At 65.0% G+C, this 57,093-nt stretch carries 54 protein-coding genes (1 of these 54 cut by a window edge); 12 read left to right on the forward strand and 42 right to left on the reverse strand.

Features of this window, described 5'->3' with window-relative positions; translation table 11 throughout:
• Positions 1 to 494: the 5' portion of an Lrp/AsnC family transcriptional regulator gene (locus tag KG104_RS12595; RefSeq protein ID WP_104052419.1), read on the reverse strand. 10 nt of this gene lie to the left of the window's left edge; the window shows 494 of its 504 coding nt (coding positions 1–494); its start codon is at positions 492 to 494; the stop codon falls past the left edge of the window.
• 172 nt (positions 495 to 666) lie between these two features.
• Here KG104_RS12595 and KG104_RS12600 point away from each other — a divergent pair, with 172 nt between their 5' ends.
• Complete coding sequence (locus tag KG104_RS12600; protein WP_372434182.1) at positions 667 to 2,085, forward strand: amino acid permease; 1,419 nt, start codon at positions 667 to 669, stop codon at positions 2,083 to 2,085.
• A gap of 250 nt (positions 2,086 to 2,335) precedes the next feature.
• On the opposite strand, the gene KG104_RS12605 is transcribed toward KG104_RS12600, so the two are convergent.
• Positions 2,336 to 2,662: a hypothetical protein gene (locus tag KG104_RS12605; protein ID WP_207348086.1), complete on the reverse strand. Its 327-nt coding sequence runs from the start codon at positions 2,660 to 2,662 to the stop codon at positions 2,336 to 2,338.
• Positions 2,663 to 2,817: 155 nt separating this feature from the next.
• Here KG104_RS12605 and KG104_RS12610 point away from each other — a divergent pair, with 155 nt between their 5' ends.
• Complete coding sequence (locus tag KG104_RS12610) at positions 2,818 to 3,630, forward strand: alpha/beta fold hydrolase (RefSeq protein WP_237688594.1); 813 nt, start codon at positions 2,818 to 2,820, stop codon at positions 3,628 to 3,630.
• A gap of 236 nt (positions 3,631 to 3,866) precedes the next feature.
• On the forward strand, positions 3,867 to 4,811 hold the full coding sequence (locus KG104_RS12615; RefSeq protein WP_104052420.1) for a serine/threonine-protein kinase: 945 nt from the start codon (positions 3,867 to 3,869) through the stop codon (positions 4,809 to 4,811).
• Between the two features lie 89 nt (positions 4,812 to 4,900).
• Here the strand turns inward: KG104_RS12615 and KG104_RS12620 are convergent, their stop codons facing one another.
• From KG104_RS12620 to KG104_RS12640, 5 genes are all read right to left on the reverse strand, one after another.
• The gene (locus tag KG104_RS12620) at positions 4,901 to 5,071 is read right to left on the reverse strand and encodes a hypothetical protein (RefSeq protein WP_181032240.1); all 171 of its coding nucleotides are present in this window, start codon (positions 5,069 to 5,071) and stop codon (positions 4,901 to 4,903) included.
• A 173-nt stretch (positions 5,072 to 5,244) separates the two neighbouring features.
• Positions 5,245 to 6,600, reverse strand: a complete 1,356-nt coding sequence (locus KG104_RS12625) for an MFS transporter (protein ID WP_207348036.1) — start codon at positions 6,598 to 6,600, stop codon at positions 5,245 to 5,247.
• A 103-nt stretch (positions 6,601 to 6,703) separates the two neighbouring features.
• Positions 6,704 to 9,799, reverse strand: a complete 3,096-nt coding sequence (locus KG104_RS12630; RefSeq protein ID WP_207348035.1) for an AAA family ATPase — start codon at positions 9,797 to 9,799, stop codon at positions 6,704 to 6,706.
• Positions 9,796 to 10,959 carry an exonuclease SbcCD subunit D gene (locus KG104_RS12635; RefSeq protein WP_207348034.1) on the reverse strand — a complete coding sequence of 388 codons (1,164 nt, stop codon included), beginning with the start codon at positions 10,957 to 10,959 and terminating at the stop codon, positions 9,796 to 9,798. Before KG104_RS12635 ends, KG104_RS12630 begins: the two co-directional genes overlap by 4 nt.
• A gap of 154 nt (positions 10,960 to 11,113) precedes the next feature.
• Positions 11,114 to 12,133, reverse strand: coding sequence for an MIP/aquaporin family protein (locus tag KG104_RS12640; RefSeq protein ID WP_207348033.1), 1,020 nt, complete (start codon positions 12,131 to 12,133; stop codon positions 11,114 to 11,116).
• A 133-nt stretch (positions 12,134 to 12,266) separates the two neighbouring features.
• On the opposite strand from KG104_RS12640, the gene KG104_RS12645 reads away from it, so the two are divergent.
• Complete coding sequence (locus KG104_RS12645) at positions 12,267 to 13,388, forward strand: ADP-ribosylglycohydrolase family protein (RefSeq protein ID WP_372434181.1); 1,122 nt, start codon at positions 12,267 to 12,269, stop codon at positions 13,386 to 13,388.
• 6 nt (positions 13,389 to 13,394) lie between these two features.
• Here KG104_RS12645 and KG104_RS12650 read toward each other — a convergent pair whose 3' ends face one another.
• The 8 genes from KG104_RS12650 to clpS all read right to left on the reverse strand — a co-directional run bounded on the left by KG104_RS12650 (position 13,395) and on the right by clpS (position 19,708).
• Positions 13,395 to 14,411 (reverse strand): 3'-5' exonuclease, encoded by a 1,017-nt coding sequence (locus KG104_RS12650; protein WP_207348032.1) that lies wholly within the window; start codon positions 14,409 to 14,411, stop codon positions 13,395 to 13,397.
• A gap of 113 nt (positions 14,412 to 14,524) precedes the next feature.
• The gene (locus KG104_RS12655; RefSeq protein WP_104052427.1) at positions 14,525 to 15,223 is read right to left on the reverse strand and encodes a DedA family protein; all 699 of its coding nucleotides are present in this window, start codon (positions 15,221 to 15,223) and stop codon (positions 14,525 to 14,527) included.
• A gap of 141 nt (positions 15,224 to 15,364) precedes the next feature.
• Positions 15,365 to 15,997 carry an RdgB/HAM1 family non-canonical purine NTP pyrophosphatase gene (gene rdgB, locus KG104_RS12660; RefSeq protein WP_104052428.1) on the reverse strand — a complete coding sequence of 211 codons (633 nt, stop codon included), beginning with the start codon at positions 15,995 to 15,997 and terminating at the stop codon, positions 15,365 to 15,367.
• On the reverse strand, positions 15,994 to 16,788 hold the full coding sequence (gene rph, locus KG104_RS12665) for a ribonuclease PH (RefSeq protein ID WP_104052429.1): 795 nt from the start codon (positions 16,786 to 16,788) through the stop codon (positions 15,994 to 15,996). The genes rdgB and rph overlap by 4 nt, the downstream gene beginning before the upstream one ends.
• Before the next feature lie 74 nt (positions 16,789 to 16,862).
• Positions 16,863 to 17,714 carry an MBL fold metallo-hydrolase gene (locus KG104_RS12670; protein WP_104052430.1) on the reverse strand — a complete coding sequence of 284 codons (852 nt, stop codon included), beginning with the start codon at positions 17,712 to 17,714 and terminating at the stop codon, positions 16,863 to 16,865.
• Entirely contained in the window at positions 17,715 to 18,695 is a 981-nt protein-coding gene (gene murI / locus KG104_RS12675) for a glutamate racemase (RefSeq protein ID WP_104052431.1), read from the reverse strand.
• Between the two features lie 59 nt (positions 18,696 to 18,754).
• Positions 18,755 to 19,312, reverse strand: coding sequence for a DUF2017 domain-containing protein (locus KG104_RS12680; protein ID WP_104052432.1), 558 nt, complete (start codon positions 19,310 to 19,312; stop codon positions 18,755 to 18,757).
• A 63-nt stretch (positions 19,313 to 19,375) separates the two neighbouring features.
• On the reverse strand, positions 19,376 to 19,708 hold the full coding sequence (gene clpS, locus KG104_RS12685) for an ATP-dependent Clp protease adapter ClpS (protein WP_104052433.1): 333 nt from the start codon (positions 19,706 to 19,708) through the stop codon (positions 19,376 to 19,378).
• Positions 19,709 to 19,794: 86 nt separating this feature from the next.
• Between clpS and KG104_RS12690 the strand changes: the two genes are divergently transcribed.
• The gene (locus KG104_RS12690; RefSeq protein ID WP_104053656.1) at positions 19,795 to 21,126 is read left to right on the forward strand and encodes a nicotinate phosphoribosyltransferase; all 1,332 of its coding nucleotides are present in this window, start codon (positions 19,795 to 19,797) and stop codon (positions 21,124 to 21,126) included.
• A complete protein-coding gene (locus KG104_RS12695) occupies positions 21,123 to 21,746 on the forward strand; it encodes an isochorismatase family protein (RefSeq protein WP_104052434.1) in 624 nt (207 codons plus the stop codon). The genes KG104_RS12690 and KG104_RS12695 overlap by 4 nt, the downstream gene beginning before the upstream one ends.
• Before the next feature lie 643 nt (positions 21,747 to 22,389).
• Here KG104_RS12695 and KG104_RS12700 read toward each other — a convergent pair.
• From KG104_RS12700 to KG104_RS12735, 8 genes are all read right to left on the reverse strand, one after another.
• Complete coding sequence (locus tag KG104_RS12700; RefSeq protein WP_207348031.1) at positions 22,390 to 24,177, reverse strand: DEAD/DEAH box helicase; 1,788 nt, start codon at positions 24,175 to 24,177, stop codon at positions 22,390 to 22,392.
• On the reverse strand, positions 24,174 to 25,595 hold the full coding sequence (locus tag KG104_RS12705; protein ID WP_104052436.1) for an MFS transporter: 1,422 nt from the start codon (positions 25,593 to 25,595) through the stop codon (positions 24,174 to 24,176). The genes KG104_RS12700 and KG104_RS12705 overlap by 4 nt, the downstream gene beginning before the upstream one ends.
• A 13-nt stretch (positions 25,596 to 25,608) precedes the next feature.
• Complete coding sequence (locus KG104_RS12710) at positions 25,609 to 25,920, reverse strand: DUF3039 domain-containing protein (protein WP_104052437.1); 312 nt, start codon at positions 25,918 to 25,920, stop codon at positions 25,609 to 25,611.
• A gap of 14 nt (positions 25,921 to 25,934) precedes the next feature.
• Complete coding sequence (locus tag KG104_RS12715) at positions 25,935 to 27,506, reverse strand: transporter (RefSeq protein WP_207348030.1); 1,572 nt, start codon at positions 27,504 to 27,506, stop codon at positions 25,935 to 25,937.
• The gene (locus KG104_RS12720) at positions 27,488 to 28,282 is read right to left on the reverse strand and encodes an ABC transporter ATP-binding protein (protein ID WP_104052439.1); all 795 of its coding nucleotides are present in this window, start codon (positions 28,280 to 28,282) and stop codon (positions 27,488 to 27,490) included. Before KG104_RS12720 ends, KG104_RS12715 begins: the two co-directional genes overlap by 19 nt.
• Positions 28,283 to 28,506: 224 nt before the next feature.
• Positions 28,507 to 29,619, reverse strand: coding sequence for an NADH:flavin oxidoreductase/NADH oxidase (locus KG104_RS12725; RefSeq protein ID WP_207348029.1), 1,113 nt, complete (start codon positions 29,617 to 29,619; stop codon positions 28,507 to 28,509).
• Positions 29,620 to 29,629: 10 nt separating this feature from the next.
• Complete coding sequence (locus tag KG104_RS12730) at positions 29,630 to 30,592, reverse strand: co-chaperone YbbN (protein WP_207348028.1); 963 nt, start codon at positions 30,590 to 30,592, stop codon at positions 29,630 to 29,632.
• 64 nt (positions 30,593 to 30,656) lie between these two features.
• A complete protein-coding gene (locus KG104_RS12735) occupies positions 30,657 to 32,462 on the reverse strand; it encodes a DUF8094 domain-containing protein (RefSeq protein WP_207348027.1) in 1,806 nt (601 codons plus the stop codon).
• 236 nt (positions 32,463 to 32,698) lie between these two features.
• Here KG104_RS12735 and KG104_RS12740 point away from each other — a divergent pair, with 236 nt between their 5' ends.
• On the forward strand, positions 32,699 to 34,000 hold the full coding sequence (locus tag KG104_RS12740; RefSeq protein ID WP_104052443.1) for an AI-2E family transporter: 1,302 nt from the start codon (positions 32,699 to 32,701) through the stop codon (positions 33,998 to 34,000).
• 45 nt (positions 34,001 to 34,045) lie between these two features.
• On the opposite strand, the gene KG104_RS12745 is transcribed toward KG104_RS12740, so the two are convergent.
• Complete coding sequence (locus KG104_RS12745; protein ID WP_104052444.1) at positions 34,046 to 34,405, reverse strand: hypothetical protein; 360 nt, start codon at positions 34,403 to 34,405, stop codon at positions 34,046 to 34,048.
• Positions 34,406 to 34,446: 41 nt separating this feature from the next.
• Here KG104_RS12745 and nucS point away from each other — a divergent pair, with 41 nt between their 5' ends.
• Together nucS and KG104_RS12755 are read left to right on the forward strand one after the other, a co-directional pair.
• Complete coding sequence (gene nucS / locus KG104_RS12750; protein ID WP_104052445.1) at positions 34,447 to 35,142, forward strand: endonuclease NucS; 696 nt, start codon at positions 34,447 to 34,449, stop codon at positions 35,140 to 35,142.
• Positions 35,143 to 35,503: 361 nt separating this feature from the next.
• A complete protein-coding gene (locus tag KG104_RS12755) occupies positions 35,504 to 35,707 on the forward strand; it encodes a cold-shock protein (RefSeq protein WP_104052446.1) in 204 nt (67 codons plus the stop codon).
• Positions 35,708 to 35,835: 128 nt separating this feature from the next.
• Here the strand turns inward: KG104_RS12755 and murA are convergent, their stop codons facing one another.
• The 14 genes from murA to KG104_RS12825 form a co-directional block, all read right to left on the reverse strand.
• On the reverse strand, positions 35,836 to 37,101 hold the full coding sequence (gene murA, locus KG104_RS12760; RefSeq protein WP_104052447.1) for a UDP-N-acetylglucosamine 1-carboxyvinyltransferase: 1,266 nt from the start codon (positions 37,099 to 37,101) through the stop codon (positions 35,836 to 35,838).
• 37 nt (positions 37,102 to 37,138) lie between these two features.
• Positions 37,139 to 37,567, reverse strand: a complete 429-nt coding sequence (locus KG104_RS12765) for a DUF2550 domain-containing protein (protein ID WP_104101234.1) — start codon at positions 37,565 to 37,567, stop codon at positions 37,139 to 37,141.
• Positions 37,568 to 37,576: 9 nt separating this feature from the next.
• Positions 37,577 to 37,870 carry a F0F1 ATP synthase subunit epsilon gene (locus tag KG104_RS12770; RefSeq protein WP_104052449.1) on the reverse strand — a complete coding sequence of 98 codons (294 nt, stop codon included), beginning with the start codon at positions 37,868 to 37,870 and terminating at the stop codon, positions 37,577 to 37,579.
• A gap of 5 nt (positions 37,871 to 37,875) precedes the next feature.
• On the reverse strand, positions 37,876 to 39,339 hold the full coding sequence (gene atpD, locus KG104_RS12775) for a F0F1 ATP synthase subunit beta (RefSeq protein WP_104052450.1): 1,464 nt from the start codon (positions 39,337 to 39,339) through the stop codon (positions 37,876 to 37,878).
• A 72-nt stretch (positions 39,340 to 39,411) separates the two neighbouring features.
• The gene (locus tag KG104_RS12780; protein ID WP_104052451.1) at positions 39,412 to 40,305 is read right to left on the reverse strand and encodes a F0F1 ATP synthase subunit gamma; all 894 of its coding nucleotides are present in this window, start codon (positions 40,303 to 40,305) and stop codon (positions 39,412 to 39,414) included.
• Positions 40,306 to 40,405: 100 nt separating this feature from the next.
• Positions 40,406 to 42,043, reverse strand: coding sequence for a F0F1 ATP synthase subunit alpha (gene atpA, locus KG104_RS12785; RefSeq protein ID WP_104052452.1), 1,638 nt, complete (start codon positions 42,041 to 42,043; stop codon positions 40,406 to 40,408).
• A 102-nt stretch (positions 42,044 to 42,145) separates the two neighbouring features.
• Positions 42,146 to 42,961, reverse strand: a complete 816-nt coding sequence (locus KG104_RS12790) for a F0F1 ATP synthase subunit delta (RefSeq protein WP_104052453.1) — start codon at positions 42,959 to 42,961, stop codon at positions 42,146 to 42,148.
• The gene (locus KG104_RS12795) at positions 42,961 to 43,509 is read right to left on the reverse strand and encodes a F0F1 ATP synthase subunit B (RefSeq protein ID WP_104052454.1); all 549 of its coding nucleotides are present in this window, start codon (positions 43,507 to 43,509) and stop codon (positions 42,961 to 42,963) included. The genes KG104_RS12790 and KG104_RS12795 overlap by 1 nt, the downstream gene beginning before the upstream one ends.
• 42 nt (positions 43,510 to 43,551) lie before the next feature.
• A complete protein-coding gene (locus KG104_RS12800; RefSeq protein WP_181032239.1) occupies positions 43,552 to 43,761 on the reverse strand; it encodes an ATP synthase subunit c family protein in 210 nt (69 codons plus the stop codon).
• Positions 43,762 to 43,846: 85 nt separating this feature from the next.
• Positions 43,847 to 44,653, reverse strand: a complete 807-nt coding sequence (gene atpB, locus KG104_RS12805; protein WP_104052456.1) for a F0F1 ATP synthase subunit A — start codon at positions 44,651 to 44,653, stop codon at positions 43,847 to 43,849.
• Between the two features lie 79 nt (positions 44,654 to 44,732).
• Complete coding sequence (locus KG104_RS12810; RefSeq protein ID WP_237687161.1) at positions 44,733 to 45,002, reverse strand: AtpZ/AtpI family protein; 270 nt, start codon at positions 45,000 to 45,002, stop codon at positions 44,733 to 44,735.
• A complete protein-coding gene (locus tag KG104_RS12815; RefSeq protein WP_237687160.1) occupies positions 44,995 to 45,483 on the reverse strand; it encodes a Cg1360 family ATP-synthase-associated protein in 489 nt (162 codons plus the stop codon). The genes KG104_RS12810 and KG104_RS12815 overlap by 8 nt, the downstream gene beginning before the upstream one ends.
• Positions 45,484 to 45,595: 112 nt before the next feature.
• Positions 45,596 to 46,594 (reverse strand): MraY family glycosyltransferase, encoded by a 999-nt coding sequence (locus KG104_RS12820; protein ID WP_104160582.1) that lies wholly within the window; start codon positions 46,592 to 46,594, stop codon positions 45,596 to 45,598.
• Positions 46,594 to 48,498: a polysaccharide biosynthesis protein gene (locus tag KG104_RS12825; RefSeq protein WP_207348026.1), complete on the reverse strand. Its 1,905-nt coding sequence runs from the start codon at positions 48,496 to 48,498 to the stop codon at positions 46,594 to 46,596. The genes KG104_RS12820 and KG104_RS12825 overlap by 1 nt, the downstream gene beginning before the upstream one ends.
• Positions 48,499 to 48,655: 157 nt before the next feature.
• On the opposite strand from KG104_RS12825, the gene KG104_RS12830 reads away from it, so the two are divergent.
• The 3 genes from KG104_RS12830 to KG104_RS12840 are packed head-to-tail and all read left to right on the forward strand — an operon-like array spanning position 48,656 to position 51,577.
• The gene (locus tag KG104_RS12830) at positions 48,656 to 49,555 is read left to right on the forward strand and encodes a glycosyltransferase (RefSeq protein WP_104052461.1); all 900 of its coding nucleotides are present in this window, start codon (positions 48,656 to 48,658) and stop codon (positions 49,553 to 49,555) included.
• A gap of 1 nt (position 49,556) precedes the next feature.
• On the forward strand, positions 49,557 to 50,564 hold the full coding sequence (locus tag KG104_RS12835; RefSeq protein WP_207348025.1) for a glycosyltransferase: 1,008 nt from the start codon (positions 49,557 to 49,559) through the stop codon (positions 50,562 to 50,564).
• Positions 50,561 to 51,577, forward strand: a complete 1,017-nt coding sequence (locus tag KG104_RS12840) for an NAD-dependent epimerase/dehydratase family protein (RefSeq protein WP_237687159.1) — start codon at positions 50,561 to 50,563, stop codon at positions 51,575 to 51,577. The genes KG104_RS12835 and KG104_RS12840 overlap by 4 nt, the downstream gene beginning before the upstream one ends.
• 72 nt (positions 51,578 to 51,649) lie before the next feature.
• Here the strand turns inward: KG104_RS12840 and KG104_RS12845 are convergent, their stop codons facing one another.
• The 4 genes from KG104_RS12845 to rho all read right to left on the reverse strand — a co-directional run bounded on the left by KG104_RS12845 (position 51,650) and on the right by rho (position 56,776).
• A complete protein-coding gene (locus KG104_RS12845; RefSeq protein ID WP_207348024.1) occupies positions 51,650 to 52,321 on the reverse strand; it encodes an L-threonylcarbamoyladenylate synthase in 672 nt (223 codons plus the stop codon).
• 48 nt (positions 52,322 to 52,369) lie between these two features.
• A complete protein-coding gene (gene prmC, locus KG104_RS12850; RefSeq protein WP_207348023.1) occupies positions 52,370 to 53,251 on the reverse strand; it encodes a peptide chain release factor N(5)-glutamine methyltransferase in 882 nt (293 codons plus the stop codon).
• 8 nt (positions 53,252 to 53,259) lie between these two features.
• A complete protein-coding gene (prfA, locus tag KG104_RS12855) occupies positions 53,260 to 54,339 on the reverse strand; it encodes a peptide chain release factor 1 (RefSeq protein ID WP_104052465.1) in 1,080 nt (359 codons plus the stop codon).
• Positions 54,340 to 54,559: 220 nt separating this feature from the next.
• On the reverse strand, positions 54,560 to 56,776 hold the full coding sequence (gene rho, locus KG104_RS12860) for a transcription termination factor Rho (protein WP_104052466.1): 2,217 nt from the start codon (positions 56,774 to 56,776) through the stop codon (positions 54,560 to 54,562).
• Positions 56,777 to 57,093 lie beyond the last annotated feature (317 nt).

Here is a 57,093-nt window from a genome sequence, read left to right on the forward strand (position 1 = left end):
TCGGCAGCCTGCTGCTCGGCCGGGTCCGCGCCGGACGCCGCCTCCAGCAGCGGTAGGGTCCGGCCGTCAAAATGCGTGTTCAGCACGATCACGGATGAGGACCGCACAATGGTGCGGGTCGCCACGATGGAATCTATGACGCGCTGGAGGTCCGAGTTGGAGCGGGCGGCGACCCGGGCCAGCAGATCGCTCTCGCCGGAGACGGTGTGAATCTCCTGGATCTCCGGGATACGGGCCAGAGCGGCAACCACGGCATCGTGGCCAATGTCCTGGCTGATGGTCAGCGAGCAGTAGGCAAGCACCGAGTAGCCCAGTGCCGCCGGATCAATCCGCGGCCCCCATCCGGAAATGACTCCCGCCTTCTGCATTCGGTCCAACCTTGCCTGCACGGTGGCGCGGGCCACCTGCAGCGTGCGCGAGGCTTCAAGGACGGACATCCGGGGCTCGTCAGTGAACAACGCGATAATGCGTGCATCCAAGGCATCTGTGGGCATGCTTCCCTTCCCCCGCACGGCGAAATGCTGTGCAAACTGCAAGCATAGTGGCACAAATCATACGCATACTGAGCGACGTGCACTCACGGCATAAGATGGTTAGTTATGGCCGCGGCCGGTTTTCGGCACTCCACTCTTCACGGCATCCCCAACTTCAAAGGTGTCTTTTTTCATGACCACCCGAACGTCCGCGACCGGTTCAACCGGACCAGCCGCACCGGCACCGTCTGGATCTCCCACCGTGCGCAAGATGCGCCCCCGCCATTTGGTCTTCATGAGCCTGGGCAGCGCCATCGGCACCGGACTGTTTGTCGGTTCCGGCGCCGGAATCCAGGCGGCAGGACCCGCGGTTCTGCTGTCCTTCCTGATTGCCGGCACCATGGTCATCCTCGTCATGCGGATGATGGGCGAAATGGCCGCGGCAGACCCCAGCAGCGGAGCCTTCTCCGTATATGCCGAGAAGGCACTCGGCCGCCCGGCCGGAACGACCATCGGCTGGTTGTGGTGGCTGCAGTTGGTGATAGTCATCGCCGCCGAGGCAACGGCTGCGGCGGCAATTGTTGCCTCCATGTGGCCCGGTTCGCAGCAGTGGCTGCTGGCGCTGGTGTTCATGAGCCTGTTTACGGCCATCAATTTGGGCGGCGTCGCCAGCTTCGGAGAGTTTGAGTACTGGTTTGCACTGCTCAAAGTATTGGCGATCGTGGCGTTCCTCGCCATCGGCGTCGCCTTCATTGCCGGGTGGCTGCCCAACGTCCCGGCTCCCGGGCTGAGCAACCTGACCGGCAACGGCGGCTTCATGCCGCACGGATGGAGCGGGGTCGGCGCCGGACTGCTGCTGGTGGTCTTCGCGTTCGGAGGCACCGAGATCGTGGCTGTCGCGGCCGCCGACACCGAGGAGCCCGAAACCAACATTGCCAAAGCCATCACCTCGGTGGTCTGGCGCATCCTGGTTTTCTACATCGGGTCAGTCCTGGTGATCGTCACGATCCTGCCGTGGGACAGCGAGTCCCTGAGCACCGGGCCCTTTGTGGCCGCACTGGCGGAGGCACGTGTTCCGGGTGCCGACGTTGTGATGGCCGTGGTGATTGTGGTGGCCCTGCTCTCGGCGCTGAACGCAAATCTTTATGGCGCTTCACGGATGGTGTTCTCACTCGCTGAGCGCGGCAGGGCTCCCCGGGCGCTCGCCCGCAAGGGCGCCAGCGGTGTCCCCCGTGCCGCCGTGGCTGCCTCGGTGGCTTTCGGTTTCCTGACGGTGGCACTGAACTATCTGTACCCCGAAACGGTTCTCATGATCCTGTTGAACCTGGTGGGTTCCACCTGTCTGGTGGTCTGGGGCGTTTCAATTGTTTCGCAGATTATCCTGCGGCGCCGTGCCGAGTCCGCAGGCGTGGAACTGCGGTTCAAGATGTGGGCGTTCCCCTGGCTTTCCTACTTTGCGCTGGCCCTGCTGGCCGGCATTGTGGTGCTCGGCTTCCTGGACCCGGCGGTCCGGATTCAGCTGCTGGCAACACTCGCCCTGACCTGCGCACTGTCTTTTGCCGCGTGGCTCATGGACCGCAGCGCAGTGAAGTCCGGCCGCCAGCTTAAATAGCTAAAATTCACCGGACCCGCATTTTTGCGTTTATGCGTGGGTAATTTGCAGCAATTAGCAAACACCGCGGAATGTTATCCAGAATCTCGGCGCGGCATAAAAGCCGTAAAGAGTAGTTCGTCATTGATGGGGCCGGCATTATTGCCCCGTGGCCAACAGCCGCGAAGAAGCTTTTCTTGAATACTTCGCGGCTGCGGGCGTTCCGGGGGCTGCCTGCTGCACGCTGCCCCTGGCGCTAGTGACCCTGGCGCTACTGACCCTTACGCTTCTTGGGTGCAAGCTCCGACTCGGCACTCATCTTGGCCCTTTTTTCGGCCCGCTTGTCCTTGATGGACTTGCCGGGCTTTTTCTCGTTTGAACCCTGCGGGGATTTACCTGACAATTTAGGCTCCTCTGAAAGAACAAATACGGATAGCCTCGACCATACCCGGTAAAAAAATAAAAGCCAGTCCTCACTGCTTCCGACTTCACCGACCCGGCACAGAAATACTCTCCCAACAGTTGACTGTCGTAGAAATGCCCCCTGGAGCCCATGAAAAGGTCGCCGTCGCAGCACTTCACGGAAGGTGCCGGCCACGGCGGCTCCTTCTGTGAAGGACCACACCGCGCGGCGCGGCAGGGGGACTTCCGGGAAAATCGACGTACCGTATCTCTCGGGACCGCTTTGAAGATGACGAATCCCCGTACATCGAACCCGTCTCCCCTGGACCCAGCAAGCATTGGAGTACCGGCGTGGCCGAAACCCCTGTCCCCCTGCAGGTACGAGCCGTGGAAGGCATCAATCCCGGCCTGTTTGCCGAAGTTGTCCTGCCCGGCGGCGGCGCACGGCCAATGCGACCGGTGCTGCTCCTGCACGGCTTCGCCTCCTCGTCGCAGCTGAATTGGCACAACACGGGCTGGGTGAACACTTTGACCGCCGCCGGCAGAACGGTAATCACCGTGGACCTGCCCGGACACGGGCGCAGTGCTGCACCCGCCGATCCGGCAGCCTACCGGCCCAGCCGTATCCGGGCGGACCTGCTGCAGCTGCTGACGGATGCCGGCGTTCTCCCGCTGGCCGACGGCGACCCGGCGTCAGGCGTGGACATCGTCGGCTATTCCCTGGGCTCCCGGCTGGCCTGGGAGCTTGGGTCCACCCAGCCCGATCTGGTGCACCGCATGGTCCTGGGTGGTCCGGGCAGCAGCGATCCGCTTGCCGATTTTGATCTGGCGGGTGCACGGGAGATCCTCGCCGGGCGCTCAGAGAGGGCCGACGGCGTCACGGCCGAGCTGCTGCGAATGGCACAGGTGATTCCCGGCAACGACATGGCAGCCTTGCTGGGAATGGTGGAAGCGATCAAGGAAGAACGGTTTGTTCCGGCCGGTGCCGCTCCCCGGATGCCGCTGCTGCTCGTGGCCGGCGACCTCGACACTTTTGCAACCGGCATCCCGGAGCTGGCAGAACTGTCCGGTCAGGCGGAGGTGCTCCTGCTGCCTGGCCGCACCCATGCCAACGCCGTCACCTCACGAACCTTTAAGCAGGCGGCTGTCTCATTCCTTGCCTGAACGTCGCCTCCCCCGGCGCCGGGGAACATGTGCGTGATGGCATATTACGAGTTGATAAAACCGGCAACGGGGTGCGCACTGCCGCTAAGTCAGCAGGATATGATGATTTGGCGAGCAGAGCAGAAGCGTTTTAATCAGGCTACTGATCAATTTCGGTTATCCGTGACAGGACTGACACCCGAATGCCGCCTGCCGCTCTTTCTTCTTTATGTCGATTCACCTCAAGGAGGACACCCGTGGATGTACTCCTTGGGCACCGATACCGCACCGTTGAGCTTTTGGGCACCGGCGGCGCTGCTTCGGTTTACCGCGCAGTGGATGAGAACCTAAACCGGGAAGTTGCCGTCAAACGCTTCCATCCCGACGTCAGTGATGACGATGAGTTCCGCCGCCAGCAGACCGAGACGCTGCTGCTGGCCACGCTGAACCATCCCGGGTTGGTGACTTTGCTCGATGCAGGCACCTTCGAAGAGGAAGACGGCCGGGCATCAACCTATCTGGTCATGGAGCTCGTGGACGGACCTGACCTTCGCAAAACGCTCAAATCCGGTCCGCTGACGCCGTCAGGAACCGCCTCATTGGGCGCCGACCTGGCAGATGCCCTGAATTATGTGCATTCCAACGGGGTCATTCACCGGGATGTGAAGCCCGCGAATATCCTGCTGTATCCGCAGGATGAAAACGACACCCGGCTCTACCCGAAGTTGACGGATTTTGGCATCGCCCGAATGACTGACGCAACTATGGCCACCGCACACGGCGCGACCATCGGCACGGCAAACTATTTGAGCCCGGAACAGGCACTGGGCGGTGCGGTTGAGCCGCGCACCGACATCTACTCCCTGGGCCTGGTGCTTCTGGAATGCCTGACCGGAGAAAAAGCCTTTCCGGGCCCTACCGTCGAGTCCGCCGTCGCACGCTTGGTCCGAGATCCGGAGATTCCGGCGGACCTTGGCACCGAGTGGGTGGACCTGTTGAAGTCAATGACGGCAAGGACTGTGGAGGCCCGTCCCGAAGCCCACGATGCGGCGGGCGCCCTCCGGGCTCTGGCCGCAGAGTCCGACGCCCTTCAGCATGCTGTTGCCTCCGCAGACTTCGGCCCTGACGACGCCGTCACCGGCGGAGTCACCACCGGGAATATTTACATTCCGCTGCCGCCGGCACACGCACCCAGCCTTTAGAAGAGCCGGGGCGGGGCCAGCGAACGGCACAAAGAAGCCCGGACCGATTCATGTCGGTCCGGGCTTTCTCCATCCCAGCGCGGCTTGTCCTACTTGGAACCTTCGGCCGACTCCTGGTCTTCCTCCGGCTCAAAATTCGAGGGCTCATCCGTGGACGCGGCGGCTACGCCGTCCTCGGTGTCGGGGATGGTGCCCTCGGGACCCGTGGTCTTCTCCCCGCCCTTGGACTGGTCCTCGTTGGGGTTCTTTTCGCTGCCCATGGTGGGTCTCCTCATCCGCTGCGGCTCCCGCCGACTATTCCGGCGCTTCCTTCGATACTAAGGCACCTGAGCATGGACGGGACAGCGGCCGGGCCGCACCGTTCCCAAACCGGCCGCTGCGGCCGGTTTGGGAACGTGCCGCTGGCCGGGTTGGAACCGGACCGCTGAGACAATCAGGCGCGACGGCGGCGCGAGGCGACGGCCCAGCGGGTGACCAGGCTCAGCACCAGCAGTGCAGCCGCCGCACCCACTGTGACCATGAAGGCCGCCTGGTGACCGTGGCTGTCCGCGAGCCGGCCGGCCAGGGCGGCACCCAGCGCGGTTCCGGTAACAACTCCGCTGGCCAGCATGGTCATGACCGTGCCCATCAGGTGACGGGGTGCAACCACCGCTCCAATACCAAAAATGCTGACCATGGTGGGGCCCACCGGAATGCCCAGAACAAAGAGCGCCACCAGCATGGTGGGAATGTCAGCGGGGAATAAGAGGAGCACGGAGAACGCCGTCATGGCAGCGGCTGCGGCCATCCACCGCGCTGCCGGTCCGAACCGTTCGGGCCAGAAGGCCACGGACAGAGCTGCGGCGGCCGAGCTGATTCCCATAACCGCGTACAGCAGGCCGGCGGCCGAGGAGATGTCGAAGAGGCCGCCGAAAGCGGTGAGGCTGGTTTGCGTTCCGCCGAAGAACGTTCCCATGGCCACCATGCCGAGGACGGGGAGCGCAATGAGCAGCCAGTCGGCACGCGGCTCCACGGCGGCGGGCGCGGCCTCTTCGCCGGCGGCAGCGGCAGCGGTTTCCCGCCCTTCGCGGGCTGCACGTGCAGCACGGGCCGGAACCACGGTGCGGACCGTGGGATGCACGGCAAAAGCGCTGACCATGCTCAGGGTCAGGACAGCGGCGATGGCCAGCGGGAGCCAGGGTGCGACGGCGGCGGCGAGCAGCCCGACGAGCGCCGGACCGAGGACGAAGCTCAGTTCATCCGCGGTTCCTTCATAGGACATGGCGGTGTCCAGGTCCCGGGTGCCCGTGGAGTTTTTCCCCGCCGTCATGGCCATCCAGCGGACACGCGCGAGCGGACCCACCTGGGGACACGTGGCCCCCATCAGAAAGGCGGTGGCGAACGCCGCGTAGGGGGTGGAAGCATCAGGCAGCTGAAAGGCCATGTACAGGGTTAATGCGATGGCCAGCGGGTTGACGACGGCGGCGGTCAGCAGAACCGGCCGCTGCCCGACACGGTCGGCCACATAGCCAAGGATGGGAGCGCCGAGGGCCGAGCCGATGCCGACAGCACCGGCAGCCAAACCGCCGGTGGCGTAGGAACCGGTGACACTCGTGACCAGGGTCAGGGCACCGATGGTCAGCATGGCCAGGGGAAGCCGGGCCAGGAAGGCGACCGGGACAAAACCGCGGCCCGCCATTGCGAAAATCCGGGCGTAGCGGCCGGCAGTTTCTGCGGCGGCCTGGTCCGGAGCAGGGTCCTGATCGGGAGCCTGAGGGGAGATGGAAGGGGAAGACAAGTTATTACTCATGCGATGTCCAGATACGTTGCATCGCGCATCGTCCCCCCTCCCGATGCGCCGAACCCGGTTACGCATCAAGCTTACCTTCCCATCGGGATCTCTGCAGGGCGGCCTACACCCCCACCGGGTTCCCGGCAGAGAAGCGGACGGAAGACCCGTTGCGCCCCTTGGTGATCTGCAGCTGCGCCCCGATCCGCTGCTTCATTTCCGCCACGTGGCTGACCAGCCCCACTACCCGGCCGCCGTCGCGCAGCCCTTCCAGTGCGTCCATGACCTGTTCCAGGGAGGTCTCGTCCAAGCTGCCGAAACCCTCATCAACGAACAGGGTCTCGATGCTCACACCCCCTGCTTCCTGCTGGACAACGTCGGCCAGGCCCAGAGCAAGGGCCAAAGATGCCATGAAGCTCTCGCCCCCCGAAAGAGTGGAGGTGTCCCGGTGCTGCCCGGTCCAGGCATCAGTGACGTGCAGGCCCAGTCCGGACTTCTTGTTGCCGGCGGTGGAGTCGCTGTGCACCAGCGCATAACGACCGCCCGTCATCGCTGACAACCGTTCAGTGGCGGCCGCGGCCACCTGCTCCAGGCGTGCAGCCAGCACGTAGGTGCTCAGTGTCATCTTGTAGCCGTTCTCCCCTCCCCCGCGCGCTGTGTCGGTGACAGAGCGCAGAAGGTTGTACCGCTCCTCCAGGGGACGGATCCGTTCGGCGGCCGCTGCCAGTTCCACTCCATAGGACTGCAGCGCCTTCGTGGATGCTTCCAGCAGACCCAGCTGGACCGAGCATTCCGTCAGTCGGGTGCGGGCGGACGCAGCGGCGTCCGAGGCGAGGACCAGATCCTCCTCTTCGGGCACCGGAAGGGGTTCGCCGTCCCCGTCCACATCGGCTGCCGAGTCCTCGCTTTCACGGCGCAGAACCAGCCGCTGGCCCTCCTGGTCGTACCGGCTCACGGTGAGTTTGGCGTCGGCGGCGGCTCCCTCATCCAACAGGGCTCCGCGCACATCCTGAACGGTGTCGAAGTCGGAATCCCGCAGCCGGGCAGCCAGGTCGTCGTCGGCCTCGGCTGCGTTGTCCCGCGCTGTCTGCAGCTCGGCGAGGGATCGCCGCGCCGCACTGATGAGGGTGCGGAGCCCGGCAAGGCAGTTCACTCTCTCGGCGAGTGTCGCGAAACCGTCTCGGGCAGCCTGCACACGGCCGGTGAGATCGGCGATCCGGCGCTCTGCCGACAGCTGCTGCTCCTGCGCCTGCGCCGCAGCAACCAGCGCTGCGGCCGCTTCCTCGGCAAGGTCGTCCAATTTTTGGGTCAGCTCCGCGCAGCGCGCGACGGCGGTGTCCAGTGCTGCGGCAGCAGCCACAGCCGCCGCCAGGGCACTCTCCGCTGCTTCTTCCTGTGCCTTGGCTGACTCCGCATCCCCGTCACCGCCCTGGATCCGCAGTTCGGCGAGGCGGCGGTTGTCCTTGTCCGCGCGCAGCCGTGCGGCTTCGAACGCGGCTTCCGCGGACCGGGTGAGCCGGCGTGCCTCATCCTCGTCCTGCTTGGTGACGGCGTTTTCGCCGTCGGGCAGAGCAGCCGGGGCGGGATGAACGCTGCTGCCGCAGACCGGGCAGCCCTTCCCGTCCTCCAGCCGTCCCGCCAGCTCCGCTGCTGCTTGATCCAACCGGCGCTGCTGCAGGTCCTGCCATGCCTGGCGGAGGTCCTGGTAGGTTCCGCGCAGGCGTGCCGCCTCCGCCTCGGACTCTGCAGCGGTGACAGAGGCATGCGCGTACTCGCTGATGGCATGTGTCAGGGCACGCGCCCGGTCCACCTCTTTCTGCGCGGTTTCCTGCCGGGAGGCCTGCTGCCGAAGCGATTCCAGTTCCCGGGTCACCTCGGACTGTTCGGCACGGAGCGTCTCCCCCGCGGCCTCGGCTGCAGCGGCCGCGGCCCGGCTGGTACTGCCCCGGTTAACCGCGTCAGTGAGCTCCGCTTTCAGGTCGCCGATGCGTTCTTCCTCGGCCAGCGCAGCTTCGGCGGCGCCAAGCTCCGCGGTCAACCGGTCCTCGGCGGCAAGCAGCACCGGCGCAAAGTCGCCTTCCGCCGCTGCCGTTTCGGTGAGCCCGAACCCTGCTGCCAGAGCATGCCCCAGCAGCGCCTCCTGTGCCTGCCCCGCCGTTTCCTCCCGAACCCGAAGCCGTTCCCGGGCGGTATCGACGGCGCGGACGAAACCGCTCAATGACTCGGCACGAAGGTGCCGTTCGAGGGCATCGCGCACAGGTTCCACTTCATCCCGGCGGGCGGCATGAGCCTGTTCATCACGCTCGAGCTGTTCCCGGGCAATTCCGCGGGCACGGCGCGCTTCCACGTCCGAACGCGTGTGCTCCGCTTCCCGCAGTGCAGCGGCAAGGACGGTGTGCTCTTCCCGTGCAGCCTCCGTACGCGCAGCAAGCAGCCGGCGGAATTCTTCCACCCCGGCCGCCTCTCCGGTTCCGGGCTGATCTGCTTCCGCGTCCCCGCCTGTGTCCGGGGCAGCGCCGTCCGCATCCCCGGCAGTGCTCTCCGCCCAGCGCTCCATTTCATCGCGCGCCCGGCGCATCACATGCTCGCTTTCGGCACGGGCGGCGTTCATCTCGCGCTCGGCTACGGCTAGATCCGCCTTGAGCTGGGCTTCGATGTTCTCGAACCTTGTGGTGCCGAACAGTTTCTGCAGCAGCGCGGACCTGCTGGCTGCGTCGGCCTGCAAGAAGGCTGCGAAGTCGCCCTGCGGCAGCAGAACCACGCGGGTGAACTGCTCCTTGTCCATGCCCATCAGGGCCCTGATCTCGACGCCTGCTTCATCATTGCGTGCGGTCTTCTGGACCCACTCCCCGTTTACGAGTTCGCGCAGGGTGGTCTTCGCCTGCTCGAGCACGGTTTTTCCGGTGCCGCGCTTGGCCGGACGGTCCCAGGCCGGGGTGCGCACCACTTCGAAGCGGCGGTCGCCGGAACTGAACTCGCACAGGACCTCAGGGGCGGTGTCCGGTGCCGCGTGGTCGCTGCGCAGCCGCTTGGAGGTTTGCCGGGAACCGGGAACGGATCCGTACAGGGCATAGCAAATGGCATCCAGGATGCTTGTTTTTCCCGCACCTGTGGGGCCGTTGAGCAGGAACAGTCCGTGGGCGCCGAGCTCATCGAAGTCGATGACCTGCCGGTCCGCGAACGGTCCGAAGGCCTGGATTTCCAGCCGGTGGATCCTCACTGTGCAGCCTCCGCTGACTGGACCTTGGACAGGACTTCGGCGAAGAGCTTCTTCTCCTGCTCGTCCGCCTGCCGGGAGCGGACATGGTCCAAGAACCCGCAGCAGATCTCCAGGTCATCCGTGGCCCGGGCCAGCCGCTGGCTGTACGTCTGGTTGGCTGTGCGCGGCCCGGACGCCGGATCAAAGGACAGCACCAAAGTGTCCGGGAAGCGGGTGCGCAGCCGTTCCATGGCTTTGGCGGGACGTTCGTCGTCGGTCAGGGTGATCTGGCAGTAGGCGTCTTCGGCGTCAGCGAGGCCGGGATCTGCGAGCAGGTGCTCCAGCGTCCCCCGCAGGACCGCCAGCCGGCGCGGGGCAGGCCACAGGACAGGTTCCACCGAAGCCAGGCCGCCGGCGTCGAACTCCACCATCAGTCCGCCCTTCTGCTGGCGTGCCTCGGAGAAGGAGTACGGCAGCGGAGAACCGCTGTAACGGACGGACGGGCTCAGTTCCTGCCGGCCGTGCAGGTGGCCCAGGGCGGTGTAGGCGAACGAGTCAAAGAGGTCCAGCGGCACGGCACCCACCCCGCCCACGGTGAGGTCCCGCTCACTGTCCGTGGTGATGCCGCCGCTGGCGAAGACGTGCGCCATGACCACGGGTTGCACCGGCGTTCCGTCCGCGGCCCGGCGCTGCACATCCTCCCGGATCCGGCGGACGGCTTCGCCGATGACGGTTTCATGGTGCGGGGTGTCCACTCCCAGCTCCGGCGCAGCCAGGCGCGGTTCAAGATAGGGGATGCCGTAGACCGCCACGGGTGGACCGCCGGTTTCCAGCAGGACCGGCTCCGGAATCTCAGTGATCCGGGTCCGCAGGTACACGCCGCCGCGCTCGAAGATGCGGCTGCCGAAGCCGAGGCGGGCCGCGGAATCATGGTTGCCGCTGGAGAGGATGACTTTTGCGCCGGCAGCGGTGATGCGGTCCAGGGCCGAATCCAGCAGGCGGACGACGTCGACCCCCGGGAGTGCGCGGTCGTAGACATCTCCGGCGATCAGGACCGCGTCCACCTCCCGCTCACGGACCGTCTCCACGAGCCGGTCGATGAACTGCTGTTGGGCGCTGAGCATCCCCACTCCGTGGAAGGAACGGCCCAAATGCCAATCGGAGGTGTGCAGTATTCGCATACCAACAAAACTACATCGCTGCACTGACACTTCCCGGACACCCCGGACATGACAACGCCCACCCCTGTGCGCCGCAGGACGGCGGGAGGGGCGGGCGTTGGCGGTGAGCTAAGGGGACGAGCCGAGGCAGCCCCGGCGTGTCCCGGTGCCCGGTTTAGCGCCGACCGGTACCCGGGCGGCCGCCGTCGTCGTCGCCGTCAAAGAACCCGCGGGCGTCGTCGTCGTTTTCCCGGGACATCTTCGTCGGTGCCGCGGCTGATGCTCCCGCCACCGTTCCCGTTGCGGTGCCGGACGGGTGCTGTGCCTTGGCCTCCTCAACGTCGGCGTTATCGAGCTCATTGGCATCGGCAGCCTCGTCAGCCAGCAAGTCCGCATCCTCGTCTGTGTCGTCACCGCGCTGCGCATCGGACTCGCTCAGGTGGACGCTGCGGTAGATCAGTCCGGCAATCAGGGCACCCAAAACCGGGGCAGCCCAGAACAGCCACAGCTGCTCCAGGGAATCGCCGCCCGCAAAGATGGCTGCGGCGGTGGAACGGGCCGGGTTCAGGGAGCCTCCGGTGATCGGGGCCAGAATGCTGAGCAGGACCGCGTAGGTCACGCCGACGGCGAAGGCCGCCGAGACAGCGGGAATCCGGCGGGCGGAGGCGCCCAGGAACACGGCAACCAGCAGTGCGGTGGCCACCACCTCGGCGAGCAGTGCGCTGGCGAGCGGGAATCCCAGCTGGTAATCGGTACCGTAGCCGTTGGCCAGCACGCTGAAGATCTGGCGTGTGTCAGTCAGCTCAGGATGGCCCTGAAAGAGGACCCACAGGATCAGGTAGGCCAGGAGCGCACCGATGAGCTGTGCCACGACATAGACGGGAAGTGCTTTCCACGATGTGCGGCCGGCAGCGGCGCTGCCCAGGCTAATGGCCGGGTTGAAGTGTCCTCCGGACACGTAGCCGAAAGCGACCATGGCGGCGGCGGCGGCGAGCCCGACACCCAGCGGGGAAGAAACTCCTCCGGTTCCGCTGAAGATCGCCACGGCTGTTGCGAAGACCAGCAGAAACGATCCCACGCCCTCCGCGATGCTGCGGCCCAGCAGCCCGTAGCTGTGCAGCCGCTTGCGGGGTGCGGTATGGGCGGCGGGTTCTGCGGCGCGCGCGCCGCCGGCGGAGATGGGCTCGGGATTCATTGGCAAAGGTGTCCTCTTCCTCGTTGGTGGAGCTTAGCTTCTTCCGAAGCAAAGCAAACTCACCCAGCTTTCCATTTCCCGCTGTGAACCAGCTGGGGACTCGCTGGGCCTGCATGCTCGATATGCTGGAACCGTGAGCTTGAACCCTGAACAGTCATCTGCCCCTGACCCTTCTCTCAGCGGGTCCGGCGCGGCTTCCTCCCATCATCCGCGCAATGGCCAGTCAGGAAAAGTGCTTGGCTGTCTGTTGGGCGGAGCCCTGGGTGATGCGCTGGGCTATGCGGTGGAGTTTTCCCGCCTGCCTGAGATCCGCAGCGCCTTCGGTCCGGACGGCCTCCGGGACTTTTCCGTCCTGCCGGCGCCTGTTCCGTTCTCCGATGACACCCAAATGACCCTCTACACGGTGGACGGACTCCTGGAAGCGCTGGAATGGGCCAACGCAGGCCTGGGAGCCGACGAAACAGCCTGCCTGTGGCTGGCCTATCTGCGCTGGCTGAAGACCCAGGGCGTCGCGCTAGATCCGGGGGCGCCCAGCCCTCCGGCCCGGTGGATTGATTCCCAGACCGTGCTCCACCACCGCCGCGCGCCGGGGAATGCCTGCCTGTCCGGGCTGTCGGGCCCGGACATGGGCACCAAGTTCCGGCCGGTCAATCCGGATTCCAAGGGCTGTGGAACGGTGATGCGTTCGGCGCCTTTTGGGCTGCTGCCCTATGTGGAGACCGCAATGGTCTACCGGCTCAGCGAAGATGCGGCGGCACTCACGCACGGGCATCCGTCGGCGCTGCACAGCGCGGCAGTGTTCTCGACCCTGATCCACGACCTTCTGGACCCGGCGGCTTCCCTGCAGGACGCCGCAGAGACGGCGCTGGAGCGGGCCGGGGAAAGCGGAGTGCCCGAGCTGGCAGAGCGGCTGGCCGCCGCCGTGTCCCTGGCCCGGTCCGGCCCTGTCCCGCCCGAAAAGCTGACCAGCGCCCTGGGCGAAGGGTGGGTGGCTGAAGAAGCACTGGCGATCGGCCTCTATGCGGCCCTGGCGACGGCGTCAGCCGCCACGCCGCAGGAACACTTCCGTGCCGCCCTGGCACTGGCCGTGAACCACGACGGCGACAGCGACTCCACGGGCTCCGTCACCGGCAACATCCTGGGCACGCTGTACGGCACCGAAGCGCTGCCGGAAGAATGGCTGGCCGCCCTGGACGGCCGCGAGGTTATTGAGGAACTGGCCCGGCAGTTTACCGCCGCAACCACCGCGGGCTAAGCAGGGCTAAGCCTGCCGGAGCGTTCCGGGCCAGGTCCCGTCGATCATGCGCAGGAACTCCGGTTCGGACAGCACCTCAATGCGCTGGCCCTTGCCGTGCAGGTCCAGGACCCGGCGGGCCTTGCCCGTCAGGACGCCGTTGCGCAGGTCCCCGGCTTCAAAGCCGTCTCCCATTACCAGCACGGTGGTGGCCCGGGTGACGTTGGACGCGGGCTTGGCACCAAGATCAGCGGCAAGCTTCTTGGCCGACTCGCGGGACATGCCGAGGTTTCCGCTGAACACCACGGTTTGCCCGTACAGCGGGTGGCTGCTGTCAGCGAGCAGGTTGGGCGGCGGGTTCTCCCCTTCCACCGGCCAGCCTGCCCATCCGGTGGCGGCAGCCTTGGTTTCCGTGCCGGTTCCGCGTTCCAGCGCAGCCCGTGTCGCCTTGGACAGGGCGTCGACGCCGGGGATGTAGGCAGGCAGCCGGGACGGCACCATGCCCTGGACAGCGAAAAAGCCGGGCATGTCCGGGGCTGCGCTGCGGCGCACGATATCCAGCATGATCCCCGCGCACGCCCGGGCGTCCTCCACGGCGTCGTGGTGGTTCTTCAACGGTACTCCCGCGGCCTCGGCCGCGAACGGCAGGGAATGCGACACCAGGGAATAGGTCCGGCGGGAATGCACCACGGAACAGGTGTACTCATAGGCCGGTCCGGGCAGGTCGGAGACCTCCAGTGCGGAGCGGATGACCCCCATGTCAAAGGCGGCGTTGTGGGCCACCAGGAGGTCCTCGCCGATGAACGCGCCGATCTCCGGAAACAGCTCCCCAAAGCGGGGGGCGCCGGCCACCATCGGGGCTTTGATGCCGTGGATGCGGGTGTTGCGTGGATCGAAAAAGTCATGGCCGGCCGGCGGCCGCATCAGCCAGGACACTTCATCAACGATGACGCCGTCCCGCACCTTGACCAGTCCCACCGAACAGGGCGAGCCCCTGAATCCGTTGGCCGTTTCGAAGTCGATGGCCGTGAATTCAATTCCCACGCGGTGTTCGGTTCCTTAGTTCTGTTCAAGCGGGTTCTGTGCAGACACACGTCTGTGAAGGCAGACGGTGCTGCTGTCCTTTGATAAGGCGGTGCGGCAGGGGGCCGCGGAGCCTATTCTCCGTCCACCGGCTGGACCGGAGGGGCTGCCTTCTTGCGCCGGTGCGAGCGGACCTTGCTCACCACGTACCACGCAGCAACCAGGACACACGCCACGATGACGATCTTCTGGAAGATCCCGGCGTATTCCTCCACCACGTGCCAGCTCTCGCCAAGGTAGAACCCGGCAAAGACAAAGATGGCGTTCCAGATCAGGCTGCCCGCCGTGGTCAGGCCCAGGAACTTCCAGATGGGCATCCGTTCGATGCCGGCGGGAATGGAGATGAGGCTGCGGAAGATGGGAATCATCCGGCCAAAGAACACCGCCTTGTAACCGTGGCGGTTGAACCAGGCCTCCACCTTGTCCACGTCCTCCAGGTCCACGAGGGGAACCTTCGAGACCAGGGCACGCATCCGGTTCCGGCCCAGCCAGGCACCAAGTCCGTACAGTGCCCAGGCACCCACGACGGAGCCGAGGGTGGTCCAGATCAGGGCTTCGATGATCGAGAAGTTGCCCTGGCTGGCGGTGAATCCGGCCAGGGGCAGGATCACCTCGCTGGGCAGCGGCGGAAAGAGGTTCTCCAGGGCGATAGCCAGGCCCGCGCCGGGAGCACCAATGGTCTCCATGACGTTGACGGCCCAGTCAGCGACCCCTCCCAGCGCCGATCCGTCGGTATTGGCGGTGGCAACTGAGGCAAGGATCTGTGTAGTCATATTGACCCCAATTCTGCCTTACGGAGGGCCCCCGGTGAAAACCCGACACTGCGCGGCAGCCTGCTCATCGGGTTTTACCGGCGTGGCCGGGGCCGGAACGGGGGCACGGCAGGGACCTGCCCGCCGTCCCCCGGGGCGGCCTTAGGCCAGGGCCGCCACGATCGCCGGGAGCAGGGCACGGAAGGCCTGTCCGCGGTGGCTGATGGCGTTTTTCTCCTCCGGCGAGAGCTCCGCGCAGCTGCGGTCATATCCCTCCGGGCGCAGGATCGGGTCATAGCCGAAGCCGCCGTTTCCGCGTGGTGCTGTGAGAAGGGTCCCACGCAGTTCGGCCCGCTCCACCACGGTGTGTCCGCCGGGCAGGGCCAGCGCCGCGGCGCAGACGAAGGCTGCCCCTCGATGCTCGTCCGCTATGTCCGACAGCTGCGCCAGCAGCAGGTCCAGATTGGCGGCGTCGTCCCCGTGCCGTCCGGACCAGCGGGCGGAGAAGATACCCGGGGCTCCGCCCAGGACGTCCACGGCCAGGCCGGAATCGTCGGCGATGGCCGCCAGACCTGTTGCCTCCGCCACGGCTCGGGCCTTAAGCAGCGAGTTGGCCTCGAAGGTCACACCGGTTTCGGGAACGTCGGGAACTCCTGCGGCGGCGGCATCAATCACCTGGGTGTCGACGTCGAGTCCCTCGATCCGCCCGCGCAGCAGTTCGCGCAGTTCCCGCAGCTTGCCGGCATTCCGGGTGGCCAGGACGAGCCTGGCGCCGGCGGGAACGCCGGTGCTCACTCGTTTTCCCCGCGCGATTCCCCCAGGGTACGGCGCTGGATTTCGGCCAGCTCGGACGTACCCAGCAGGGCCAGGTCCAGCAGGGCGTTCAGCTCGTCGCGGTCAAACGGTGCACCTTCAGCGGTGCCCTGCACCTCTACGAACTTGCCGGAACCGGTGACCACCACGTTCATGTCGGTTTCGGCCCGGACGTCTTCCACATAGGGCAGGTCCAGCATGGGCACACCGTCGATGATGCCCACGCTGATGGCTGCCACGGTGTCCAGCAGGGGCTGGGCGTTGCGAGCAATCAGCTTGTTGTCCCTGGCCCAGGTCAGGGCATCGGCGAGGGCCACGTAGGCGCCGGTGATCGCGGCGGTGCGGGTGCCGCCGTCGGCCTGCAGGACATCGCAGTCCAGGACGATGGTGTTCTCGCCGAGGGCCTTGGTGTCGATGATGGAGCGCAGCGAGCGGCCGATCAGCCGGGAAATCTCGTGTGTGCGGCCGCCGAGCTTGCCCTTGACCGATTCGCGGTCATTGCGGGTATTCGTGGCACGCGGCAGCATGGCGTATTCAGCAGTGACCCAGCCCTTGCCCTCGCCCTTGAGCCAGCGCGGAACACCGGCGGTCAGGGACGCGGTGCACAGCACCTTGGTGTTGCCGAACTCGATCAGCGCCGAACCTTCCGCCTGCTTGGACCAGCCGCGGGTGATGGTGATGTCACGCAGCTGGTCGGGGGTGCGGCCGTCGGAACGGACGACGGCGGAGCCTGCGGAAGGCGTGGAAGAGGCATTGTTTGCTGCTGTAGTCATGAGCCCAGTCTATCGGCCGGCACCCTCCGGACCCGCCTGACCGGCGGGGCTCATCGATAAGGTTTCCCGCGGCCCTAACCGGCCGGAAGAACCCCCGGATTCATGGCCAGCGGCACGGTGAAGGGACTGCCGACGTCGTAGGAGACGCCCGCGACGGCGACCGCCAGGTCTCCCGCGTAGGTTTCCCGGGCCTCGGCAACGGACACGGTTGCGTCATTCCACACGGGAAGGTGGGTGAGCAGCAGCCGGCGCGCGTTGGCGGCGGAAGCGGCGGCACCGGCCCGCCTTCCGGTCAGGTGAACACCCTCGATGGCGTCATCGCGGCCTTCATGGAAAGCTGCCTCGCAAAGGAAGACGTCGCTGTTGCGGGCGGCCTCCTCCAAGCCTGCGCAGGAATCCGTGTCTCCGGAATAGGCCAGGGTGTGGACCACGGGATTGCCTTCGGCGTCGACGCCGGTGGCCTGGACCCGCAGCGCATATGCTTCGTCCGCGGGATGCCGCACCGGATACGGCGTGACCGTGAAGGGGCCGATGGTCACCGGCTCGCCGCTGGTCCAGTGGTGAAACTCAAAGTCCTCATGCATGCCCGGGTCAGCGGGCAGCCCGTAAGCGGTGGCCATGCGGTCCGCCGTGTCCCTGGGGCCCCAGACGAGGATCCGGTCCCGGTTCCAGCCGGCCGGATCCCAGTGCACCGCCACGTGCAGGCCGCATAGATCCATGCAGTGGTCCGGATGCAGGTGGGTCAGCAGGACCGCATCGATGTCGCGCAGGTCCATGTAGCGCTGCAGTGCACCCATGGAACCGTTGCCCAGATCCAGCAGGATGCGCCAGTCGCGCACGCCGTCATTGGCGGTCACGAGGTAGCAGGAGGCGGGAGAGGCCGGTCCGGGAAAGGATCCGCTGCAGCCCACTATGGTCAGTTTCATTTAGGTGCCGTTCCGAAGGGCGCCGTGCGGCCTTCCGTTTTCGCGGTGGATGGAGCGGGCTGCGGCAACCATCTCCGGGGTGACCCGGGCCATGCTGCCGGTTGGATAGTGGGCGGCCACGTTCTCGACGTGTTCAACGCTGAGGACTTCGGGGCCAAGGAAACGGCGGGCGAGCAGTTCAAACGACGCCGCGTCCCCCGTGGCCACGAAATGGTGCTGCGGGGCGGTGTCCGCGGTGCGCTGCAGGTTATGCGAAATGAGGGCCCGGTAGACGTCCTTGGCGGTCTCCTCCGCACTGGAAACCAGCGTGACGCCGTCGCCCATCACGTAGGAGATCACACCGGTCAGCAGCGGGTAGTGGGTGCAGCCCAGCACCAGCGTGTCCACGTCCCGGGACTTCAGCGGTGCAAGGTACTCTTCGGCGGTGGCCAGCAGATCCGGGCCGGCAGTGACTCCGGCCTCCACAAACTGCACGAAGGCCGGGCATGCCACGGACGCGATCTCAAGGTGCGGTGCCGCAGCGAACGTGTCGTCGTAGGCGCGGGACCCCACAGTGGCTTCGGTGCCGATCACGCCCACCCGGCCGGAGCGGGTGGCCGCCACGGCACGCCGCACTGCCGGCTGGATAACCTCAATGACAGGAATGCCGTAGCGGCGGGTGTAACGCTCGCGGGCATCCCGCAGCACTGCGGCAGAAGCGGTGTTGCACGCGATCACCAGAAGCTTGACGCCGGAATCCACCAGTTCGTCCATCACGCCCAGCGCATTGGCGCGGACTTCGGCAATGGGCAGGGGGCCGTACGGTCCCTTGGCGGTGTCACCCACGTAAAGAATCGACTCATTGGGCAGCTGGTCGATCACCGCGCGGGCAACAGTCAGTCCGCCCACTCCGGAGTCGAAGATGCCAATGGGTGCATCCTGGCGCTGTGCGTCCTTCAGCGGTTCTTTCGTCAGCGTGGAGTTACCCGGGTCAGAGCTCATAATGTATCGACAATAGCCCTCGCGGGCCCCGGCGCGTACTCAGTACAACGTGCTCTTGATCACAACAGGGAACGAATCATGGCCTGCATCAGTGTCTCCTGAAGCCAGGTGACGAAGTTGTAAACCAAGGCCAGGTAGCCGTCTACGTCCTTGGCCTGGGAGGGGTCCGTGATCCCGTGCAGCCGCTCGGTGTCTTCATCGGTCTCCAGCCCGAGCCGGTCCGCCAGCACCAGCCGCACATCGTTGAGTGCACGGGCAAAATACTGGGCCTGCTCGGCGTTGAGCAGCAGCTGCTTGGACTCCAGATGCACCGACGCCGCCCGCAGTGCCCCGGTCTTGTTTTCCCGCAGCGAGCGCTCGGTGAGGCGGCGGAATTCCAGGGCTTCGCCGTCGTCGCCCTGCACCCCGTCCGGCAGCAGACGGCGCAGCGCGGAGTCATCCGGCACACGTGCGCTCGTGTCCAAACCCACCATGGCAGCCAGCGGGTCCGCATCGGCGGGGGTCTCCGGTTCCAGCATGTTCAGCACATCGGCAAACAGGCTGCGCAGCAGTTCCCGCTCCCCCGCATCCAGCGATGCCGAAATGCCCTTGCGGGTGGATTTGAATCCGGTAGCCACGTCTGTTCCTATCCGCCGGCGGTGCCGGTCTGTGCTGCTTTGGCCGCTGTTGAGGACCGCTGTTTAGGGCTCGTCGGTCTTTTGGAAGGTGGCCCAGAGGCCGAAGGAGTGCATGGCCGTGGTGTCGCGCTCCGCGGATTCGCGGGAGCCGGCGGCAACCACCGATTTGCCCTGCTCGTGCACTTCCATCATGAGCTTGTTGGCTTTGGCCTCCGAATACCCGAAGTAGCTGCGGAACACGTAGCTGACATAGCTCATCAGGTTCACCGGGTCATTCCACACGATCACCACCCACGGCACATCCTTGCCAACCAGGGACTCCGTATCGGTACGCTCGAGGGTGTCGGTGCCCGCTGAAGTGCTCAGGACAGCGCCGGGTGCAGTGCTCAACGTCATGACTCCAATTGTAGGTTGGACCCGGTTGCAGAACCGCCACCGGATGCCTTCTACTCAATAAGCGAACGGGGGATAGAGTTTTGACTGTGAACAGCCCTTCAACGTGGCGCCAACCAAATGCCGCCCTCTATACAGACCATTACGAGTTGACCATGCTGCAGGCCGCCCTGCACTCGGGCACGGCCTCCCGGCGATCAGTGTTCGAGGTCTTCGGCCGCAGGCTGCCCGACGGACGGCGGTACGGCGTGGTGGCCGGCACCGGCAGGATCCTTGAGGCCCTCACGGCCTTCCGCTTCGGCGAGGACCAGCTGCAGTTCCTGGCGGACACCGCCGTAGTGGACGGGCCTACCCTTCAATGGCTGGCGGACTTCCGGTTCTCCGGCAACATCTTCGGCTACGCCGAGGGCGAGGCGTACTTCCCCAATTCGCCAATCCTTACGGTGGAGTCCACCTTCGCCGAAGCCTGCATCCTGGAAACCCTGGTGCTCTCGGTCCTGAACCATGACAGTGCCATCGCCTCGGCAGCGTCCCGCATGGTCATGGCTGCCGGCGGCCGCCCCTGCATCGAAATGGGCTCGCGCCGCACGCACGAGGAATCCGCCGTCGCCGCAGCCCGCGCCGCGATCATCGCCGGCTTCGACAGCACCTCCAATCTGGAGGCGGGGCGCCGGTACGGCCTGAAGACCGTGGGCACCGCAGCCCACTCCTTCACCCTCCTGCATGACACCGAGCGCGATGCCTTCGAAGCCCAGGTGGGCTCCCTTGGCGCCAATACCTCTCTCCTGGTGGACACGTACGACGTCGAAGCCGGCGTGCGCAACGCCGTCGCCGTCGCTGGACGGAAACTTGGCGGCGTCCGGCTGGACTCCGGTGACCTGGTGGCCCAGGCCCGCTGGGTTCGGGAGCTGCTGGATGACCTCGGCAACACGGAAACCCGCATCATGGTGACCTCGGACCTGGACGAATACGCCATTGCCGCCCTGGCTTCTGCTCCGGTGGACGCCTACGGTGTGGGAACCTCCCTGGTTACCGGGTCCGGGGCTCCGACCGCCGGCATGGTCTATAAGCTCGTCAGCCGGGAAGGGGACGACCATGAGTTTGTCTCCGTCGCCAAGGCGGCCAAGAACAAGGCATCCCGCGGCGGGAGAAAGTACGCCCTGCGCCGGCTCAATGAGCACGGAACGGCAACGGCAGAGGTCATCGGCATTGGCCACCGGCCGCTGGATGACGGCAATGACCGTCCCCTGCTGGAGCAGTTCGTTGCCGACGGCGAAATCCTTCCCGGCTGGACCGGGGCCGAAGGCGTGGAGCGTGCAGTCAAACGGCACACCGCGTCACTGGATGAACTGCCCGATGCCGTACACCGCCTGCAGCGCGGCGAACCGGTGATCCCGACAGAATACGAGGAGGAAGCATGACGCGCGCCCTGATTGTTGTTGATGTCCAGAACGACTTCTGTGAAGGAGGTCCTCTCGCCGTTCCCGGCGGTGCCGACACGGCGTCGGACATCACTGACTACATCGAGACGACGCTGGGCCGCTATGACGTTGTGGCCGCCACTCAGGACTGGCACATTGAGCCCGGCGCCCACTTCTCCGACACCCCGGATTACAAGGAGTCCTGGCCGGTGCACTGTGTTGCCGGCACAACCGGAGCCAACCCGCACCCGGACCTGGACACCGAACACATTGATGCCTTCTTCCGCAAAGGCCAGTACGAGGCCGCGTATTCCGGCTTCGAAGGGGTGCTTGCCCCGGAAGACGAAGTGCCTACGGGCGATCTGGACGCGGCCGCCGCACCGGCTGATCCGGCCGAAACGGTAAGCCTGGATGACTGGCTTCGGGAGAACGACGTCGATGAGGTGGTCATTGTGGGCCTGACCACCGACTACTGCGTCCGGGCCACCGCGCTGGATGCCGTCGCGGCCGGCTATGACACGTACGTCATCCCCGAACTGTGCGCCGGAATCGACCGCGCGGATACCCGTGCCGCGCTCGCCGAGCTGGAAGACGCCGGAGTGGAGCTGCTGGACCTGTAAGCGTTCGCGCCTGGCAAGGCTGACCCCTGCCGGTCGGCAAACAGCAGCAGAGGTGCCGGAGCATGTTGCTCCGGCACCTCTGCTGTGTCTTGGGTGTGCACGTATGGCGATCTCGACCCCTAGAGACCCGCCAAGCTGCACACCAGATCCTCCGTACGGATCCTTCGTGCAGATCACGGGGCTTGCCGAAATCTCTCGTGCAGATCCCGGGCCCATAACGGCCAAATTCGCATGTTTACGCCCGTTATCTGCACCAAGGATCCGGCGCAAAGGGTCCGGTACGCACAAACGGTGATCTCAGCCGCTTGGAACCCGCCAGAGCTGCACAGTCGATGGTAGCCAGGGGGTCCTTTGTGCGGATCAGGGCCCCAAAGTCGCTCGACCGGTGCTTTGGACTCGCCGTCTGCCCTGATGCTCCGGGTTGAGACCTCTCTAGTACAGATAACGGGCCTAAACGTCCCCCATGAGCCCGTTATCTGCTCTACGGACGCGAGCCGGCCCCCCGCAAGCCCGTTATCTGTTCTACGGACACTAACCGTGGACCCGGGCCAGCCCGCACGGCGCCGGCGCCGGCACACAACAACGGCGGGTGCCGACTCCCGAAGGAACCGGCACCCGCCGTCGTTGTTCTGGTCCGTTTCAGCTATTTGCGCCCGATGAACCAGTCCTGCAGCTTCTTCAGCCGCTGGTTGAGCTGCTCCTCATTGGCCTGGGCCACGGGCGGTCCGCCGCAGATGCGGCGCAGCTCGCTGTGCACCACTCCGTGCGGCATACCGGAACGGGCAGACCAGGCGGAGACGTTCTTGGCCAGCTGGCCGCGCAGTTCGGTGAGCTGCCGGTGGTCCATGACCGCGGGAGCCGGTTCGGGCTCGGGTGCTGCAGCAGCCTTCCGGCCGCGGCGGGACAGCTGCTCATGCTGGCGCTGGCGCAGCAGCATTCCCACCTGGTCTGCGTCCAGCAGACCGGGGATGCCCAGGAAGTCCTGTTCCTCTTCGCTGCCCAGCTCTCCGCCGGTGCCGAATTCGCCGCCGTCGAACAGTACGCGGTCAAAGGACGCCTGGGATTCCAGTGCCTCGAACTTCTGTTTGGTGAGGGAGTCTGAAGCCTTTTCCTCGCGGTTGGCGGCCTCCATGAGGCTGTCCTCCAGCGCGAAACCTTCCTCTTCGAGGTGGTTCTCCGGGCGGTCCAGGGCGTGGTCGCGCTCCAGTTCCAGCTGGTTGGCCAGGGCCATCAGGTTAGGCACCGAGGGCAGGAATACAGACGCCGTCTCGCCGCGCTTACGGGCACGCACAAACCGGCCCACGGCCTGGGCAAAGAACAGCGGGGTTGCCGTGGAGGTGGCGTAGACGCCCACCGCCAGGCGCGGAACGTCCACGCCTTCGGACACCATGCGCACAGCCACCATCCAGCGCTGGTCTCCGGCGGAGAATTCATCAATCTTGTCCGAGGCCTTGGCATCATCGGAGAGGATGACCGTGGGAGACTCCCCCGTGATCTTCTTCAGCTGGCCCGCATAGGCACGCGCGTCGTCGTGGTCCGTTGCGATCACCAGCCCGCCGGCATCGGGCACTGCCCGGCGCACCTCGGAAAGCCTGCGGTCAGCGGCGGCCAGCACCGCAGGGATCCATTCACCCGTGGGGTTCAGCGCCGTGCGCCAGGCCTGGGCGGTGATGTCCTTGGTAACGGCGGCTTCGCCGAGGGAAGCGGCCATTTCATCACCGGCGCTGGTCCGCCAGCGCATGGTGCCGGAGTAGGCCATGAACATCACCGGACGCACCACGTGGTCCTTCAGCGCCTGCCCGTAGCCATAGGTGTAGTCCGCCTTGGACCGGCGGATCCCGTCGCGGTCCTTTTCGTACTCCACAAAGGGAATGGCCGCGGTGTCGGAGCGGAACGGCGTCCCGGTCAGGGACAGGCGCTTGACGGCCGGTTCAAAGGCCTCGCGGATTCCGTCACCCCAGGACAGGGCGTCGCCGCCGTGGTGAATCTCGTCCAGGATCACCAGGGTGCGGGCCGCTTCGGTCTTGGCACGGTGCAGCATGGGCTTGGAGGCCACCTGGGCGTAGGTCACTGCCACGCCGATGAAGCCGTCACCGTGGCGGCCGTCAGCATTCTTGAAGTTGGGGTCCAGGGCCAGGCCCACCTTCGCGGCGGCGTCGGCCCACTGGCGCTTGAGGTGGTCGGTGGGCGCGACGACGGTGATCCGCTTGACGATCCCGCGGTCCACCAGCTCGGTGGCCACGCGCAGGGCGAAGGTGGTCTTGCCTGCACCGGGGGTGGCGACGGCGAGGAAATCATCGGCGTCGGAGGCAAAAAACTTCTCCAGGGCTTCTGCCTGCCATTGGCGAAGCTTCGGGGCGGTGCCCCACGCGGCTCGCTCCGGGTAGGCGGGCGGCAGGGCCGGTCCGCCGAAGAGGGTATCTGGGCTCACGCTGTGAACGGCACCTTTCCTGTGTTCGGGGTAACAATTGCACTGCGGGCACCGGAGACAATCCCCAGGCACGCAAAAATGGCCAGGACAAGCCACATGACGCGGAAAACGCCGGCTTGTCCGGAAGCGGCGGGGTCCTGCAGGAGGGCGAAGAGAATTCCCGCCACTGTGGTTCCCGCAACGGCTCCGAGCTGGTCGGAAATCTGCAGGGACGCGGAATTGCGTCCCCGGTCCGCGGAAGTGGACAGAGCCAGCACCATCACGGAAGTGCTGGACAGGGCCAGGCCCATGGCTGCTCCCGCGAAGGACCACACCGCCACGATCACCCAGAAGGGCACCGACGGCGAGGCAAGCAGCCCGATTCCTCCCACGGCCGCGGCCAGCATGGTTGCGCCGATCACCAAAAGCCGGTGACGCCGCCCGCCGGCACGTGCCTGCAGGAAAGAACCCACAGCCCAGCCTACCGCTCCTGCGGTCAGGGCCAGTCCGGCAGTGGCGGGGTCCACACCGTGCGTGGCCAGCACCATCAACGGCAGGAAGGCCTCCGCTGCCACGAATCCGGCACTAAGCAGGCCGCGCGTGGCGACCACGCTGGGCAGCCCGCGGGACAGGCGCAGGGTGCCCGGCGGCAGCAGACGGCCCAGCGCGACGCCGGCCGCTCCTGCTCCCGCGGCAGCTGCGGCCCACAGCAGTACGGCGGCCGACGACGGCACTGCGGCCGCGCTGCCCGCCCACTGCGCGAGGAACACGGCAGCGGCCAGCACCGTGCCCCAGAGCGCGCGGCGGCGGCCTGCTGCTGCGTCCATTGCGGGGCTGGCGGGCGGACCCAGGCTGCGGATCCGCGGCCAGACCATCAGTCCGGCAACCAGCACAATGGGAATCACAGCGGCAAAAACCCACCGCCAGCTCACGTATTGCGCCAGCAGGCCCGCGGCCAGCGGACCCACCATGGAAGGCAGGATCCAGGCCGCCGCCAGCCAGCCAAAAATCACCGGTTGAAGTGCCGACGGATAGATCTCGCCGATGATCACGTAGACCGCCACGATCATGGCTCCCCCGCCGAGCCCGGACACCGCCCGGCCGGCGGTGACAATCCAGAATTCCCCGGCCAGGGCTGAGAGCACCAGCCCGGCGGTCATCAGCAGCATGCCCGCGGCAAGCGAGGGAAGCGGCCCCTCGCGGTCACACCTGCTGCCGGCCACCACGGTGCCCAGCAGCGAGGCGGTGAGGAACATCGAAAATGCCAGCCCGTAGCCGGCACCCGCCGAGAGTTCCGCTGCCACTACGGGCATCGCCGTCGTCACCGCCATCGCTTCGAAGGCGGAACAGGTGATGATCGCCAGAATGCCCAGGGTGAGGGCCCGGTACTCTGCGGACATTGCGCCGGCGGGCCGGCGCTGCGGAGCCGAACCGCTCATGGACGCACCGGAATTATTTTTTGCCGTCCTTGGGCGCGCTCAGCCCATCATAGATTTCCTTGCAGGTGGGGCACACGGGGAACTTTTTCGGGTCGCGGCCCGGGGTCCATACCTTGCCGCACAGCGCGATCACGGGTTCTCCCGAGAGCGCGGATTCCATGATTTTTTCCTTGCGGACGTAGTGGGCAAACCGCTCACTGTCGCCGGGTTCGGTGTACTCGCGCTGTTCTTCGCGCTCGATAACGGCGGTGGAACCGCCGCCGTCGTCGAGGCGGCGGGCAGGGTCGTTTTCGAAAGGATCGGGAGGAAGACTCATGGCTCCCATCTTAGTACCAGGGGTCATTTGTTCACGGATACCGCGGCCAGCAGCTCCGGGGCGCGGCGGTCCATCCAGCGGCCGCCGATCCGGATCCCGGCCAGCAGCAGCCCGACTCCGAGCACCACGCCGGCGGCCAGCGTGAGCCAGCCGAGCAGTGCACTGCCCGTCACGAGGGCGGCCACGGCCAATGCCAGCACCGGCAGCACGATCACCAGCTGAGCCAGCATGCCCAATCCCTGGACAAGGACGGTGCGCCCGCCGGAACCGGGCGGCGTCTTGAACGCGTTCTCTCCCGGCAGCGGCACGTTGTAGGTGTAGCGGGCGGACACCACGCTGGACAGGCCCAGACCGCTGAGCAGCACCCCCAGTGAAACACCCAGCAGCACCGGCAGCAGGTCCGTTTGCCCCAGCAGCACGCAGGGCAGCACGGTGGCCAGCAGCACCGTCGGCACGCCGAAGGCGGCACAGGCAAGGGCGCGGCCGGCGCGGTCAGCGGCGCCGGTAACCCCGGTGCTGATGTGCAGCGCAAAGGCGGTGTTGTCATACGCCACGTCGGCTGAGATCGCGAAGGCCAGGAGGAAAGCCACCAGCGGGCCGATGAGCAGCGGCACCACAGGAGTGCCGCCGGTGTTGTTCACGAACAGCAGCGCTACCACCAGCAGCGGAATGATGAGCAGGGAGGCGCCGTAGCGCGGATCCCTGATCCAGTAGGTCAGGGCCCTGGCCGCCACTGCACCGGTGGGGGTCCCCGGAAACAGTCCGAAGAAGCCCAGCTTGCCGCCCTTACGCCGGGCTCCGGCGTTGTACGGAGGCGTGACCAGCGCCCGGACGAGGAGGACTTTCCAGGCCCAGACCAGCAGGGCTAAAAAGACGACGGCGATGGCCAGCTTGGCGGCCGCGGTTCCCCACTGGCCCAGGGCAACGTCGCCGGGGACGGCCCAGGCAGCTCCAAGCGGGGTCCAGGACAGTGTGCCTGCCAGGGAAGGAAGGTACTCGCCTGCACCGCTGACACCCGAGCTGATCCCGCCAATAATCGGTCCCAGCAGCATCAGGGGAATGATGAGCAGAAGACCGGTGATGTCTTTGAACCGGCGGGAGGAAGCCAGCGAGGTACTCGCCGCCACGGTGACCCGGGCAGCAATGACACAGGTGAAAACCGCGATGATCGCGGTCAGGAGACCGGCCGCCACTGCGGCCGGAGAACGCCACCACACTGCCGCCGAGGCGAGTGCGGCCAGGACGGTGACCACGCCGGGAATCCCGATGAGACCGCCCAGTGCCAGGCCGGTTAGCAGCTTCGGCAGGGGCACGGCAAACGTAACGAAGCGCGCCGGGTCCAGGGTCAGGTCCACGCCGGTGGCAAGGATCGGGATCAGGGCCCAGCCCAGCACGGCAGCGGAACCTGCCAGCACTGTCACTGTCCGGGCCAGCTCGGGGTCGGTGGTGCTCAGAAAGAACAGCCCGGTCAAGAGCAACACCAGGACTGACAGACCGTACAGCGCCCCGAAGACAATCCCCACGATCTGCCAGGGGCTGCGGCGCAGGGAGTTGCGCAGCAGGGTCAGCTTAAGCCTTACGAGGTGCGCAACCACGGCAGTCCCTCCGAGTGGGTGCGTCCGCCGACGAGCTGCACGAACCGGTCTTCCAGGGATTCGCCGCCGCGGACCTCGTCCACGGTTCCGGCCGCCAGGAGGTTGCCGCCGGAAACCACAGCCACGTGGTCACACATGCGCTGGACCAGGTCCATCACGTGGCTGGAGACGATGACGGTGCCTCCGTTGGCAACATAGCCGGCGAGAATGTCTCGGATATTGGCGGCGGAGATGGGATCCACCGCTTCGAATGGCTCATCCAGCACCAGCAGCCGCGGCGCGTGGATCAGCGCCGATGCCAGCGCGATCTTCTTGGTCATCCCGGCGGAGTAGTCAACAACGAGGGTGCCGGCGTCATTGGCCAGGTCCATGGCTTCGAGCAGGTCCTGCACCCGTTCGGCCACGGTCGCGCGGTCCATGCCACGCAGCAGGCCGGCATACGTCACCAGCTGTTCGCCGGTGAGCCGGTCAAACAGCCGTACACCGTCCGGGAGCACTCCCATCAGGCGCTTGGCCTTCAGCGGCTCCGCCCAGACATCCGTGCCGTGCACCCACACCTGGCCATGCTCGGGCCGCAGCAATCCGGTTGCCATGGACAGCAGGGTGGTCTTGCCCGCACCGTTGGGGCCGACCAGTCCGAAGAAGGAACCCGCCGGAACGTCGAGGCTGATCCCGTTGACGGCAATTTTCTCGCCGAAACGCTTCGCCAGTCCCCGAATTGCCAGGGCGGGGGCAGCAGGAACGGCCGAGGTTTCCAGGGGCAGGGAATCGGTCATGTGAGCACCACTTTCGTCATGCCACCAACCTACCTCCGGGCTCCCGTCCACGGATCAGCCGCAAGGACCAGAATCACGCCGAGTCCGGGCGGCGAAACCCGCCTTCCGGAGTAGGGGGCCGAAACGAAGCCGCATCGCCGGGACAACCGAACCGGGAAAGGCGCCTTTTCTAGCCACGCGGATCGGATTGGACCTTCGGCCAAGCTAACCCAAGGGCTTGCAGGCTACGGCTGGCGGGCCCGTTCATACTGCGGGGCCCACGGCAGCTTGGCGTCCAGCGTGTCGGCAGCATGCAGCCACCAGTGCGGGTCGCTGAGCGCTGCCCGCGCAATAAGGACCGCGTCGGCACGTCCCTCGCGCAGCGTCTGCTCGGCTTCCGCCGCCGTGCGGATCAGGCCGACGGCGCCCGTGGGCACGCCTGCATGCTTCCGCACATACTCCGCAAACCCGGTTTGGTATCCCGGCGCCACCGGTATGGAAGCCCCCGGAACTGCCCCGCCGGTGGAAACGTCCACAAAGTCCACGCCCCGGTCACGGGCCTGGGCAGCCAGCCGGGCTGAGGTGTGCTCGTCCACACCGCCGGCGGTCCAGTCCGTGGCAGATATGCGCAGCAGCAGCGGCATGGATTCGGGGATGACCGCACGGACAGCGTCGATGACCTCTAAGGTGAGCCGGTTGCGGCCCTCCTCCGATCCGCCCCAGCCGTCGGTGCGGGTATTGACCAGCGGCGTCAGGAACTGGTGCAGCAGGTACCCGTGGGCGGCATGGATTTCAATGGTGTCGAAGCCCGCCTCAACGGACCGTTTGGCAGCGACGGCGAAGTCATCAATGACCTTGCGGATACCTGCCTCGTCCAAGGCCTCCGGTGCGGCATAGCGGCCAAACGGCTCGGCGGTGGGACCAACGGTGAGCCACCCGCCGTCGGCCTCCGGAACAGTGCCGCTGCCCTCAGCGAAGGGAGCGTAGGTGGACGCTTTGCGCCCCGCGTGGGCCAGCTGCACGCCGATCTTGGTGTCCGCGGCCCCGTATTTGTGCACAAAGCCGATGATCCGGCGCCAGGCGTCAACCTGTTCCCGGTTATAGATTCCAGTGTCCTGGGGGCTGATCCGGCCCTCGGGACTGACCGCTGTGGCTTCCGTGACAATCAGAGCCGCTCCACCGGCGGCAAAGGAGCCCAGATGCATCAGATGCCAGTCATTCGGCACTCCGGGGGCGTTGACCTCGTCGGCGGAGTACTGGCACATGGCGGCAACCCAGCCGCGGTGTGCCAGCTCAAGGCCCCGGAGGGTCAGTGGATCAAACAGGCCGTGGAACTGGTGTGCTGCCGCATCGGTCATGCCGGCGGGCCTAGAAGAGTGCCCGGGCCAGGGCGGAACGCGCCTTGGTCACCCGCGGATCGGTGGTGCCCACCACTTCGAACAAATCCAGCAGCCGCAGCCTGGCCCGCTCACGGTCTTCGCCGAAGACCCGGGAGATCAGGCGCACCACACGGGTGAAGGCATCTTCAACGTGGCCGCCGGAGACATCCAAGTCAGCGACCGCCAGCTGGGCGTCGACGTCGTTGGGGTTCTCCGCGGCATCGGTGCGAAGCTTCTCCGCGTCAACCCCCTTGAGCCGGGCCATCAGCTCCACCTGGGCGAGCCCGGCCTTGGCTTCGGCGTCGGCAGGCTGCTCGGCCAGCGCTTTGCGGTAGGCCGCGGCAGCGCCGTCGTAGTCTCCTTCAACAATGGCGTCGTAGGCTTCCTGGTGCAGCGGCGGCAGGGGTGCATCCTCGGCAGCTTCAGCGCCTCCGTCCTCATTCAGGGATCCGGTGACACCGTTGGCCGCGGCGACCTGGAGCAGCTCGGCAACGAGGGCGCGGATCTGTTCCTCGGGCACTTCACGGTCAAAGAGCGGTACCGGCTGGCCCTTGAGGACCGCAGCGACCGTGGGCACTGCCACGGCCTGGAATGCCTGGGCAATCTGGGGATGCTGATCCACGTCAACCCGTGCCAGCAGCAGCTTTCCGTCCTGCTCCGCCACGATGTTCTGCAGCACCGCGCTGACCTGCTGCGACTCCGGGCTGCGGGCCGAGTAGAGGTCAATAATCACCGGCACCTGCGCGGAGAGCTGAACCACCTGGGGGAAGGACTGCTCGGTCACCTCCACGATGTACGGGCTGGCCCCGCCCGCAGCGGCTGCCGGTTCGCCCGAAGCACCGGCGGGTGCCGGCGGCGCAGACGCCTTGGCTTTTAGCGCGGACAGGTCAACGGCTCCCCGCAGATTCATCGAGGAAGGGGCCGGTGCGGGGCGGTGGTTCGGAGTGCTCATGGCTTCACCTTATTACGCGGACTCGGGTCACCGGCACCCCGGTTACCCCTGACAGAGGGTAGGGCTACTTGAGGGTGGCGGACAGCAGTTCCTGGACGGCGCCAATGACCTGAATCTGGTCCGTGCTGCCGGCGGGCGGAACGTACAGCATGACGCCCTCGCCGTACTTCACATCGATTCCGGCCTCCGTGCTCGTTTCGCCTGTCAGCTTCTCGTAGACGGTGCCCTCCAGATTGATCGAGTCACCCACTTCCCGCGGAACGCTCGCATAGCTGCTGTCCATGTACCCGAAGACGATGGCGCCACCGTCCGCGGTCCTCAGCGCCCGGGTGTCGGCCGGCACGGATGTGTGCTTGAACGTAATATCGGCAAACTCGTTATCCGGGCTGGACAGGACGGTCTTCTGGAACTTGGTGACGGCCTCGGCGAAGGTGTTGGCTGCAAACGTGTCCTTGTTTGCGCCTTCGGGGTTGGTCAGGGCGTCCGCCAGGCCGTCGACGGCGGCCTGCGGGGCAATGTCGAGTCCGTCAGCTGAGCCTGCCGGAGCCGGATTTACTCCGGTGCCGTTGGCAGGACGCTTGGGGAAGGTGGTGCCGGGCAGCATTTTGATGGCCGAAACCAGCTTGTAGTTCTGGCGGGCCGATTCCTGCACAAGGAGCAGCGCCTGCGGAACTTCGTTGTCCGGACCCTGGGTGACCGCCACGATGCTGCGCGGGAACTCAGTTCCGCCCATGATCAGGTCCGTCATCAGCGGTTCCGCGACAACCGGCTCCGGTGCGTCAGTTTCCGGCACCTTCGCTGCGGTGGCGTAATTGGCCTCGCGCAGGCTTGCGGCGCTTCCGGCGGCGCGGGTGGCGAGCAGCTTTGCATCCTTTGCCGCATCGGCTTCGGTCACGGTGGATGCGACTTCGGAGAGGATCCGTTCCAGCTGGGAATCCAGCACCACGGGCGGCGTGGCTTCGCTGCCGGATTCTGCTGCGGGGCTCGTGGATTCTGCTGCAGGGCTTGCAGTGAGCGGAAGCGCTGCCAGTGCCGCAGCCGGTGCGCCAAAGCTCAGGCCGGCGGCAATGACGGTGCCCAGAGCCGCCGCAGGACCGCGGCGCCTGAGGGCGGGAAGGATACCGAAGGCCTGCGTACTGCCCGCAGGTCCCGCTTTGGAATCCTTGGCGGGTACGACGGCGGGGTCCCCGGTGCCGCCGGTTGCCGGATGGGCGCCCGACGGTGTGGCCTGCTTGGCCGGTTCCGAAGAGGAAGGTCCGTTCCCGCCGGAGCGGCGGCCGCTGTTGCCCCGGCCGGTCATGAAGGTCAGCGCCAGGCCCAGAACGGCGACAAGGGCGCCCAGGACGATCAGGGGGACGGCAAACGGAGTGGAATCATCGTTGGCGAAAGTAACCGAGACAGCCGAAGGGGCAGCTGCGGTCCCGTCCGTGGCCAGCAGGATCTGCCAGTCCCCGGCGGCGGGCGGCTCCCAGCCGAAGGTCAGCTCATCCTCGATTTCCTGTTCGGAGACCCACAGGTCGGATCCGGCAGGGTTGGGAACAGTGTCAGTGCCGTCCGTTACCTCGGAGGTGAGCGACTCGCCGTCGGCACCGATGCGCAGCACGGAGGCGTCCCCCACCCAGGCGTCGACGTCGTCGGCCCGGCCTACGGCCATCAGGAACGGCCCGTCCGCAGAGACGGTCACATCCACCCCGTCGGAGTGCTGGGTGAGGACGTCCGAGCTGATGACGGTCAGCGGCGCTTCCTGGTCTTGGGACGGTGCTGCCGCCGTAACGGTGCTGGGCGGGGCCCAGACGGTGCGCTGCCCGATGCCGATGAGCATCAGCAGCACTCCGATGACGATCAGCGGAACTGCAAATTTGTTTCGCACAACTTACCTATCTTCAGTCTCGGTGCAAGTGCCTCACGTATAGGCAGGCGAACGGGACGTGGAGCCTCTTGAATGTCAGGGCGGTAGCCGGGTTTATAACCCAATGGTAACGAAATCCTCTGGCAGGACACATTCGAAGCCCGCCGCCGCGTGCGCGCACCCCGCCGCCGGGGCTCCGGGACTGATAATGTGGCGCTTCGTACCGGGGCGTTCGCTAAATCTAGGAGACCTGCACAATGGCCGAGAACCAGGACCTGCCGGCTGACGGATCCCGTCCTATTTCCGGACAGGCCGGGGGCACGAATTCTCCGTCAGGCAAGCGCCCCGGTTTTCTGTCCGCCGCCTCCGAACGGATCCGGCACGCGGCGCCCCGCGGTATTCCCGGAGCCCGTCCGCGGCGCCGGTTCGAGTTTCCGCCGGAGACTGCGGCGGAGGGAACAGCGCCGGCCGGTCCCGAGCAACCCGTCGAGGCCGGCAGCAGCGGCGATGATTCCCCCACCCGCATGAGCAGCCATCCCATCCATTTCGGCTTCATGTTTTCCGTGGGCGTGGGAATTGCCCTTCTCTGCTATTTCATCCTGACCAACGTCGGTGAACTCCTGGTATGGATCGGAGCCGCACTCTTCATAGCGCTGGGACTGGACCCCATAGTGCGCTGGCTGGCGGCCCGGAGGATACCCCGGCCGGCCGGAATTGCCATCACTGTCCTGGGCCTGGCCGGAATCATTATGGGCTTCTTCGCGACCCTGATTCCCACCATCGTGCGGCAGACCACGGAGATCATCAACAATGCCCCCGGCTATGTGGACACCTTTCTGGAATCGGATTTCTTCGTCAACATTGAAGAACAGTTCCATGTGCGGGAGAGGATCGAAGAAGAGGTCAATAAGTTCTTCAGCAACGCGGACGCGCTGGGCGGGGTCTTCGGCGGCGTGCTTTCGGTGGGCACGGTTATTGCCAACGGCCTTTTCGGTGCGCTGATTATCCTGGTGCTGACCCTGTACTTCCTCTCCTCCCTGCCGTCCATGAAGTTGTGGGCGTACCGTCTGGCACCCAAGAGCCGGCGCCGCCGCGTCGAAGCCCTCTCCGAGGAAATCAGCGGCAGTGTGGGCAACTACGTGATCGGCCAGGGGCTGGTCGCCCTGCTGGACGCCACCTATGCCTTCATTGTCATGAGCATCACCGGGGTGCCGTTCTCCGTTCTGCTCGCCTTTGTGGTGGCACTGCTGGCCTTTATTCCACTGGTGGGCCCGCCCATCGCGCTGGTGCTGGTATCCCTCGTAGCCCTTACCGTCAGCTGGCAGACCGCCGTGGTCTTTGCACTGTTCTACGTGGCGTACCTGCAGTTCGAGGCGTACTTCGTATCCCCGCGCATCATGCAGCGTGCCGTCGCAGTGCCCGGAGCCGTGGCCGTCATCGCCGTCATCGCCGGCGGAACCCTGCTGGGCGTCCTGGGCGCCCTGATTGCCATTCCCACCGCAGCAGCCGTGCTGCTGCTGCTCAAGGAAGTCTTTATTTCCCGCCAGGACCAGCGCTAGCAGCTGGCTACGGGACGCTCAGCGGTGCCCGACGGCGGCAGCCGCTCAGCGCCGCCGGCCGCCGGTTCTGCGCGTGCGCCAGCAGCGCTCATGCCAGTGCCGGCGGTCCGCGACGGCGGTTTCACGGCCCAGAAGCGAGTCCTCCTGCCACACCACGAGGTGCGGGATTCCGGGCGGAATGGTGATGCCGCACCCGGGGCATTTGTACTCTTTTGCCGCATTGCGGGCCGTGATTTGCCGCACTGACCATTCACCGTCGGGCGCGCTTTCCCGATGCGGTATTCCGGCGCGGGTGCGTTCCAGGTCCAGCTCCGCGGCAGGCGTTGCCCATTTGCTCCGGGCACTGCGGCCCAAGTTGGCGTTGGCTGCGCCGGGCGGGCGGCGGGGACGGTTGGAACGGGGCATATAAGTTATTTTGCCTCAAGCAGAGCCGGTAAAGTGCAACTGTGCGTTTAGTAATAGCCCGCTGCTCTGTTGACTACATCGGCCGCCTCCGTGCCCATCTTCCGCTCGCCGTCCGTCTGCTGATGGTGAAAGCCGACGGTTCCGTCCTGATCCACTCCGACGGCGGCTCCTACAAACCCCTGAACTGGATGAGCCCTCCGGCCACCCTCCGGGTCACCGCTCCCTCGGATGACGACGCCGAAACAGGCGTCATCGAAACGTGGAACGTCCAAAGTGCCAAGACAGACGACAAACTCGTCATCAGCATCTATGAACGCTTCTCCGAGACATCCCATGACCTCGGTGTGGATCCGGGCCTCATCAAGGACGGCGTGGAGGCTGACCTGCAGCGGCTGCTGGCCGAGCAGATCACCAAGCTCGGCGAGGGCTTCACGCTGATCCGCCGGGAGTACATGACAGCCATCGGACCGGTGGACATCCTGGCCCGGGACGCCTCCGGCACCACGGTTGCCGTGGAACTCAAGCGCCGCGGGGATATCGACGGCGTTGAACAGCTCACGCGCTACCTTGAGCTGCTCAACCGGGATCCGCTTCTGGCTCCGGTCAAGGGCGTGTTCGCCGCGCAGCAGATCAAGCCGCAGGCACGGGTGCTCGCAAACGACCGCGGTATCGAGTGCCTCACCCTGGACTATGACGCCATGCGCGGTGTGGACGATTCGGAATCGCGCCTCTTTTAGCTTGGCGGAGACCGGGTCCCGCAGACCGGACATTGCACCTGAAATCAGCCCGGTTATCCCCAAGACATAACGCCGCCGGAAGTTCATACGGGCCGGATCAACCGCGCTAAGAAGTGCGGGCAAAACACTCTCGAAAATACTCGTAAATATTTTGCCCGAATTCGTTGACCAGCCTTTGGGTGTGTGTAATCCTATAACCAGTCTTTGTGTAGGTGTTATTCATGCTCGCAAGACCGTTGCGAGCGTGAAGCTCCTCAAGGAACTGCTGAATGGCAAGGATCTTGAGCCTTCCCGTTTCAGTAACAATGAGGCCGCCGCGGGGTGTGGCGGTCTGAAGTTCCACTTATGAGGAGAAACAAAAATGGCACAGGGTACCGTCAAATGGTTTAACGCTGAAAAGGGCTTCGGCTTCATCACTCCCGATGATGCAGACGGCGACGTCTTTGTTCACTACTCTGAAATTCAGACCGGTGGCTTCAAGACTCTCGATGAGAACCAGCGCGTTGAGTTTGAAATCGGCCAGGGCGCCAAGGGCCCCCAGGCTACCGGCGTCACCGCCCTCTAAGCTTCACCAAAAAACTTAGTAACCAGAAAGTCCCCGGCATCTGCCGGGGACTTTCTTGGTTTCCAGGGGGAAATCCCTGCCGCTGCGTACCGGAGGGATTTCCCGAGCCGGCGGGATTTGCTCGGGTGTCAGCTGCGCCGGCGAATGACCTGCGCGCCCAGCCCGCGAAGATTCTCCATGAATTTTTCGTATCCGCGGTCAATGTGGTCCACTCCGCGGACCTCGGTGGTGCCTTCAGCGGCCAGCCCGGCTATGACGAGGGCAGCACCGGCCCGGATGTCATTGGCTTCGACGGGTGCCCCGGACAGTCGGGGAACCCCCTGGATCAGGGCGTGATGCCCGTCCAGCCGGATGACGGCACCCAGCCGCGCGAGCTCCGAGGTGAATCCCCAGCGGGCCTCGAAGACATTCTCCGTGACCATTCCGGAACCGGTGGAAACGGCATTCATGGCCACAACGAAGGGCTGCAGGTCGGTCGGAAAACCCGGATACGGCAGGGTGGAGACGTTGATGGGCTCCGGGCGTCCGTTGCCTTTGACGGTAAAGCTGTCCTCCCCCACCGTGACGGTGCAACCGGCCTGCGAGAGCTTGTCCAGCACCACGGTCAGCGCGGAGGCGTCCGCGTCGCGCACTTCGATGCAGCCGCCGGTGATAGCCGCTGCGAAGGCCCACGTTCCGGCAACGATCCGGTCCGGCACCACCCGGTGCACCACCGGTTCCAGCCGCTCAACCCCCTCGATCACCAAGGTGTTGGTGCCGATGCCGGAAATTCGGGCGCCCATTTCGTTGAGCATGAGTGCAATGTCCGTGATTTCAGGTTCGCGTGCCGCGTTGTCGATGACGGTGGTTCCCGCGGCGAGGGTCGCAGCCATCATCAGGTTCTCGGTAGCCCCCACGGACGGAAAGTCCAGCAGATGGCGGGCTCCGATCAGGCCGTCCGGCACAGAGGCCACGAGGTACCCGTGGTCAATGGTGATGGTGGTTCCCATCAGCTCAAGGCCGGCTCGGTGCATGTCCAGCCCGCGGGAGCCAATGGCGTCACCGCCGGGCAGTGCCACTTCGGCTTGGCGGCAGCGGGCAACCAGCGGGCCGAGGACCGAGATGGAGGCCCGCATGGCGCGCACCAGGTCATAGTCCGCCTGGTGCAGGGGCAGTTCCGGAACGTCGATGGAGACGGCGGCCGCTTCGACGTCGTAATCGACGGAGCAGCCCAGCCGGCGCAGCAGCTCGGCCATGATCCAGACATCCTGGATGTTGGGAACGTTGGTGATCGTGGAGCATCCCTGCGCCAACAGCGTTGCCGCCATCAGTTTCAGGACACTGTTTTTAGCTCCGGGGACGCTGACCGCTCCGTTGAGCGTGGCCGGTCCGGTAACAACAATGACGTCTTCCATTCCTCAATACTAAGGCGGTTGACGGTTGCTGATTTCCTTAGCGCCAGGTCCCGATGCCAATGACAGGGCCGGCTTCAAGCCACGAGGACAGGCCTGTGTAAACCTCATACTTCATGGCCACGAGGAATTCCGTGCCCTGGTATTCCAGTGTGACGATGATGGCGCCCGGCTGGATGCGGGCGCGCTCAGCCTCCGTGGGCTGCCGCCAGCTTCCTATCTCCAGCGAGCTGCGCAGGAACCGATGCGGCGGCCGCGGGCTGAGCGAGATAAGGCGCAGCCATTCCAGATGGGTGTCCGTATAACGACAAACCCCCATCTGCCACCCGCGGGGCGGAAAGCAGATGGAGGCGTCAAAAGTACCCAGGGCGCGCCGCAGCTGACTGCGGCGCACCCCGAACAGAACTACTGCCAGTACCAGCAGGAACAGGAGCCCTGCCAGCGCAATGAACAAATAAGAGCTGCTCATTGGGAAGGGTCAGCGAGTCCCAGCGTTGGCTGCGTCGTTCATCTGAGCGTTGTCAGCGACAATCACTACGCGGTTGCTGTCGACGGAGAAGAAACCACCGTCAACGTTCACCGTGAAGCGGGCACCGGAGACCGGCTCGATGGCCATTTCGCCCTCGGCCAGAATGGCCAGCAGCGGGGTGTGGCCGGGAAGAATCCCGACGTCGCCCTCACTGGTGCGTGCCTTGACCATCTTTGCCGCGCCGGACCACACGAAGTGGTCCGCTGCGACAATCTCAACTTCGAGTTCAGCAGTGTTCGCCATAGGGCTTACTTCCCGGTCTGCTCTTGGATCTTCGCCCAGTTGGCCATGACATCGTCCATGCTGCCGACGTTGAAGAAGGCCTGCTCGGCGATGTGGTCCACGTCGCCGTCGCAGATGGCCTTGAAGCCCTCAATGGTTTCCTTGATGGAGACCGTGGAGCCCTCGACGCCGGTGAACTGCTTGGCGGTGTAGGTGTTCTGCGACAGGAACTGCTGGATGCGGCGTGCACGTGCCACAACAATCTTGTCCTCTTCGCCGAGCTCGTCGATGCCGAGGATGGCGATGATGTCCTGCAGTTCCTTGTTCTTCTGGAGGATCTGCTTGACGCGGACTGCCGTGTCGTAGTGCAGCTGGCCCACGTACTGCGGGTCGAGGATGCGCGACGTTGAGGTCAGCGGATCCACGGCCGGGTACAGACCGCGCGAGGCGATTTCACGGGAAAGTTCCGTGGTGGCGTCCAGGTGCGCGAACGTGGTGGCCGGGGCCGGGTCGGTGTAGTCATCAGCAGGCACGTAGATGGCCTGCATCGACGTGATGGAGTGACCCTTGGTGGACGTGATGCGCTCCTGCAGGAGACCCATCTCGTCGGCCAGGTTCGGCTGGTAGCCCACAGCGGACGGCATGCGGCCCAGAAGCGTTGAAACCTCGGAACCTGCCTGCGTGAAGCGGAAGATGTTGTCGATGAAGAGCAGCACGTCCTGGTTCTGCACATCGCGGAAGTACTCCGCCATGGTCAGGCCGGACAGGGCCACGCGCAGACGCGTTCCCGGCGGCTCATCCATCTGGCCGAATACAAGGGCGGTGTCCTTGAGGACGCCTGCCTCTTCCATTTCAACCCAGAGGTCGTTGCCTTCACGGGTACGCTCGCCAACACCGGCGAATACCGAGGTACCACCGAAGTTGCGGGCCACACGGGTGATCATTTCCTGGATCAGCACGGTCTTGCCGACGCCGGCGCCGCCGAACAGGCCGATCTTTCCACCCTTGATGTACGGGGTGAGAAGGTCGATCACCTTGATGCCGGTTTCCAGCATCTCGGTGGAGCCTTCGAGGTCCGCGAAGTTCGGAGCCTTGCGGTGGATGGGCCAGCGCTCGGTGATCTCCAGCTGATCTTCAGCGACATCCAGGGGCTTGCCCAGGACGTTGAAGATGTGGCCCTTGACGCCGTCGCCTACGGGGACGGAGATCGGTGCGCCGGTGTCCTTGACGGCTGCGCCGCGGACCAGGCCGTCGGTGGCCTGCATGGAGATGGCGCGCACGAGGTTGTCGCCGAGGTGCTGGGACGTTTCGAACGTGATGGTCTTGGTCTCACCGTTGAGCGTCAGCTCGGTGGTGAGGGCGTTGTAGATGGTGGGGATTGCGTCAGCCGGGAATTCGACGTCGACAACCGGGCCGATGACACGGGCGATACGGCCGGTGGCACCCGAGGCTACGGAATCAGATCCGTGCTCGACAGTTTGGGCAGTCATCTCTCTCACTTCACTCAGTTAGATGGCGTGTGGACTAAGTTTGCTTTGGTGGAACGGGTCCTGGAGCCGGGGCTAGGACGCGCTGAGCGCGTCGGCACCGGCAACAATTTCGGACAGTTCCTGGGTGATCTCGGCCTGACGGGCGTTATTGCGAAGTCGCGTGTACTTCTTAATAAGGTCGGAGGCGTTGTCCCCTGCGGACTTCATTGCGCGCTGGCGGGCTGCGAGCTCGGAAGCGGCTGCCTGAAGCATGGCTGCGAAGATGCGCGACTCGATGTAGCGCGGCAGCAGTGCGTCAAGAACCTTTTCGGGCTCCGGCTCGTACTCGTACAGAGGCAGCAGCTCAGTCTCGGACTGTGCTTCTTCCTCAACAACCTCCAGCGGCAGCAGGCGGATCACCGTGGGTTCCTGAACAACCATCGACTTGAAGCGCGTGTAGACAATGTGGATTTCATCCACGCCGCCGTCTTCGTAGTCTGTGTTGAAGTCATCAAGAAGGGCCCTGCCGATTTCGCGGGCCGTTTCGAAGTCAGGTGCGTCGGTGTTTCCGGTCCAGACACGTGCGGATTCCCGGTCACGGAAATCGTAGTACGCCTGTGCCTTACGTCCCACCAGGTAGGTCTTGACCTCTTTGCCCTCTTCACGGAGCAATTCGACCAAGGATTCGCTCTGCTTGAGCACACTGGCGGAGTACGAACCAGCAAGACCGCGGTCGGAGGTCATAACCACCATGGCTGCCCGGCGGATCTGCTCCGGCTCGGTAGTCAGCGGGTGATCGATTTCCGACTGGGACGCCACAGCAGAAACGGCACGGGTGATCGCATTGGAGTACGGCAATGACGCAGCCACACGGGTGCGTGCCTTTCCAATGCGAGAGGCAGCAATCAGCTCCATCGCCTTGAAGATCTTCTGCATCGACGTCGTCGAAGCGATCTTCTGACGGTAGACCCGAATTTGGGCTCCCATACTTTTCCTTTCAGTTCCTAGCGTTTGAACTAGGGGCTAAGGCATAGGCCAGGTGTTCCGCGTCCGGGCCGTGCGGCCCGGACGCGGAACACCTAAGCCGCTAGCGCTTCTGCTTGACGATCTTTTCCTGGTCAACAGCGTCTTCGCCCAAGGCGGCGTACTCTTCGTGGCCGGCGGCAACCATGTGGTTGTCGCCCTCCCCGAAGAAGCCTTCCTTGAAGGAGACAACGCGCTTCTTGAGTTCCTCCACAGTGGAGTCCTCAAGCTTGCCCGTCTGTGCCAGGGTGGTCAGGACGGACGTGCTGTGCTTCAGGTGGTCGATGAACTCGCCTTCGAAGCGGAGCACGTCTTCCACGGGAACATCGTCCAGGTAGCCGTTGGTGCCGGCCCAGATCGAAACAACCTGTTCCTCAACCGGGTACGGAGCGTACTGACCCTGCTTGAGGAGTTCCATCAGCCGCGCACCGCGGGTGAGCTGCTGGCGGGTGGCTGCGTCCAGGTCCGAAGCGAACATGGAGAACGCCTGCATGTCGCGGTACTGGGCCAGTTCCAGCTTCAAAGTACCGGAAACCTTCTTCATGGCCTTCTGCTGTGCAGCACCACCGACGCGCGAGACGGAAATACCGACGTCGACGGCGGGGCGCTGGTTGGCGTTGAAGAGGTCCGACTGAAGGAAGATCTGACCATCGGTGATGGAGATGACGTTGGTCGGGATGTAAGCCGAGACGTCGTTTGCCTTGGTTTCGATGATCGGCAGGCCGGTCATCGATCCTGCACCGAGCTCGTCGGAGAGCTTGGCGCAACGCTCCAGCAGGCGGGAGTGCAAGTAGAAGACGTCACCGGGGTACGCTTCGCGTCCCGGCGGGCGGCGCAGCAGCAGCGACACGGCACGGTAGGCTTCAGCCTGCTTGGAGAGATCATCAAAGATGATCAGGACGTGCTTGCCGCCGTACATCCAGTGCTGGCCGATGGCCGAACCGGCGTACGGTGCCAGGTACTTGAAGCCTGCGGGGTCGGATGCCGGGGAGGCCACGATGGTGGTGTACTCCATGGCGCCGGCCTCTTCGAGGGTGCGCTTGATCTCAGCAACCGTGGACGCCTTCTGGCCGATGGCTACGTAAATGCAGCGCACCTGCTTCTGGACGTCGCCGGATTCCCAGTTGGCCTTCTGGTTGAGGATGGCGTCAACAGCAATGGCGGTCTTACCCGTCTTGCGGTCACCAATGATCAGCTGGCGCTGGCCGCGGCCGATCGGGATCATGGCGTCGATTGCCTTGAGGCCGGTCTGAAGCGGTTCGTGAACCGACTTGCGCTGGGTTACGCCGGGTGCCTGGAGTTCCAGTGCACGGCGTGCCTCGGCCTGGATGGGGCCCATGTCATCCATGGGCTCGCCCAGCGGGTCGACAACGCGGCCCAGGAAGGCATCGCCCACGGGTACGGACAGGACTTCACCGGTGCGGTGAACTTCCTGGCCTTCTTCGATCCCGGCGAAATCGCCGAGTACAACGACACCGATTTCACGGGTGTCAAGGTTCTGGGCCAGGCCCAGTGTGCCGTCCTCGAACCGAAGCAGCTCGTTTGCCATGACGGAGGGCAGGCCCTCCACACGGGCAATGCCGTCGCTGGCGGTTGTTACGCGGCCAACTTCAACGCGCTCTGCGTTTCCGGGTTCGTAGGACGCCGCGAATTCGTTCAACGCATTACGGACGTCGTCGGCGTTGATGGTCAATTCGGCCATCTGCAGTCCCTGCTCTCCTGTGTTGTGATCATCGCTTGGTGCCGATGACCGTGATTAATTCTCAAATGATCTTGAACTGGTCTCAACCGTCCCGCGGGACGGCTAGACCGCGAGCTTCCGACGGAGGTCGGACAGACGGGAAACTACTGATGAATCCAGTATCTCGTCCCCCACTGCGATCCGCACGCCGCCGATCAGTGACGGGTCAACGTCGGCGTTGATCTTCAACTCACGGCCGTAGAGTCCATTAAGAGAGGACTGCAGACGCGAAAGCTGCTCTTGGGTCAACGGACGGGCGGCCCGAACCTCGGCGATCCAGCGCTTCTGGCGCCCGGCAACGAGCTCCAGGAAGCGTGCCACCAGGGCACTGGGCTTCAGGCCACGCGGATGCGTGACCGCCTGGCGGATCAGTACGAGTGCCGCAGGGCTGGCCCCGGGCACAATCTTCTCGGCCAGCGTAATCTTCGCTTCAGGCGAGGCCTGCGGCTCGGACAGTGCACGCTGGAGTTCGTGGCTGGAAGCCACCACCCGGTTGAACCGGATGAGATCGTCTTCCAGTGCATCGAGGCCGACAAGCCCTGATCCCCTGTTTTCTGCCGTTGCCGAAACAACAGTGGCAGCCAGTTCCTCGAGCGCATCACCCAAGTCACGCGGAGACCGCCAACGCGAGGAGACCAGATTGGCTGCAATGGCTTCAGCGTCGGCTGAAACCTTTCCGCCTACCAGCTGTGAAACCAGCGCCGCCTTGGCATCGCTTTCACGGGCGGGATCGGTCAGCGCACGCCGGACACCGGCGCTGCTGTCGAGAACGCCCAGGATTCCAAAGAGTTCCTCTGCCAGCGACAGGGACGCAAACGGAAGCTTGGCTTCCAGCTGCTGCCGTGCCGCGGCGAGTGATTCGCTCGATACTCCTGCCATTACCTAGCTGCACCTGCGTTCTCGTTTTCCAGTTCCCCAAGGAAACGGTCAACCACGCGGGCAGCGCGGGCGTCATCCTCGAGCGTCTCGCCGATGATGCGTCCGGCCAGCTCGGTTGCCAGGGTGCCAACCTCAGCACGGAGCGACGTTACGGCCGCCTGCCGTTCTGCGGCAATCTGCACCTGGGCCTGCTCGGTGATCCGAGCGGATTCAGCAGCAGCTTTAGCCTTCAGGTCCGCAAGAATCTGAGCGCCTTCGGCGCGTGCTTCCTCACGGATGGCGTTGGCTTCTGCCCGGGCATCTGAAAGCTGTGCCTTGTACTCCACCAGCGCTGCGCTGGCCTCGGCCTGGGCCTTCTCCGCTTTGGCAATGTTGCCTTCAATGGCTTCAGTGCGCTCCGCGTACGTCTTTTCGAAGCCCGGAACCACAAACTTGACGACGATGAACATCAGTATGGCGAAACTGATTCCCGTCACCAGGATTTCCCAGACGTTGGGAATCAGGGGGTTGGCGCCCTCAGAGGCTGCCAACATAATTACCTGATCCATAATGCACCCGTCCTATCTGCTTGGTGGGTCAGTCGGTTCGGACTAGACAATGAACGCGAGAACCAGACCAAGAATAGCGAGTGCTTCGGTCAGTGCCAGGCCAAGGAAGGCGATGGGCTGAAGGACGCGCTGTGCCTCCGGCTGGCGTGCAACGCCGCTGATGTAAGCGAAGAAGACGAGACCCACACCGATGGCGCCGCCGATTGCGGAGAGACCATAGCCGATTGCGTTGAGGCTACCTGCGATTTCCATGTTGATTTTTCCTTTCAAGATGCCCTGAGGGCAGGTTGCTTGGGGTTTCCCCGAAGGGGAAGTTTAGTTATCCCGGAGGGGAAGCTTAGTGATCGTCTGCCAGTGCGCCCTGGATGTAGATGGCGGTAAGCAGGGTGAAAACGTAGGCCTGGAGCACCATGATCAGTGCTTCAAGCATGTACATGGCGATGCCGCCAACCAGCACCAGGACAGACGAGGCCTGGAGGATGATGTTGTCCTGGAGAACCAGGAGGTATTCAATGCCGGCGCCGGCAAGCATGACAATCAAGTGCCCGGACATCATGGTGGCGAACAAACGCAGGCTGTGCGTGATCGGCCGGACCAGGAAATTGGAGATGATCTCAATGGGAACCAGAACGGGGAGGATGTACCACGGCACGCCCGAGGGCACTGTGGCCTTCACGAAGTACTTCATTCCGTGCTTCTTGATGCCAACACCGATCCATGTGAAGTACACGATCGCGGCCAGCAGGTAAGCACCGCCCGGGTGGGAGAAGCTCGGCAACTGAATGAACGGAATGGCACCGTAAATGTTGTTGACGATGATGAAGAAGAACAGCGCGAAGAGGAAGGGGACGAACTTGAGGAAGTCCCGCTCGCCGATCACATCCTTGGCGATGCCGTTGCGGACGAATCCGTAACCGAATTCACCCAGGAACTGCAGGCGTCCCGGCACCAGCTGTCCCTTCCGGGAAGCTCGAACAAAGATAACGGCAATGATGATGACCGAGAGGACGACCAGCAGCATCTGCTTGCCGACACCGGTGCCGTAGTCCGCGCCCCACGGGAAAATCTCAGGGAGGTGCATTTCTTCAATGGCCGGCGGAACGAATCCACCTTCATTAGTGGCCGGGAGTGCAAGCGCGATCAACGCGTTTCCTCTCTGCTGTGTCCTTCATCGGGCGTGTGAATCGGGGCAATACTGGTTGCCCGCTCTAAAAACTGTGGCATTACTGTTCGGCTTCTTCACGGTTGTGGGCTGGATGGCCGACGCTGGCTTTCGCAGGTTTGCTTCCGGTCAGGCCGTGGACTTTGGTCAGATAGAATCCGGCGGCTGCTCCAAAAAGGATACCGACGAGCACCAACCACTGAGTCTCGAACAGATTGTCCAAAAACCACCCTATCAAACCCCAGGCGACGATCCCGCCAATGATGTAGCTGAAGACGCGCATGCCGGAGTCGTACGTGTTTTCGGGATCGTAATCAGGCTTTTCAGGCATCCATTTTCCCTTTGACTGATGTTTCTTCCCCCGCATTGTCGTCGTACAGCTGGAAACGAATCCGGGAGAAGGCACGGATTTCCGCAACCTGCCATACCACCACGGTCAGAAGCGCAGCGGTAAAGAACCACGTTGCCTCAAGCCAGGCCGGCCTGCCGATCAGAAGCAGCACCGCAGCAAAAACAGCCACTTTGACGATGTAGATGAGCGCAAACATGGCCATCGCGCCGTGCGGGTTGTCCCGGCCCACCACATGGACAATCAGCAGGCTGACGCCGCTGAAAGCAATGACGAGGGCCCAGCCAAACAGCACGCTGCCGACACCTGCGGTCCCGTCTGCGACCAGGGACGCAACGATAAGGACTGCGGCAACCAGGCCGGTCCACATCATCGCGGTGCGGAAGATGCGCAGCCACGGATTCAGGGTGGGCCCTGAAGCGACAAGGGGACGTCCAGTCTGGGCACCGTCTGCGGGGCTCATAACTTTAGACATCCTTCGGGCTGGGGCGGGAATTTGTGCCGCGTATTCTTCGCGACTCTTGAAATTCTACAGCACATAGAAGTCGCCTCCGCCCGGGAGGCGTCACATACGCTCACACCCGGGCGCGCCGCCGGCCGAAGACCTTCGGAGAGAAGAGGTAAAACACCACTACGGCGGCGGCAAAGAGCGTCAGCGCAATCTTGGGCACATCCTCCGCTTCGGCGAGAACGAGGCCCGCTCCCCCGGTCAGCAGGGTGCAGGCGGTCACCACGCCGGCGGACTGGAGATGGCTGAGACCAACGTCGGTCAGCCGCTGGTAGACATGCTGGCGGTGCGCGGCATACCAGCGTTCACCCCGGCTGATGCGCAGCAGGAGGGTAGAGAAGGTGTCAGCGAGATAAATGAGGATCGGGAAGAGGAGATATTCCACAGGAACCCCGGCCAGGAAGGCGGCAACCGCAATTCCGGAAATGCAGGCACCCAGCAGGTAGCTGCCGACGTCGCCCATGAACACCGAACCGCGGCCCAGGTTCCACGGCAGGAACGCTGCAAAAGCGGCAGCGGTGACGGCGCCGGCCACCGTCATCCACACGTGGTCATTGAGCTGGCCGGCAACGGCGTAGAGGACGCCGACGGCGATGCCGTGCAGCCCGGAGATCCCGTTGACGCCGTCCATAAAGTTGGCGACGTTGATGTAGGCGGCAATGGCAAGGGCCCCCACCGGAACCCACCAGTAGCTTTGCTCCATGGTCCAGACAAGTGCGGTGGTTCCCAAGATGCCAAGGAGCAGCTGAAGTCCGGCCCGGACCCGGACCGACAGGCCGCGGAAGTCTTCGACCCAGCCCAGGAGTGACGCCGCGGCGATAACGGCCATCAGGATCGCCATGATGGACCGGTCAATGGCAACCAGTCCGGTCAGCAGGGATAGGCCCGTGCCCAGCAGGACACCCGCGGCGATGGTGACTCCCACACCGCGGATGATGACCTTGCTGTGCGAGGAGCGCTCGTTGGGGATGTCCAGGACGCCAAGGCGGCGCAGGAAAGGTATGAAGAGGAAGGGCAGCAGCAGGCTTGCGAGGAAGGCTGCCCCAATGCACAGGGCAAGGAGCATTAGCCGGTCCGCCGTTTCGCTGTTCCGTCGCTGCGGGGGCGGCGGGCAGTGCGTTCGCCGGGAACCGCGCCTCCGATTTCCGTGACCGGGGGCAGGATTTCACCGTGCGAATCCACACCGCACTTGTGCAGCCAGTCTTCGAATTTCAGGTCCGACGGATTCAGTTCATCCACCGCAGTATGGGAAATCTTGGGATGCAGCGGACGGGAGTCATCTTCACCGGTGCCCACCAGGATTTCGTGCATCTTTTCGCCCTGGCGAAGCCCTGTGAACACAATCTCTATGTCCTTGCCGGACATGGCAATCATCCGTTTTGCGACGTCGAGGATCTTCACCGGCTCCCCCATGTCCAGGATCAGGACTTCTCCGCCGCGGCCGATCGCCCCGGCCTGGATCACCAGCTGGCAGGCTTCGGGGATGGTCATGAAGAACCGGGTCACTTCCGGATCGGTCACGGTCAGCGGCCCGCCCTGCCGGATCTGCTCGGTGAACAGGGGCAGCATGGAACCCCGGCTGCCGATCACGTTGCCGAACCGCACCGACACGTAGCGGTCCTGGGTGCTGCGCGCCATCCAGGCGGTGAGTTTCTCGGCCACCCGCTTGGAGTGCCCCAGCACCGTGGTGGGGTTGGCTGCTTTGTCCGTGGAGATGTTGACGAAGTACTTGACCTTGGCCTTCTTGGCGGCCCGCAGGACGTTGGCGGTTCCCAGCACATTGGTCTTCCAGGCTTCCTGCGGATACTGCTCCAGCAGGGAAACATGCTTCAGCGCTGCGGCATGAAACACGACGTCGGGACGGCGTTCGGTGAAAATCTGCTCCAGCGCTGCGGGATCGCGGATGTCCGCCAGGACGGTGTCCCTGCCGTTCAGCAGGCCGTGTCCGGTGATGGACAGCTGGGTGAGCTGCAGTCCGGTTTCGTCGCGGTCCACCATAATCAGCTCGGCCGGATCAAAGGCGGTGATCTGGCGGCACAGCTCGGAACCGATGGATCCGCCCGCTCCGGTCACCAGGACCTTGCGGCCGGTGAGGTAGCCGGCCACCTCCTCCACATGGATATCCACGGGACGGCGGCCGATCAGGTCCTCAACGGCAACCTCGCGGAAATCGGTGAGGCCGGCACCGGCGCCCTTGCTCAGCATGTCCTTCAGCGGCGGCAATACCAGTACCCGGAGGTTCAAGCCCTCAGCATGGTCGGTGACCTCGCGCACCTGGCGGGCTTCGACGTCGGCGATCGCAATGATCAGAATGGAGGCGCGGGTGCGCTGGACAACCTCGCGCAGGTCCTGCAGCCGTCCCAGCACGGGCACGGTGGACAGCCGGAGGTGCTTTTTCGCCGGATCATCGTCGATCAGGCCAACGGGATAGTAAGGCGAATCCGGGTCCTTCATCATCCGCGTCACGAGGGAACTGCCCAGGAAACCGGCGCCGTACACCAGCGTCCGCTGGGCCTCGTCGCCCGGACGCGCCTTGCCCTCGACATACATCCGCTTGAGGTAGCGGATGGCGGCCATGAACAGGCAGGCAAACGGGAAGGCGATCATGCCGGTGCTGCGGGGAATGTCGATGGCCAGGCCAAAGAGCGCACTGACGATGACGAGTATGGCGGAGACAACCAGCGTGACGATGGCCAGCAGCCGCATCTCGTGGAAGCTTCCGAAGCTGTACCTGCCGCGGTACAGCGCGAAGGAGTAACCCACGATCAGCTGCACCAGCACGGCCACGCCGCAGAAGACGGCGACACCCCCGGGATTGATCTGGTCCACCGTGAGCTCGTACCGCAGCACCAGCGCCAGGACGATGGCCACGATCCAGGCCAGAGAGTCCAGAATGTACTGCGTCCACAGCCACAGCGCAGGCCTTTCGCCGCGGAAAGGACCGCTCTCGTCCGTGCTTGTCTGCCTCATAATCCTCAACGGGTAGTTCCCCGGTTCTCTTCTCGGTGATTGCAACACTGTTCGGAAGAATCCGGTGTAATAGACTGGAATCTCATCAGCATTCTAACTGCACACCCTGCTCCGTTCGGCTTGGGCCGCTCATCCGGGTTGCCTCGAAAGGATCATTTTGCCGGACTCCGTGGCCGTAGCAGCAGTAACGTTCGACCGCCCCGACGATGTGTCCACTCTGCTGGACTCACTGGCTGCCCAGAGCGCCAACATTACCTCGGTGGCCTTGGTGGATTCAGGGAAGACGCCGGTTCAGGATATCGCTGAAGCTTCGTCCGCGCCCGTTACGTACGTTCGGTCCAACACAAACCTTGGGGGCGCCGGCGGTTTTTCGCTGGCCATCCTTACCGCCATGGCTTCCGGGGCGGACTGGATCTGGATTATGGACGACGACGCACATCCGGAGGATCCGAACTGCCTCGCCGCCCTGCTTGAGGCCGCTCAGAAGCACCACATGGACGTGGTCCTTCCGCTGGTCGTGGCTCCCGGGCACCCTGACACTCTGTCCTTCCACTTCCGGTTGGACGGCAAGCTGACCCATGACCGCGCGCAGGTGGAGAAGCTGGGCTTCATCCCCGACGTCGGGCATTTCTTCAACGGTGCACTGATCCGCGCCGACGTATTCTTCCGTGTGGGCCTCCCGGATCTGCGCCTGTTTATCCGCGGGGATGAGACCGATTTCATGATCCGGCTGCGGCGCGCCGGAATCCGGTTCGGAACCGTGACCTCCGTAGCCCTGACCCACCCGGCGGCGTGGGCCGAAGTGCAGCAGGTTGCCGGTGAACGGCTGCACGTGCTGGTTCCCGAAAATGCCTTCAAACAGTTTTATTTCTACCGCAACCGCGGTCACCTGACATGGAAATACAAGCGGCTGCGCTCCTTCGCCGCTGACGCGGTGGGCTATCCCGTCCACTTCGCCAAGACCCGCGATCCGAGGGGCTTCGCCGCCTGGCTGCGTGCCTACGCGGCCGGGATGCGCGGACGCCGCTTCGGACCGCCGTCGGACTTCGGCTTCTGACATGGCCCGCCCCGAGGTGCCCTCCCCCGCTACGCCCTCCTCTGCCGAGGAACTGACCCTGGTCATCGCCACTTTCAACCGTTCCGGATATTTGCGCGGACTGCTGGATTCCGTGGCCGCCCTGGAACCGGCACCGGAGCGGATTGTCGTGGTGGACAACGCCAGCACCGATGACACCCAGGACGTCATCACCGCCGCTGCCTCCCGGCTCGCCATCCCGCTAATCAACGTGCGGCTGCCTGTCAACGCCGGCGGCGCCGGGGGATTCTCCGCCGGCGTAGCGCGTGCCCTCAGCGAAGGTGCGTCTTGGCTGTGGTTAATGGACGACGACGTCGTTGTCCTCCCGGGTGCCGTGACGGCACTTCGCAAGTGGACCGGAACGTACGGGTGCATCCACGGCAGGCGCCTGGACGAGGCCGGCAACCCGTTCTTCTGGCAGCACCGGTTCCTCCCGTTCCTGGGTATCCATATTCCGGTCCGCGGCAATGTCTTCCGGGACAGTGCAGCTTTCACAACCAACGTGGGCTGCTTTGAGGGCATGCTGATTTCGGCTGATCTCGTGCGCCGCATCGGGCTTCCCGACGAGCGGTACTTCATCAACGGCGACGACGAGATCTACGGCTGGCTTGCCTCGCGCCTGACGGACGTGGTCTACGTCAATGACTTTGTGCTGCAGAAGGTCCGTCCGCAGAAGCAGATCGATCTGGGCATCCGGCACTTGAACGATTCAAGTGATCTCAGCCGCTTCTATTCCATGCGCAACCGCGGCCACACGGGTCAGTATCTGCGGGCGCACGGGCGGTACAACCGCCTTGGGTTTGCGCTGGGAACGCTGCTGACTGCCGGCAAGGAGATTCTGCGGCTGCTTGCCGTAGAGCACCGGGTTGCCGGGGCGCCGAGCCTGTGGCGCGGTTGGCGGGAAAGCCGGTTGATCCTGCACGATGGATCTTGGCAGCCCATGCCGCCGCTTGATCCGGCCCCGTCCAACGATCGGAAACACCAGGTTTGACGCACGACATTTCTCCGCACCATCCCGCAGTACAGAACGCCAGCGCAGCCGAGCCGACGACGTCGGCTGTTTGGGCCGTGCTCGGATCCTCCGGTTTTATCGGCAGCGCCGTATGCGAATCACTGCGTGCCGCCGGACTTACCGTGCGCGCCGTTGCAGCTCCCCGGCTCGAGTCAGCCGCCGAGGACGCAGCGGGGCTGCTTGAGGAAGCTTCCGCACTGGCTGCAGTACGGACGGAACTCGCGAACGCCTTTGCCGGCGCGGACGTCATCATCAACGCGGCCGGCCTCGCCACGCCGGGAGGAACAGACTCCCCCGCGCTCCGCGGGGCCAATGCGCTGCTGCCGCTGGTTGTTGCCGATGCTGCAGACGCGGCCGGAGTTCGCCGCTTCGTCCACCTGAGCAGCGCCGCCGTGCAGGGACACCGTCCGTTCCTGGACGAAACCAGCTACGTCCAGCCGTTTTCCGCCTATTCCCGGTCCAAGGCCCTGGGCGAACGCGGTCTGGCGGCACGGTCTGCCGGTGCCTGCGGCGTCGTGACCATCCGGGCCACCTCTGTTCAGGGACCGCAGCGGCCCACAACGGTCAGTCTTGCCCGTTTGGCCGCCTCTCCGCTCGCCACCGTCGCGGGCGAGGGAACGGCGCCTTCCCCGGTCAGTTCAGTGGATTCACTTGTGCAGTTCATCCGCACCGTGGGACTGCACGCGGGCCGTGTTCCCGCCGTCGTCCTGCAGCCGTGGGAGCATGCCACGGTGGCAGGAGTGCTGGAGGCGGCGGGCGGCCGGAAGCCGCTGCGGCTGCCTCAATGGCTGTGCCGCAGCGCGCTCTGGAGCGGCTACCGGCTCTCTGCCCTCGCGGGCGAGCGGCTGCACGGTCCCCTGCGCCGCCTGGAAATGATGTGGTTCGGCCAGCGGCAGGTTCCCGGCTGGGCCGAAGCGAGCGGCAACGTTCCCGAGCCCCGGGTGCAGGAAGTCCTGCGCTCTGTGCAGGTCCGGGAACCGGCAAACCACTAGCCCGCCGGCTCCCGGCTCCCGCCATCCGGCCCCCAGCCGCCCGCATCCCGCCGAGTGCAGCGGTCATGCGCCTTAGGCTGCGTCTGCTGACTGCCTCTGAACTCCCGGCACGACTTCCTGCAACCGTTCCAGGCTGATCGCGCCCTGCCGGACCACGCGCAGGGTGTCGGATGTGGCATCGACGATGGTTGACGGCACTCCGGCCTCACCGTGTTCCGGCCGGGGGCCGGCCTCCAGATAAACCTCCACGGACTCGGCCAGCTGCTCGCGGGCCTGCGCGGCAGTCTGAGCCGCAGGGTTGCCGGTGCGGTTAGCCGATGAGACTGCCAGCGGCCCGGTGAGGTTCAACAGTTCCAGCGCAATGGGGTCATCGGGCATCCGCAGCGCAACAGTGCCCATGGTGTCGCCGAGGTCCCAGGTCAGCGAGGGCTGTGCATGGAAAATCAACGTCAGCCCGCCGGGCCAGAAGGCCTGGGCCAGCGCCCGCGCGTCCTCGGAAACATCCACTGCCAGCCCGTCCATGGTCTGCATCCTCGGAATCAGCACGGGCGGCGGCATGGACCGGCCCCGGCCTTTCGATGCCAGCAGGGTAGCCACGGCCTGGGGTGAAAAGGCGTCTGCCCCGATGCCGTACACGGTGTCGGTTGGCAGGACCACGCACTGCTTGGCGGCCACAGCCTGCTGGGCCTTTGCCAGGCCCTCGCTTCGGCTCTGCGGATCAGTGCAGTCGTAAGTGGTAGTCACGGGTTTCCTTGTTTCCTTGGGATCAGTACATCTGGTTGATGTTGGGGGTCAGTGGGTTTCAGCCGGGGACGAAGTCCGCACGGCGGAGGTGGCCCGCGGACGTCCGTTTAGATCAGTGTGCGTGGCAACGCCGCGCCAGCAGGCTTCGGCCGACAGCAGCGCAGCAATCCGCTCGGCCTGGACTTCGGCGTGTTCCATGACAAAGTAACCGTCCGGAAGCAGCAGCCGGGCAGCGGTGGCGGCAGCCGCCAGCGGCAGTTCAAGTCCGTCCTGCCCGCCGCCGTAAAGTGCCATGGCCGGATCATGCTCGGCGGCTTCCGGTTCATTGGGTACAGCATCGGCGGGGACGTACGGCGGGTTGGACACCACCACGTCAAAGCTGCCGTTTTCATCCGCCAGAGCGGTCCGCAGGTCCGCATGCAGGAGGCGGACTCCCAGCGGTTCGAGGTTCTGGCTCGCCCAGGCCAGGGCCAGCGGGCTCAGCTCGACGGCGGATACCTCAGCATCCGGAACTTCGGTGGCCAGGGCGGCGGCAATGGCACCGGAGCCGGTGCCAAGGTCCACTGCCCGAACCGCAGGCTTCCCGGCAGCAAGAACGGCACGGGCATGGTCGATGGCCAGCTGGGCCACCGTTTCCGTCTCGGGCCGGGGGACGAAGACCCCGGGCCCGACCTTCAGCTCGAGGTAGCGGAAGGACGCGGAACCCGTCAGGTGCTGCAGCGGCACGCGGGAGGCCCGCTCGGCCACCAGCTCGGCATATCCTGCCGGGACCGGTGCATCGGTGAAGGCCAGCGCCTTCACCCTGCCGCGGGACTCCCCCAGCACATGTGCGGCCAGCAGTTCGGCGTCCACGGCCGGAGTGGGCACCCCGGCTGCGGCCAGAGTGGCTGTTGCCTCACGCAAAGCCGCTGCCAGGGTGGTGGATTCCATCGGCTTACTTAGTTCTCGTCACCGATGGCGTCCAGGCGGGCCTGTTCATCCATTTCGATGGCAGCCTGCACCACGGCCTCCAGCTCGCCGTTCAGGACGGTGTCCAGGTTGTAGGCCTTGTAGCCGGTGCGGTGATCCACGATCCGGTTTTCCGGGTAGTTGTACGTGCGGATGCGCTCGGAACGGTCCATGGTGCGGATCTGCGACTTGCGGATGTCCGAGTTGGCGGCGTCGATCTTTTCCTGCTCGTGGGCCAGGATGCGGGAACGGAGCACGCGCATGGCGGCTTCGCGGTTCTGCAGCTGCGATTTCTCGTTCTGCATGGCCACCACAATTCCGGTGGGAAGGTGGGTGATGCGCACGGCGGAGTCGGTGGTGTTCACGGACTGTCCGCCGGGGCCGGAGGAACGGTAGACGTCGATCTTCAGGTCGTTCTGGTTGATCTCGACTTCTTCAGGCTCGTCCACCTCGGGCAGCACCAGCACGCCTGCCGCCGAGGTGTGGATGCGGCCCTGGGATTCCGTGACCGGGACACGCTGGACGCGGTGCACGCCGCCCTCGTACTTCAGGCGGGCGTAGACGCCCTCGGCCGGGTCATTGGAGTTGCCCTTGATGGCCATGGAGACATCCTTGTAGCCGCCCAGATCGGACTCGGTGGCGGAGATGATCTCGGTGCGCCAGCCGCGGTGCTCGGCATAACGGGTGTACATGCGCAGCAGGTCACCGGCGAACAGTGCTGCTTCATCGCCGCCTTCACCGCCCTTGACCTCGATGATGACGTCGCGGCCGTCATTGGGGTCGCGCGGAATCAGCAGGCGGCGCAGGGTTTCCTGTGCCTCATCCAGCTGTTCCTTCAGCACGGGAACCTCGGCGGCGAATTCCGGATCCTCCGCTGCCATTTCAGACGCTGCGGCGAGGTCGTCCTCGAGGGCGTGCCACTTGTTGTAGGCGTCCACGATGCGGCTGAGCTCGGCATAACGCCGCCCGAGCCGCCGGGCCAGGCCCTGATCCGCATGCACTGCGGGATCGGAAAGCCGCAGCTGCAGCTCTGCGTGCTCATCCAACAGACCCTGTATGGACTCAAACATCTTTTACATTCCTCTTTCGATGGTTGGAACCGGCCCAAAGCGGACGGTTCCATGGCAATTTCACGGCGGAGATTTTCGACTGCCCAACAGCAGTTTATCCGTGCCCGGCCTCCGGACCTGTGCCTGGACTTCGGGACCTGCGCGTTAACTGCCAAGCCGCCCAGACTCCGGTCCGTCCGCGGAAGGCGGAGGCCGGAATATGAGCGGCTTGGTAAGGCAGCTAGTTGTCCTTGGTGCCCAGGGTGGTCTGCTGGACCTGCATCAGGAACTCAACGTTGGACTGCGTCTCACGGATCTTTCCGGTGAGCAGTTCCAGAGCCTGCTGCGTGTCCAGACCGGACAGGACGCGGCGCAGCTTCCACATGATCTTGACTTCATCAGGGGAAAGCAGGTTCTCTTCGCGGCGGGTACCGGACGCGTTGACGTCCACGGCCGGGAAGATGCGCTTGTCCGCGAGGTTGCGGGACAGGCGCAGTTCCATGTTGCCGGTGCCCTTGAATTCCTCGAAGATCACCTCGTCCATCTTGGATCCGGTTTCCACCAGGGCCGTGGCCAGGATGGTCAGCGAACCGCCGTTTTCGATGTTGCGGGCAGCACCGAAGAAACGCTTGGGCGGGTACAGCGCCGAGGAGTCGACACCGCCGGACAGGATACGGCCCGACGCCGGAGCGGCCAGGTTGTAGGCACGGCCCAGGCGGGTCATGGAGTCCAGGAGGACGACGACGTCGTTGCCCATTTCCACGAGGCGCTTGGCCCGCTCGATGGCGAGTTCGGCAACGGTGGTGTGGTCATCGGCGGGACGGTCGAAGGTGGAGGCGATAACCTCGCCCTTCACCGTGCGCTGCATGTCCGTGACTTCTTCGGGACGCTCGTCCACGAGGACCATCATGAGGTGGACCTCAGGATTGTTGATCGTGATGGCGTTGGCGATTGCCTGCAGGATGAGGGTCTTACCGGCCTTTGGCGGGGAGACGATCAGGCCGCGCTGGCCCTTGCCGATCGGAGCCACGAGGTCGATGACACGCGGGCCGATCACCTTGGCGGAGGTCTCCAGGCGCAGGCGCTCGGAGGGGTACAGGGGAACCAGCTTGGAGAACTCCACGCGGTCCTTGTTGTCCTCGGCGGGCTTGCCGTTGACCGAGGTCAGGCGAACCAGTGCGTTGAACTTCTGACGCTGGTTGCCGCCCTGGTTCTCGCCTTCGCGCGGTGCGCGGATGGCACCGACAACGGCGTCACCCTTGCGCAGGTTGTACTTCTTGACCTGGGCCAGGGACACGTAGACGTCGTTCGGGCCCGGCAGGTAACCGGAGGTGCGGACAAACGCGTAGTTCTCCAGGACGTCCAGGATGCCGGCTACGGGCAGCAGGACGTCGTCGTCAGTGACCTCGACGTCGTCGACGTCCGGGTTCTGGTTCCGGTTGCGGCGGCGCTCGTTGCGGTCGCGGAAACGGTCGTTCCGGTCGCTGCGATCGTTGCGGTCATTCCGGTCGTTGCGGTTGCGGTTGCGGCGGTTGCGCCCGCGCCCGTTCTCCTCATTGTCATTGTCGCGGCTGTCGCTGCGATTGTTGTCACGGTTGTCACTGCGGCTGTTGTCGCGCTCATTCCGGTCGCCGCGGTTGTTGTTCTCGCGCTCATTCCGATCGCCGCGGTTGTTGTTCTCGCGCTCATTCCGGTCGCCGCGGTTGTTCTCGCGCTCATTCCGGTCGCCGCGGTTGTTCTCGCGGTTATTGTCACGCTTGTTCTCACGGCTGTCGCTGCGGTTGTTCTCGCGGCGGTCCTCAGAGGCGCTGTTGTTCGCCGGGGCGCCCGCACCGTTCTCTGCGGCATTGGACGGCGCAGAATCGGCATTCGGCTGCTCGGCCTTGCTGTTGTCGGCACGGCCGTTCTCGGAGGTGCCGTCGCTGTCCGCACGGCGGCTGCGTGAACGGCGGTTGCTGCGCTCGCGCTGCGGCTGCTCTTCGCGCGGAGTCTCCTCGCGGGAGTTTTCCTCCCGCGGAGCCTCAGCCTGTGCGGGCTCAGCTGCGGTCCGGGCGGGTGCCTCGGCGGCAGGCGCAGTGACTACTCCGTCACTGGCAGCGCGGCGGTTGCGGTTGCGGGTCCGCGCCGGACGCTCGGGGGCTGCCTGCTCTGCGGCCGGGGCCTCAGCGGCAGCCGGGGCTGCGGAACCTGCTGTGGCAACGTCGGCCTGCGCAGTCTCGGTCTTGGCACCGCGGACCGGCCGGTCGGCAACTGCGCCGCCCCGCTGGTGGTTGGAGATCGCCGTTACGAGATCTCCCTTGCGCATGCGGGATCCGCCGGTAATGCCCAGCTGGCCGGCAAGCGCCTGAAGCTGGGCGAGCTTAAGGCCAGCCAGTCCGGAGCTTTTTGAAGTCGCTTCGCCGTTGGTTCCGGCGGTAGCTGAGTCCACACCTGTTGTCAGGTCAGTGGTATCGGTCACGAAGGATCCTTCCCCCTCGTCGGGCGGTCCGGCGCAGTGCCGGCCGCGGATGATTTGATCCTGGTCCCCCTATGGTCAGACATGGGGGGCAGGGTTCGCCGGTTCCGGCAAGAGCCGGGCAACGGCGAATCTACTGGGTGCCTCTTGGAAAGAAATCCACAGGAGTTTGGTCAGCTTTGCTGCCGAACTACGCGGCATTCAAGGGAACTGACCTTTTCTTGGCAGTACCCGAAGGCTGCACCGGGGATTGCGCTTCCGCAGTTGAATAAGAGTATTCAAACACGATGCTTGGACAGTATGCCCCTGACAGCGAGTTT

Source organism: Arthrobacter sunyaminii, from assembly GCF_018866305.1.
GTDB lineage: Bacteria > Actinomycetota > Actinomycetes > Actinomycetales > Micrococcaceae > Arthrobacter_B > Arthrobacter_B sunyaminii.

Coding starts and splice junctions, on each gene's coding strand:
- KG104_RS12640 (WP_207348033.1), bottom strand. CDS start 12,133: ATGAATCCCGAGCCCATCTCCGCCGGCGGCGCGCGCGCCGCAGAACCC.
- KG104_RS12835 (WP_207348025.1), top strand. CDS start 49,557: ATGGCCCGCCCCGAGGTGCCCTCCCCCGCTACGCCCTCCTCTGCCGAG.
- KG104_RS12755 (WP_104052446.1), top strand. CDS start 35,504: ATGGCACAGGGTACCGTCAAATGGTTTAACGCTGAAAAGGGCTTCGGC.
- KG104_RS12795 (WP_104052454.1), bottom strand. CDS start 43,509: ATGGATCAGGTAATTATGTTGGCAGCCTCTGAGGGCGCCAACCCCCTG.
- KG104_RS12670 (WP_104052430.1), bottom strand. CDS start 17,714: ATGAAACTGACCATAGTGGGCTGCAGCGGATCCTTTCCCGGACCGGCC.
- KG104_RS12710 (WP_104052437.1), bottom strand. CDS start 25,920: ATGGGAGCCATGAGTCTTCCTCCCGATCCTTTCGAAAACGACCCTGCC.
- atpA (WP_104052452.1), bottom strand. CDS start 42,043: ATGGCCGAATTGACCATCAACGCCGACGACGTCCGTAATGCGTTGAAC.
- KG104_RS12620 (WP_181032240.1), bottom strand. CDS start 5,071: ATGGGCAGCGAAAAGAACCCCAACGAGGACCAGTCCAAGGGCGGGGAG.
- rph (WP_104052429.1), bottom strand. CDS start 16,788: ATGACTACAGCAGCAAACAATGCCTCTTCCACGCCTTCCGCAGGCTCC.
- KG104_RS12800 (WP_181032239.1), bottom strand. CDS start 43,761: ATGGAAATCGCAGGTAGCCTCAACGCAATCGGCTATGGTCTCTCCGCA.
- KG104_RS12810 (WP_237687161.1), bottom strand. CDS start 45,002: ATGCCTGAAAAGCCTGATTACGATCCCGAAAACACGTACGACTCCGGC.
- KG104_RS12745 (WP_104052444.1), bottom strand. CDS start 34,405: ATGCCCCGTTCCAACCGTCCCCGCCGCCCGCCCGGCGCAGCCAACGCC.
- prmC (WP_207348023.1), bottom strand. CDS start 53,251: ATGGAATCCACCACCCTGGCAGCGGCTTTGCGTGAGGCAACAGCCACT.
- KG104_RS12765 (WP_104101234.1), bottom strand. CDS start 37,567: ATGAGCAGCTCTTATTTGTTCATTGCGCTGGCAGGGCTCCTGTTCCTG.
- murA (WP_104052447.1), bottom strand. CDS start 37,101: ATGGAAGACGTCATTGTTGTTACCGGACCGGCCACGCTCAACGGAGCG.
- KG104_RS12815 (WP_237687160.1), bottom strand. CDS start 45,483: ATGAGCCCCGCAGACGGTGCCCAGACTGGACGTCCCCTTGTCGCTTCA.
- KG104_RS12825 (WP_207348026.1), bottom strand. CDS start 48,498: ATGAGGCAGACAAGCACGGACGAGAGCGGTCCTTTCCGCGGCGAAAGG.
- KG104_RS12695 (WP_104052434.1), top strand. CDS start 21,123: ATGACGCGCGCCCTGATTGTTGTTGATGTCCAGAACGACTTCTGTGAA.
- KG104_RS12780 (WP_104052451.1), bottom strand. CDS start 40,305: ATGGGAGCCCAAATTCGGGTCTACCGTCAGAAGATCGCTTCGACGACG.
- clpS (WP_104052433.1), bottom strand. CDS start 19,708: ATGACGTTGAGCACTGCACCCGGCGCTGTCCTGAGCACTTCAGCGGGC.
- KG104_RS12770 (WP_104052449.1), bottom strand. CDS start 37,870: ATGGCGAACACTGCTGAACTCGAAGTTGAGATTGTCGCAGCGGACCAC.
- KG104_RS12655 (WP_104052427.1), bottom strand. CDS start 15,223: ATGACTACACAGATCCTTGCCTCAGTTGCCACCGCCAATACCGACGGA.
- KG104_RS12730 (WP_207348028.1), bottom strand. CDS start 30,592: ATGAGCACTCCGAACCACCGCCCCGCACCGGCCCCTTCCTCGATGAAT.
- KG104_RS12635 (WP_207348034.1), bottom strand. CDS start 10,959: ATGCGAATACTGCACACCTCCGATTGGCATTTGGGCCGTTCCTTCCAC.
- murI (WP_104052431.1), bottom strand. CDS start 18,695: ATGAGCTCTGACCCGGGTAACTCCACGCTGACGAAAGAACCGCTGAAG.
- atpD (WP_104052450.1), bottom strand. CDS start 39,339: ATGACTGCCCAAACTGTCGAGCACGGATCTGATTCCGTAGCCTCGGGT.
- KG104_RS12790 (WP_104052453.1), bottom strand. CDS start 42,961: ATGGCAGGAGTATCGAGCGAATCACTCGCCGCGGCACGGCAGCAGCTG.
- KG104_RS12820 (WP_104160582.1), bottom strand. CDS start 46,594: ATGCTCCTTGCCCTGTGCATTGGGGCAGCCTTCCTCGCAAGCCTGCTG.
- KG104_RS12740 (WP_104052443.1), top strand. CDS start 32,699: ATGGCCGAGAACCAGGACCTGCCGGCTGACGGATCCCGTCCTATTTCC.
- KG104_RS12705 (WP_104052436.1), bottom strand. CDS start 25,595: ATGAGCGGTTCGGCTCCGCAGCGCCGGCCCGCCGGCGCAATGTCCGCA.
- KG104_RS12720 (WP_104052439.1), bottom strand. CDS start 28,282: ATGACCGATTCCCTGCCCCTGGAAACCTCGGCCGTTCCTGCTGCCCCC.
- KG104_RS12625 (WP_207348036.1), bottom strand. CDS start 6,600: ATGAGTAATAACTTGTCTTCCCCTTCCATCTCCCCTCAGGCTCCCGAT.
- KG104_RS12725 (WP_207348029.1), bottom strand. CDS start 29,619: ATGACCGATGCGGCAGCACACCAGTTCCACGGCCTGTTTGATCCACTG.
- prfA (WP_104052465.1), bottom strand. CDS start 54,339: ATGTTTGAGTCCATACAGGGTCTGTTGGATGAGCACGCAGAGCTGCAG.
- KG104_RS12600 (WP_372434182.1), top strand. CDS start 667: ATGACCACCCGAACGTCCGCGACCGGTTCAACCGGACCAGCCGCACCG.